This window comes from Catellatospora sichuanensis, from assembly GCF_007483665.1.
GTDB lineage: Bacteria > Actinomycetota > Actinomycetes > Mycobacteriales > Micromonosporaceae > Catellatospora > Catellatospora sichuanensis.
The window spans coordinates 168,898-226,568 of the sequence record NZ_VIQO01000012.1 but is presented as its reverse complement, the minus strand read 5'-3'; the positions used below and the strand labels follow the sequence as shown (position 1 = coordinate 226,568).

The following is a 57,671-nucleotide window of genomic DNA, read 5'->3' as shown; positions in this document are numbered from 1 at the left end:
GGGTCCCGTCGGTCGGTGGTCGGAGGCCAGAATCGACATGTGTTTCGCTGCGAGGGATGCGTGTGGGACGGTCTTGCGATGGATAGTGCCCCGGGCGACGCGCCGGCCGCGATCGGTGGCCGCCTCGACCCGGCGACCGTCCTCGCCGGCTACCGGCACGGCGCCTTCCCGATGCCGGCGGTATCCGCGGCCGCGGCCGAGGTGAACCACTTCCTGTACGAGGATTCGGTGGCGGCCGGGACGACCGCGGTGCTCGACTCGCCGCTCCCCGATCCGTTCGCGTTGACCTGGTGGTCACCGGACCCGCGCCCGGTCATCCCGTACGGGCGGCTCACCAAGCCACGCAGCCTGATGAAGCTGTTGCGCAACCGGCTGCGCTGGACCACCACCGCGAACCAGCGCTTCGACCGGGTGCTCGCCGAGTGCCGCGCGAACCGCACTCCCGAGTGGCTCACCGACGAGCTGTGCGAGTGCATGGTGGAGCTGCACAAGCTGGGTTGGGCCCACAGCGTCGAGGTCTGGGACGGCGACGAGATGGTAGGGGGGGCCGTCGGTATCGGCGTCGGCACGGTATTCACCCTGGACACCTGCTTCCACCGGCAGACCAACGCCTCGAAGGTGGCGCTGCTCGACATGGAGTGCCGGCTGGCCGGCACCGGCGTGACGCTGCTGGACGTCGAGTGGGACAGCGAGCAGAGTCGGCGGCTCAATGCCGGGCCAATGCCGCGCCGGGAGTTCCTCGCCGCCCTGTCGCGCGGCGGCGATCCGGTCCCGCTGGCCGGCGGCGTGGAGGAGGTACGCCGCCTGGGCTTCCTGCGCACGCCCGCCGAGTGAGTCGTTGACCCCAAAATAGGTGAATCCCGTACGTCCGGCCGCAGGGTCAGGATGAGTGAAGGCCGTGTCTTCGCTCGACGGCCGTGGCCGTGACAAAGAACGGGGGCTCCCCAGTGTCGGTCGACACCTCTCGATCCCCAGTCGAACCCCGATCGTCCACCGATGGCCAGAGGTCCGCCGAGCCGGTCCCGGCCCGGGACAACGCCGTCGTACGGCTGCCGATCTCCGCGGTCCGCGACGCCGACTCGCCGCGCTCCGCGGGCGTGGACATGGCTCACGCGAGATCGCTGGCGCAGACGGAAGCGAACCTGCCACCGATCGTGGTGCACCGCAGGACGATGCGGGTGATCGACGGGGCGCACCGGCTCACCGCCGCCCGGCTGCGCGGCGAGCGGGAGATCTCCGCGAAGCTGTTCGACGGCGACGACAACGAGGCGTTCCTGCTCGCCGTCCGGCTCAACGTGTCACACGGCATGCCCCTCTCGACGGCCGATCGGCGTGCAGCGGCCGTCCGGATCATCCGCGCCCAGCCGCGGTTGTCGGACCGGGCCATCGCCCTCACCGCCGGTCTGGCGGCGAAGACCATCGGATCGCTGCGCCGCGAGATCGACGGCCCGCCGGTACAGGCGCGGATCGGCCGGGACGGCCGGGTCCGGCCGATCAACGGCGCGGCCGGGCGGGGGGTCGCGGCCGCGCTGATCGCCAGCCACCCGGACGCGACCCTGCGCCAGATCGCGAAGGACGCCGGCATCTCCGTGGAGACCGCGCGGAGCGTCCGAGCGCGCCTGCGGGCCGGCGAGGACCCGGTACTGGACCGGCGGACCCGGCCGGACCGCGCCGACCGGGCGGAGGACCGGCAGATGACCGTAAAGCTGCCGGAGGCGGACCCCTCCGACGAGTTGCGGTCGCTGCTCAAGACCATGCAGCGCGATCCGTCGCTGCGCTACACCGAGTCCGGCCGGATGCTGCTGCGCTGGCTCGGTCCGCGGGTGCTGCTGACCGACGAGATCCCGCTCCCGCTGCGCCACATCCCGCCGCACTCCCGGATCAACCTCGGCGCGCTGGCGAGAGCCTGTGCGGCGGCCTGGATCCAGCTCGCCATGGGGCTCGAGGACGACCAGGCGAGCGGTCAGCACGGCTGATCACGTCCATCGCCAGTTGCCCGGTGTCCGGTGGGACCCAGCCGGTCAGCGGGGCCGCGTGCCGCTCGAGACGGCCAGCCGGATCCTCAGCCAGAGCCGCCGCAGATATGGCAGCGGCGTGCCGGCGCTCGCGTATGCCCCGAGAGGCAACCCGATCCTGTCCGGATGCACGCAGACCGGGATGCCCAACTCCGGAATGATGCGAGACCCCGTCTTCGGGTCGAAGCAGGTCGACGACTTCGGCCGGTTCTCGACGTCGAACGAGCCCACGCGGAACCACCGAGCCGGGCAGGCCCGGCATGGCCGGCGCGAGCCGCTCATCGCTCTTCGGCGTCGCTCAGGCGGCTGGCGAGGGCGGCCACGGTCGGCGCCTCGAAGAGGGCGCGCAGGGCGACCGTGCGCCCGACAACCTCGCTGAGCCGGGTGACGACGGTGACCGCCAGCAGCGAATGGCCGCCCAGTTCGAAGAAGTTGTCGCGCCGGCCGACCCGGGGCACGGCTAGCACCTCGGCCCAGATCGCGGCGATGTGCTCCTCCAGCGGCGTGCTCGGCGACTCGTACTGGGCCGCCCCGGCCCACTCCGGCCCGTCGTACAGCTGCGGCAGCAACCGCCGGCTCAGCTTCCCGCTGGGCGTCCGCGGCAGCTCGGTCACCGTCTGGTAGGCGGCCGGCACCATGTAGTCGGGCAGGCGGGCGGCGAGGAAGGCGCGGAGCTCGGTGGCGGTCGGCGGGGCATCCGCGTCCGGCACGACATAGGCGACCAGGCGTACGTCGCCGGCGCCGTGGCGGTGGGCGGCGACGGCGCACTCCCGCACGCCCGGGCAGCCGGTGAGGACCGCCTCGATCTCGGCGACCTCCACCCGGAACCCGCGGATCTTTACCTGGTCGTCGATGCGGCCGATGAACTCCAGTTGGCCGGCGGCGTTCCAGCGGACCCGGTCGCCGGTGCGGTACATCCGGGCACCGGTGCTGAACGGGTCGGGCAGGAACCGTTCCGCCGTCAGCTCCGGACGGCCCAGGTAGCCGCGGGCCAGCGCGATACCGCCGACGAACAGCTCACCGGCCACGCCGGGCGGCACCGGCCGCAGTTCGGCGTCGAGCACGTACGTCCGCACGTTGTCGAAGGGCCGGCCGATGGGTGGCAGCTCCGCCCACGTCGTCGGATCGGGGTCGAGCTGGTGGGAGGTGGCCAGGTGCACCTCGATTGGTCCGTACTGGTTGTACAGGGTGCAGGCGGGCATCTGTTCGAAGAAGGCCCGGATCGCCGGGGTGGCCTGGAGCTGCTCGCCCGCCGTGAGCACCGCACGCAGCGACCGCGGGATCCGGTCCAGGCGCACGGCCAGCTCGGCCAGCCCGCGCAGGGCCACGAACGGCATGAATATCCGCTCGATCCGCTGCTCGGAGATCACGTCGAGCAGCCGTTCGAAGTCGTGCCGGACCTCCTCGCTGACCAGGACGAGCGTGTCGCCGACCGACAGCGTGGTCACCATCTCCTGGTAGAAGATGTCGAAGCTGAGCGCGGCCCACTGCAGCGTGCGTCCGCGGCCGCCGGGGCCCTGGCGCTGCTGCCACTGCGCCTGGTTGTGCAGGGCCCGGTGTGACATGGCCACGCCCTTGGGCCGGCCGGTGGACCCGGAGGTGTAGAGCACCCAGGCGATGTGGGCCGGGTCGGCCAGGTTCGGCGGGCTGGTGGCGGTGGCCGGTGTGCCGAACGCATCGAACGCCAGCACCGGCGCCGACCCGGCTCCGCCCTCGTTGGCCGTCGGGCGGATCAGCAGCTGCAATGCCGCGTCCTCGGCGATCAGCTGCTGGCGGGCCATCGGGTAAGTCGGGTCGATCGGCACGCACGCCCCACCGGCCTTGAGCACCGCCAGGTTGGCGACCACCATGTCCAGCGATCGGTGCAGCGCGATGCCGACCCGCTCGTCGGGGCCGACGCCCAGCTCGCGCAGGTGCCACGCCAGGGCATTGGCCCGCTCGTCCAGCTCGCGGTAGGTCAGCGCCCGGCCCTCGAACACCACCGCGGTGGCGGCCGGCGCGGCGGCGACCTGCCGCTCGATCACCTGGTGCAGACAGCTGCCGTCGTCGAACCGGTTGGCGGTGTCGTTCCAGACCTCGAGCACCTCGTGCCGCTGCGCGGCCGACATCAGAGGCAGGTCGTCGATCGACACGTCGGGTGCGGCGACGACCGCTGTGAGGAGGTTGATCAGGTAGCCGGCCAGGCGCTGCACGGTGGAGCGATCGAACAGCGCGGTCCGGTACGCCATGCCGACGTACATGTCCCCCGCCTCGGTCTCCGAGACCGAGAGCGTGAGGTCGAACATCGCCTTCGGCTCGCCCGGCTCGATCTGCGTGACGGTCAGCCCGTCGAGGAGGTCGAACGGCTCTGCCGCCAGGTAGGTGAACAGCACCTGGAAAAGCGGATGTACCGCCAGGTCCCGCTGCGGCCGCAGCTCGGCCACCAGCCGGTCGAACGGCACGTGCCGGTGCTCCAGGGCCTCGACCAGCCGAGGCCGAAGCTGGCCGAGCAGCCCGGCGAAGGTCGGCTGCCCGGCCAGGTCGGCCCGCAGCACCACCGGGTTGACGAAGTGGCCGATGTTGGCGGCGACGTCGGGGTGCGCCCGCCCGTCGGCGATCATCCCGATGCTGACGTCGGTCTGCCCGCTCCACCGATACAGCAGCGTGTGAAACGCCGCGAGCAGCACCATGAACAGCGTGGCGTCCTCGCGCCCGGCCAGCCGGCGCAGCCCGTCGGCCACCTCGGCGGGCACTGGCACCTCGACCATGCCACCGGCGAGGTCGGCGACCGCCGTCCGGGGCCGGTCCGTCGGCAGGTCGAAGACGTCCGGCGCGTCGGCCAGCCGCTCCTTCCAATAGTCCAGGTGCCGCTTCGCCACGGCACCATCCCGGCCGTGCTGCCACAGTGCGTAGTCGGCGTACTGCATGGTCAGCTCGGGCAGCGGGGACGGGATCCCGGTCCGGTACGCCGCGTAGAGCGTGCGCAGCTCGTGGAAGAGGTGGGCGTACGAAGACCCGTCGATCACCAGGTGATAGGAGCGGAAAACCAGCACGTGCTCGGCCGGGCCGAAGCGGATCAGCTCGGTGCAGAAGTTGCGCGCCGCGGAGATGTCGAACCGGTACTCCGCGTACATCCGCTTTCGGTCGTCCAACCACCGGTCCTGCTCGGCGACGGACAGGCCGGACACGTCCAGGAAGGTGAAGCGGGGGTCGCCGGCCGGCTCCACCACCTGTACCCCGATCCCGTCGCGCGCGGGAAACGCGGTCCGCAGGATCTCGTGTCGCCGCATGATCTCCGTGATCGCCGAACGCAGCGCCGCCACGTCCAGATCACCAGCGATGCGGTGCAGGGACGTCTGGTTGTACGCCGGCCCCAGCAGGCCCATCTGATCGAGGAACCACATGCCCTGCTGGTGCTCGGACAGCGGAATGCTGTCCGGCCGAGCCGCCGGCGCCGGGTCGGCGCGTATCGCGGAGATCAGCTCGTCGCGCCGCTCACGGAGCACCGCCAACCGCTCGCCGTCCAGTGCGCCGGCCGGCCGGTATCGCAGCCTGCCGTCCTGCAGCCACAGCTGGATGCCGGCCAAGCGCAGTTCCTCCAGGAGATCGGAAATCGCAAGCACGGGCTGTCCCTTCTCTGCGGGCGGCGCGGGGTCCACTCAGCGCACGCTTAGCGGACGCAGGTCGGTCCAGTGCTGCTCGACGTAGTCCAGACACGCCTGCCGGCTGTCCTCGCCGTACACGATCCGCCAGCCGGCGGGTACCGCCCGGCGGCTCGGCCACAGCGAGTGCTGCTCCTCGTCGTTGACGAGCACCAGGAATCGGCCCTCTGGGTCGTCGAACGGGTTCATGGCATCGACCTCCTCCGCAACGGACGGATTCATGGCATCGACTCCCTTTCCAGCAGTGGTGTGACTGGCCGGGACTCGCGCTCCCGTGTCGCCTGCTTCGGGTAGACGAAGGAGAGCAGCAGGCCCGGCATCAACGTGGTGACCAACGCCATGACGACCATCAGCGAGTACAGCCGCTGGTCGAGCAGGCCGATTTGAAGGCCGACCGACAGCACGATCAGCTCCGTGAGCCCGCGAGTGTTGATCAGCAGGGCGAGCCCGGCGCTGTGCCGGACGGACACCCGGCACAGCCGAGCGGCCCCGAAGACGCCGGCCATCTTGCCGCCGATGGCGACCAGCAGGATCAACAGCAGCAGGCCCGCCTCCCGCCAGTCCATCCCGGACAGGTTGACCGCGAAACCGGCGACCACGAAGAACAGGGGCAGAAACACCACTCGGTCGATGCGCTCAAGCCACGGCAGCACGTGCGCGCGCAAGGCAGTCGCGCCCGTCCGGGGCATGACCGCACCGAGCAGGAAGGCACCGAAGATCTCGTGCAGCCCCATCCACGAGGTCGCCGCGCACGACAGCACCAGGGCAGCGGCGATCGCGATCGCCAGTCCGGCATCGAGGCTCACCCTGGCTCCCCGGCTCCGTACCCGGGTCCGGGGGGTGCGCTCCGCCAGCTTGGCCAGCAGCGGTCGCACCACCCCGACGAGGATCGCCACGAAGGGCAGGACCAGCAGCACCTGCCACGGCAGCGTGCTTCCGTGAGAGAAGGCGACCAGGACCGTGAGCATCGACCAGGCGATGACGTCACCGATTGCGGCCGTAGCGAGCGCCAACCCGCCGATGGGAGTGTCGATCAGGTCGCGGTCGGTCAGGATCCGGGCCAGGACGGGGAACGCGGTGACCGACATCGCCGTACCGACGAAGAGGCAGAAGAGAACCGCGGCCCGGCCGGACCGGTCGCCGACGATGCCGATCGCGAACAGGGTGCCGAGCACGAACGGCACGACCATCGAGCCGAGCGACAGCGCGACGGCGATTCGGCCCTGCCCGCGCAGGCGGCCGTCGGCCAGGTGCAGCCCAACCAGGAACATGAATACGCAGATCCCGGCGGTGGCCAGCATCGCGAGCGCCGGGCGGATGTCGGTCGGGAACAGCTCACGGGTGATCGCGCCGTGGAGCAGGGTCGGACCGAGCAGGATGCCACCGACGATCTCGCCGATCACCTCCGGCTGCCCGAACCGTCGGCACAGGAGCCCGAGCAGCCGGGCCACCACAATGATCACGAGAATCGCGCGGACGAGCGTCGCGAGCGTACCGATGTCCACGCGTCCGTCTCCCGATTCGCCCTCTATTTGAGATGGACCTTAGGCCGCGCCACCCGGGGCATCGCAGTCACGTGAACCGGCGACGGGACAGCCCGGGGCCGCCGACGGCATCCTTCCGTTGGACGGCACGCGTGTTGGACGGCACGCGTGGTCGGGAGGCACACATGGGAGGCACACATGACCGGCACGGATGTGGTCCAGGCCGAGGGCTTCGTCTGGCGCGCTCGGGAGCTTGACGGGCACCTGCCGTCCGTCTCGTACGGGGTGACGCTGGTGGGTAAGGCCACGGTCACCAACCCGTCGGGTGCGGGCCTCGCGCGTCACATCGCGGACGTGGCTGCCTACGGCGATTACGCGTTCCTCACGGTATACCGGCATCCGACGTGTGTGCGGACAGGCGCCTACGTCATGAACATCAGCGACCCGAAAGCGCCCTTCGAGGTCGAGAGCGCGTTCATCGAGACCACGAATGGCAACTACGTCGGCGAGGGTCCGTGCGTGATCGAGATCGCCAACGAGTACTTCAGTGGTGCGCTGTTCATCCACCCCCACGAACACTACATCCTGGCCGATGCACCCGATCCGACCGAGCCGCGCCAGCGGGGTGGCATCAGCATCTGGGACGTTTCCGACCCGGAGAATGCCCAGCTCCTCGCCGCCCACGCCGGCGACTACACGGATTCGCACAATGAGCCGGCGGACCAGGCCCTGGCGGCGTACTACACCTGCGCCTGGACGGACAGCTCCACTAGCCGCACCTACGTCAGTTTCGTCACCGACAAGCCCACCACCGACATCGTCATCATGGAGATCACTGATCCCCGTAACCCGGTGATGGTCAACGCCCTTGACCTGAGGATTGCACCGTTCCATGTGACCGGAGACCCTTCGAAGGGCCTCATCTCGGTGTTCGGGCACGCCGTCGACGTACGCCGGGTCGGCGACCGGTACGTCATGACCGCGACATACTGGGACGGCGGGTACGTCCTGCTCGACGTCACCGACCCGACGCCGGGCAACGTCTCGCTGATTGCCCGGACCGAGTACGCCGAATTCGACGAGGAGCGTGCCAAGCGCGGGCAACAGATCTGGCCGGAGGGCAACGCCAACCATCACGACCTCTCGCCCGACGCCGAGTATCTGGTGGGCGCCGACGAGAACATCGAAGCCTATCGCCTTTTCGGCACGATCACATCGGGCCCGCACGCCGGCACCGAGTACGTCGCGGCCTGGAGCTCGGGTTCGGCACCGGTCGATGCCGACCACCCCATCTCTGGTACGCCCACCTTTGTCGGCTCCGGCTGCCCCGGCACCGTGCCGCCCGGGCGCGGGATCGCGCTCATCGAGCGTGACGCCTCGATCCTGACCGGCGGGTCGGCCCCGGGATGCGCGTTCCAGGAGAAGCTGGATGCCATCACCGCGGCCGGCTACAGCGCGGGCATCATCTTCAACCACCAGGGGCCGGACGCTATGCAGCAGTTCCCCACGGCGGCCAGGGGAACGATCCCGCTGATGTTCGTCAACCGCCTGACGGGTCTGCGGCTTCTCGGTGTGCCCGACGTGACCGAGGAGACCGCCGGCAACACCCCGACACCGGCCGATCCAGAGATCTGCGCGACCGATGTCAAGTCGGAGTTCGTAGGCTGGGGCTACCTCCGGCTGTACAAGACGGACATCCCGGGCGCTGGCACCGGCTCGGTCACCCAGATCGACACGTACGCCATCCCCGAGTCACAGGACCCGAGGTACGGCACCGGCTTCGGCGACTTCTCGGCGTCGCACGTGGCGATCGACCCCGATCGCCGACTGGTGTACGCGACCTTCTTCGCCGGTGGCCTCCGGGTGCTGAGCTACGGCAGCGATGGCCTGCGGGAGGTCGGCGCCTTCCGCGAGCCCGGCATCGACTTCTGGGGCGTCAAAATCCACAGGATCGGTGGGAAGAACTACGTCCTGGTATCCGACCGGAACTTCGGCCTCTACATCTTCGACTTCTGATCACGCGCTGAGTGGCATCATCCAAATCTGAGGAGCCCGGGGTGTCCAATCCGACCATGAGGTCTTCTGATCTCGTATCCGCCGCTGGCGCCAAGAGGCCGACCAAGGCTGATGTGGTGATCATCGGCAACGGCGCGCTCGGCATGTTTCTTGCTGACGAGCTGATCGAGCGCCAGGTCGGATCAGTGGTGGTAGTGGGTCCGAGCAATCGCGACACGGGCGCCAGCCAGGCGGCCGGTGCGATGCTCGGCTGTTTCGGTGAGACCACGACCGAATCGCTGCGGACCGACGCCGCGCGGACGAGGTTCGAGCTCGGCATATCCGCCCATGACAAATGGCCCGAGGCGCTGCGGCGGCTCGATGAGTTCAAGCCATCCGACCGGCCGCTGCAGACAACGACGGAATCGCACATCATCTTGAACTCCGTCGGAGCCGAATTGGACACGGTGAACTTCGCCGCGATAATCGACGCCCTCGACCAGTACGACAAGCCGTGGAAGGAGGTCGACCCGACCGACATCCCCGGTTACAACCCCCGGACGGAGTCGCGCGCATTGCGTGCCATTCATCTGCCGACGGAGGGGGCCGTGGATGCTCGCGGGGTGCTGGCGTCGCTGGAACGCCGATTGCGGCATGGGGGAGCGATCCTTCTCGATCAGACTGTACGGAGGCTGGTCGGCAGCGACGAGGCGGTGACCGGGGTCGAGCTGGACGACGGCCATCTCATCGAAGCCGGCGCTGTCGTCGTGGCCGCCGGCATCCACAGTGAGTCGCTGGTACGAACCGTGTTCGACGTGCCCGATCTGATGCCGACCTTTCCGGGGCTCGGCTTCGCGATGATCGCCAAGCGGACGGGCGGTGAACCGTTCACCAGCGTGGTTCGGACGCCGAATCGCGGTTTCGCCTGCGGACTGCACGTGGTGCCGCAAGGCGGCGGGCTGGAGTACTACGGCGCGACCAACCGCTTGGTGAACACCATCTCCAGTGTCACCTGGATGGCCGACGTCCGCTTCTTGGCCCAGTACTCAATGCAACAGCTCGACGAGCGGGCAGCCATCCACGAGGTCACGAAATGGTGCAGCGGCAACCGCCCCGTCACGCTCGATGGATTCCCGTTGGTCGGCTGGATGCCACCCTCGGGCCTGTATCTGATGACGGGCACCTACCGGGACGGCTTCCACTGTGCGCCCCTGCTGGCCGAGCACGTCGCCAATGAACTGCAGGGAAAGTCCGGAATCATCGACTCGATTTTCCAGCCGATGCGCAAGCCAGTGGCGACCAGAACCATGGAATGGTCGATCGATGAATATGTCACACACAGCCTTGCCGCCTGGTTCGAGACCGGCGCGCAGGCCGCACCACAGATGACGACCTCGCAGCTCACCGACTACTACCGGAACATGGCCGTGCAGACCTATGAGCAACTCGGCGTCGATTACGGCCTGGGCCCCGACATTCTCTGGTACGCACAAGGGAATCTGCATGGTGCACGTCGTGTCGCGCGCTTTCTGCGTACCTTCAAGGGCGATGGCGACGTAGCCCAACCGGCTGGGGCCACAACCGGCACCGGGGGGACGCGGTAGCAATGCCCGCTTATCAACCATCTGTCGCGGACACCGTTCGCAGCCTCGTGACGAAGCAGCTCAACCTGAACGGGTACAGCCAGGATCTTCGCCCTGACGATAATCTCTGGAGCTTGGGCATGACGTCCTTGACCTGCCTGGGTCTGATGTTGTCCATCGAGGACACGTTCGAGATCGAGCTGCCGGAGGAGGCGCTCAAGGAGGCGACCTTCCGCAGCATCAACACGATATCCGCGGCGGTTGAGAGTTCGCGCAAATAGGCACGAGTTTGGGGGTAGCAGTGCCGGCACGCCAGTCGCGCCCGAGGAACCCGATCCCACCGTTTCGCGACAGCACGGCGAGCGAATTCCCGTTGTCGGCGGGACAGGAGCGAATGTGGTGGCTGCGTCAACTGGACTCGTCGCACGACCAGTACCACATCAGCTGTGGCTGGCGGTTTCCGGCGGAGGTGAACCGCGAGGCGTTGCTCGCCGCCCTCGATGCCCTGGTGCGGCGCCACGAGATCCTGCGGACGAAGTTCCTCATGTCGCCGGACGGGGCGGTCACCCAGGAGATCGTCGACCATGTCGAGATCCCGCTCGTCTGGGCCGGCCCCGACTGGCAGGAAGCCGTCGAACAGGCTGCCGTGCGGCCCTTCGACCTGGCGCGGCCTCCGCTGTTTCGAGCGGTGGCCGCAGAGTTGGTCGACGGGCCCGGCCTGTTGGTGACGATGCACCACATCATCACCGACAGGTGGTCGATGGACGTCTTCGCCAGGGATCTGTTCGAGCTGTACGAGGCGGCCTTGACGGCCAGGACACCGCGCCTTCCGGGGCTGCCCGTCCAGTACGGCGACTACGCCAGGTGGCAGCGCGACTTCCTGACCGACGACCTGCTCCGATCCCAGCTGAACTACTGGACCGAGGCGCTGGCCGGCTACGAACCGTTGGAACTGCCCCTGGATCTGCCTCGGCCCACGGCGATCGACGCGGTCGGCGAGACGGTCGTCCTCGAGCTGCCGAGCGAGGCCACGGCGGCCATGACCGCCCTGGCCTGGCGTACGCGCGCGAGCCCGGCGATGGTGGTCAGTGCCGCGTTCGTCGCGACGCTCCGGGCCTTCTGCGGCCAGTCCGACGTCGTCATCGGCGCCATCGTGTCCGACCGGACACACCCGGACCTGCGAGATCTGATCGGGTTCTTCATCAACACCATGATCCTGCGGGTCGACCTGACCACGACGGAGCTGACCTTTCGCGAGGCGATCACCCGAACCCGGGACGCCTGGATGGCCGCGGACGCGCACCAGGACGCGCGGCTCGAGCAGATCGTGGGTGCGCTCAAAGCCGGGTCGGAGGCGCACCGGAATCCGATCTTCGACGTCGTCGTGAATCACGCCGGCGACCGGGATGACCTGGCCGAGGATCCAGACGCGCCGGTGTGGTGGGAACCCGACCTGCCGGTGACTGCCAGGTTCGACCTCTCGCTCACCACGCGGATCGTTGAGGGGCGGCTGCGGGCGACCTTCGTGTACCCGACCGCGCTGTTCAACCGGGCCACGATCGCCACGCTCGCGGACCGCTACATCCGCACGCTCGAACAGGGCGTGGCGACGCCGGACGCGCTGATGCGCGACTTCGACCTGCTCACCCGGGCCGACCGCACGCTGCTGCGGCGCGGCAACGATCGGACTCCGGCGGCCGGGACCACCGTTGTCGAACGTCTGCAGACCCTGGCCGCCCGCACGCCGGACGCGCCGGCGGTGGTCGGCGACGGCGGCCCGCTGTCCTATGGGCAGCTGAACGAACGCGCGAACCGGCTGGCCCGACACCTGCTAACCCTGGGCGTCGGACCGGAGAAGGTGGTCGGCGTCTGCCTGGAACGCACCGTCGAACGATTCGTGGTGCTGCTCGCGCTGGCCAAATGTGGCGCACCGTACCTGCCCGTCGACCCCGACTTCCCAGCCGATCGGATCCGCCTCCTGATGTCGGATGCCGCCGCCGTCTTGATGATCGTCGGCTCACCGCTTCTGGCCCGCCTGCCCTCGATGGAGACGCCGGTTCTCACCATCGGTGACGGCAGCCCGGACCTGACCGGATACGCCACCGACAATCTTCCGACTCTCCCGGCTCCGGACAGTCTGGCCTACCTGATATCGACATCCGGATCGACCGGAAACCCCAAGTCGGTGGCGATCTCACATCGAGCCCTGAGCCGACTGGTGGAAGGCGCACCGCACTATCTCGAGGTAGGCCCGGGGTCGGTGTTTCTCCAGACCGGTCCGCTGACATTCGATGTCGCCGTGCTCGAATGGGCGCCGCTGGCCCACGGCGGCCGGGTGGTGGTCGCCGATCCCGGGTCCCTCCTCGACGGTCTGCGGGATGTCCTGCGCGAACACCAGGTCACCACGCTCAAGCTGGTCTCTCCGCAGCTCGACATCCTCGTCGAGCAGGATCCGCACATCCTGTCCGGGCTGCGCCAGCTCGTCGTCGGCGGCGACGTTGTCAACCCGAGGAGCTTCGCCCTGGTGGAGGGACTCCTACCCGGCTGCCGGGTCGTGGCGTCGTACGGACCGACCGAGTGCACGGTGCTGGCCACCGTGTTCGAAGGCGGGCCGTGGTCGGGCAGAGTTCCGATCGGCCGCCCCATCCCGCACACGAGTGCCTACATCCTCGACGAGGACCTCCAGCCGGTCTCGGTCGGCATGCGCGGCGAGATCTTCCTGGCTGGCGACGGATTGGCCAGGGGGTACCATTCCCGCCCCGGCCTGACCGCGGCGTCGTTTGTTCCCGATCCGTTCGGGCCGCCCGGGTCGCGGATGTACCGCACCGGAGACCTGGGCCGCTACCTGCCGAACGGAGCCATCGACTTCCTCGGCCGCACCGACCACCAGGTCAAGATCCGTGGCTTCCGGATCGAGACCAGCGAGGTCGAACACGCCCTGCTGCGCCATCCCGACATCACCGCGGCGGCGGTCGTCCGGGCCACCCTGGCGACCGGCCCCGCGCTGGTCGCCTACATCGTGGCGGCCAGGTCGGTGGACGTGGGGGCGCTGCGCGACATGCTCCGCGAAACACTGCCCGCGTACATGCGCCCGGACCACTTCGTCACGATCCCCCGATTCACCCTGACCGCGCACAACAAGCTCGACCGCGCCGCGCTGCCACCGGTCACCACCGCCACCACGCGCGCCGGAGTGGACCTGCCGCCCGCGACCGGGCTCGAAGCACGGGTCGTCGCGGCATGGTCCGCCGTGCTCGGCAGGCCGCTTTCGGCCTCCGACGACTTCTTCGACCAGGGCGGGCACTCCCTGCTGGTGCCGCGCGCGACCGCGACGGTCCGCCGCGAACTCGGCCGCGAGGTGCCGTTGCAGCTGATGCTGGAATATCGGACGCCTGCGAGCTACGCGGCCGCGATCCTGCGTGAGAGCCTGCCCGACCTCAGCGCGGCCTCGCGTGAGGACCGGCTCGTCCAGCGAACCTGGCGCGGCGAGAAGCTCGCCGGGTGCCGACGCGTGGATCTGTTCATCTCCACCGAGAACCCGCTCCGGAAGAATGCCGACCTCCCGTTGCTGCTCGTCCTCGACGGCTCCGAGTTCGTGGAGATCATGCGCCTGCCGGCGATTCTGGACCGGCTCTCCCTGCAGGATCGGATCCCCACCACCGCGGCGATATTCCTGAGTCCGAGCGAATGGTCGACCCGCCGCAGCGAGCTCCTCGACGACGGGATCGTCGACGCGCTCGCCGACGAGCTGCTCCCCTACCTGCGCACCTGGCTCGGGAACCGGCCGGTCGGCCGAGCCGTCGCGGTGGGCGCGAGTCTGGGGGCGGTCACGGCGATCCGCTCCGCGCTGCGCCGGCCGGATCGCTTCCACGGCGCCGTGGCCATCTCCGGCCCGCTGAGCGAACATCGGCTCGGCCCGGCGAGGCCCGACCGGTCGAGAGGCGGGTCGCGGTTCTTCCTGTCCGCGAGCCGGGAGGAGAAGGACATCGTCCTCGACGACGGACTCAGCTTGGTGGAAGCGACCGAACGCACAGCCGTCGAGCTCGCGGCCGACGGACATGTCGTACGAAGCGCGATCGGGGAAGGCGGCCACACCTACGCGGCGTGGGAGTCGATGCTCCCCGATGCGATCCGCTGGTCGCTGGGCGACCAAACTTAGTCGATAGGTGGTACTTGCGGTGCAGGATTCTCGACGGTCGGCCCGGACCGCGGGTGCACGGACCCTGGTCGATCTCCTGGAGCGCCAGTTTCGCGACCGGCCGGCGGCCACGGCCATCCGGACCTCGGCACGCTCGTGGACCTATGCCGAGCTCGATCGGCTGTCGGCGCGACTTGCGCGGCGGCTGGTGGCCGACGACGCCGGACCGATCGTCGGTCTCATCGCGCGGCAATGCCCGGCCGCGTTGATCGGCATCGTCGCCATCCTGCGAAGCGGCGCGGCGTGTCTGCCGATGAACCCCGACGATCCGCCGCTGCGCAATCGCGGGGTGCTCGACGACGTCGGCTGCGGACGCGTCCTTGCTACCGCGCCGGTCGACTGGCTGCCCGACGCCCAGCTCATTGACGTAACCGGCCCGCAGACGGGCCACGACAGCCCCGACAGCCCCGCCGCCACGGAGCTCCCCTCGCCGAGGCCGCTCGACCTGGCATACGCGCTCACCACGTCGGGCTCGACCGGGCGGCCCAAGATCGTCGGCGTGCCGCACGAAGGCCTCCTGAACCTGATCATCGCCTCGTTCGAGGACATCGACCTGATCAGGACCGACGACGTGATGCTGTGGACGACCGCGCTCACCGTGGACAGCACCATGCACGACTGCCTGATGCCGCTCTGCTTCGGCGCCTGCGTCGCCATCGCCGACGGCGGCGACCTGCCCGCCAACCGCATCCTGCGCACCGTCCGCGCGCTCGGCGTGACCGCGCTGGAAGTCCCGGCCGCGGTGCTCGGGCCGTACGGGACGTCCCTGCTTCCCCGGCTGGCCGCGGCCGGCGTGCGCCTGGTCATCACCGGCGGGTCCCAACTCGACGGGCCGGACCTGGGCAGCAACGACTCGCTGGTCGTCCACAACGGCTACGGCCCGACCGAGGCCTCGGTGGCCGCGACGTGGTATCCCTGCGACGCCTCGACCCCGCAGTGGGTCCCCATCGGGCGCCCGATCCGCAACGTGCGAACCTATGTCCTCGACGAGGAGCTGAACCCCGTCCCGGCCGGCGACACCGGCCAGATGTACCTGGCCGGTGCCGGTCTTGCCAGAGGCTATCTCGGCCGTCCCGGCCGCACGGCGGCCTCGTTCCTCCCGGACCCGTTCGCCGAGAGGCCCGGCGAGCGCATGTACGCCACCGGGGACAACGTTCGGCTTCAGCCGGACGGGAACTACGTGTACGTCGGCCGAATCGACGACCAGATCAAGATCAGTGGGTACCGGGTCGAGATCGGCGAGGTGGAGCACAACCTGCGCGCATGCCGAGGCGTGGTCGACGCGGCGGCACTGTTGCGCGAGGACACCCCGGGCGGCGCGGCCATCGTCGCCTATCTGGTCGGCGAACGGCGACCCGACGAGCTGCTCACGAGCCAACTGGGTAGTTGGCTACCCGCGCCGATGATTCCACGCGTCTACGTCTGGCTGGACGAGATGCCTCTCAACCGCGCGGGCAAGATCGATCGTCGAGCGCTCGCCAAGATGCTCGATCCCGCACTCTCCCACCCGGACGCAGTACGCAACCCTCACGTTGTGCCATTCACTTGCGGGGGCGGGATGGATACGGGAAACTGTCCCGATGCCTGCTGAGTACACCCAAGGTGACCAGTTCCGTGGTGCCCGCATCCATCTGTGCGATCTCTCTGGTCTCGAGATTCGCGATTGCGACGTCACCGGCCTGAAGATTGTGGACTGCTATGGGGGTAACGTCTCCCTCGGTGGCGGCTTCGAGCGTGTCGTTGTCAATGACGTCGACGTGACCGCCTATGTCGAGGCCGAGCTCGACCGGTTGCATCCCAACCGGGTGCTGGCCCGTGAGGCCACGTCCGCCGCCGAATACCGGGCTGCTTGGGATGCCATCGAGAAGCAGTGGGAGGAGACGCTCGACCGTGCCAGGCGCCTACCCGAGGCGAAGCTGAACGAGCAGGTCGACGGCGAGTGGTCGTTCGTCGAGACGCAGCGGCATCTGCTGATGGCCAGTGATGCCTGGATCGGCAACGCCGTGCTCGAGGAGGATGCGCCGCACCACTCGTTGGGCCTTCCTGGCGGCGGGATGCCGGCCGAAGCATTGGCGAAGCTCCTCGGGCTCACCCTCGATGCCACCCCGACGCTCGACGAGGTACTCGCGCCGCGGCTCGCCCGCATGGCCACGATGCGCCGGGTCGTCGACGAGCTCACCGAGGCCGAGCTCGACCGGGTATGTGGTCGCAAGCCGGCCGACCCCTACCCGGACAAGGACTACGTCGTACGCCGCTGCCTCAGCGTCGTGTTCAAGGAAGAGGCCGAGCATCACCGGTACGCGGTGCGCGACCTCACCGTGCTCGAGGCCGATACCCGAACCGAGTGAAAGCGCGTCCCGGCAATGGACGGCGATCTCGCGATGCGGCACGCTCAAGCCCAGCGCGAGGGTGTCCTGGTCGACGGGTTCGTCGCCCCGGTCGGCGAACGCAAGGGCCATGACGGGCTGTACTCCGGCAAGAAGCACCTGTGCGGACAGAACGTGCAGGTCGTCGCGGATCTGGACGGGCGGGTCGCGGACGCGGGCGATCCCGTCCCCGGCGCCCGCCACGACGCGGCGGCGTTCTTCGTCTCCGGCCTCGCCGAACGGTGGTCGGGCCACTATGCGCCAGGCGGGCCGGGCATGACCGGCGACGGCGGCTACCGGGGCATCGGCATGATCACCCCGGACCGCAAGCCACGCGGCGGAGAACTCACCGACGGCCAGAAGGCGTACAACCGCTCGGTCGACCGCATCCGGGCAGCCGTCGAACGCGCCATCGCGCATCTGAAGTCGTGGAAGATCCTCAAGACCGGCTACCACCGGATCATGCACGACTTCCCCGACATACTACGGACCGTCACCATGCTGGAGATCTATCGAGCCTGGGGATGACTTCTGAATGACCTTCCTGGATAAGCGGCAACGTGGGGAGGTAGCCGGCGGTTCATCCACCTGCCTTCAGCCGGAACGCGAGGCGGCGGGGCGCCTGCACGCGATAGCTGTCCGTCACCAGCTCGGCAACCTCGGCCCAGTCCGTCTCGTCGTCCAGCACCATTCCCACGACATTCACAGCCCAGTCGGCCCGGAAGAACGGAGGGCCGGCATGCGCCAGCGCGGCCAACTCCGCGGGCGGCGCCCGGAAGGTCATCAGGATGGCCGGATCGTCCAGATCGATGTACGCCGACCGCCTCTCGTCGGTGGCGTAGACGTGCAGGAACGTCCGCCGGCGAATCCGCCACCGCAGGCCGATCCACGCCGGCTCCTCGTACGCCTCGGGCAGTTCCCCGCAGATCACCCGGAGCCGGCCCACAACGGCGGGTGGAACGTCCGCGATGTCGGTCATCTGTACCTCCCGCGCCCATCCTGCCCGCCGGGTAGGACATCAGCACATCAGAGTCTCCGGGGTTGGAAGGGCCGCTCCGACGTCATAGGACTATCGGGCCCAGCCCGGTGACGACGCTGGCAAGCGCTACGCTTCCGCGCCAGGGTAGTCGCATGATTACCTCGCGTAATGCTGGGCCAGTGCTGGGGCCGTCCGAGCTGAGCATTTTTGCTGGTCAGGGCACATGGTTGCCGAGATCACGCAGATCTACGAGGGAACCAACCAGATCCAGCGCATCGTCATGGCACGCCACCTCCTGGCCGGAGCGCGGGCATGACGGGGACACCGGCCCCTTCATCCGGTCAAGGCACGCGGTGCTGTCGCCGCGGCACGGTGCTCCCTGGACACCTCAGGTCGGCCGGACCGGAGGCGATCACCCGACGCACTAACATCGGGCGGCATGACAGCAGTGAGCGAGCCGATTCGGGCCGCGGTGCGGCGTGGCGACCTCGGCTGGCTCACCGGCCACCTCGGTGCGCAGGACTGCACGCCGGCAGTCGTGAAGCTGCTCGTCCGTCACGAAGACCCGCTGCTGCGGCATCTGGGCCTGGACCTGCTGGGCGCGCGGATCGCTGAACCGGGCACCGCGGAATCCGAGGCGGCCGAACTCGCCGAGCTGCTGCCGACGACCCTGGACGACCCGCCGGAGACGGCGTTCCTCCTGGCCGGCCTCCATCAGCAGCTCTGGCGCCACGTCCCCCAGCACCGCCGGCCGCAGTGGCGTGCGGCCGGTCTGCCGGTCCGCGTGCAGCTCGCCTGGCTGCGGGCCGAGGTCTCCCACCAGCCGGCCACGGTCCGCCACGAACCGGCGGGCGAGCTGCTCTTCCAGGCCGTGGCCGGGATCGCCGCCGCCGACACCGACCAGCTCGACGAGCTGGTCGGTGAGCTGGCCGCCAGCGGTGACCGGGTGCTCCAGGGCGAGGCGCTGCGGCTGGCCCGCGAAGGGCTGCACACCGCGCTGCTGGCCCCGGCCCGAGCCCGCGAGCACATCGGCAGGCTGCTCGCTTCCGTTGGCGTGGCCGCCGCAGCGCTGCAGGAGCTCGCCGAGCCGTGGGCCGCGCTCGCCCCGCTGCGCCGGGAGAGGCTGCAACCGTTCCTCTCAGCCGGTGTGCCGTCACCGGCGCCCGAGGTGATCGATGCCGCGCTCGCGGCCGCGACCCGTCACGGACACGGTGACCTCCTGCGCGACGTCGTCGAAGACACCGCGATGCCGCCGCGGTCGCGGCAGCGGGCGCTGCAGGCGCTGGGGAACCTGGCCGGACGCGAAGACATCCGCGCACTCGTGGCGACCGCCGCGACCGACCCGTTGCTGCTCGGCGGGCCTGTCGTCGCGTGTCTGCGGGCGATGCACCGGCGCGGCCTCTTCCCGGCCGGTGGAGAGGCGGCGGCCATCGTGGACCTCGCGCTCGCCGACCACACCGTTTCCGCGGCGGAGGCCGCCACGATCATGTTCACGTGTCGGCGTGCGGCGTTCGACGCGCTGGTGGTCGAGGATGCCGACGACGCGAGGTGGCCGCGGCGGCTGGCGCTGCTGGTCGAGCTTGCCCGGCAGGGAAGCGGCGACCTTCCGGTGGGCGACACGATCGCCGGTGTGCTGCCCGCGACCTCTCGTCCGGAGCCTTTCCTGGCCGCGATCCGGGCGCTGCGCCACGCCCCGGCCGAGGCCGCGGTCGTCGGCGCCTTGCCGCAGGCACCGGCCGCGGCGTTGCACACGTTGGAGGCCGTCGGCGGTCAGCGGACCGTGGCCGTGCTGCAGGAAGGGCTCGGCCTGACCCCGCCGGGCGGCGCCGCCACGGCCGGCGTCATCGCGCCCCACCTGCGGCCGGTCCGCCATCGGGCGCTGGAACTGCTGTGGCACCTCACCGACGATCCCGACCGGCGAGCCGCGATCCTGGCCCGCCTCGACCCCCGCGACGTTCCCCGCCGGATCGCGGCCGACCTCGGTGCACCCGACCGACGCGAACTGGCGCTGCTGGGCGCCGACTTCGACCCGGACGACCCGGCGGCGGCGCTGCTGGCGCTGGCCCGCAACGGCGACGCGGCCACCCTGGCGACCATCGCCGACCTCCTGCTGCGGATCGTGGCGGACCTCGCGGCGTCGTGGGAGCCGGGCGCCACCCGACCCGCCGACGCCGGGCGCTCGGACGGGCCGCCCGCGGGCGAACCCGCCGTGCCCGACGAGGTCGTGACCGCGATTCACGCGCTCGGCGGCCGGCTCCACGACCGCGGCAGGCTACGACCGTTCTGCCTGCGCGAGGCCGCCGACGCCCGCGAGGCCGGCCACGCGCTCGTCGCGACGATGGCGTTGGACCTGCTCGATCGCCCCGGCCTGTCCGCCGGCGAGCAGGCCGTCCTGCTCGCCCTGCTGCTACGGGCCCCATATGCCGGCACCCGCGCCCGGGTGCACCGGCTGCTGCGCCACCGTGACCGCCACGTCCGCAAGCACGTGATCGCGCTGCTGGCCGCCGATGCGACCGGTGAGGACGCCGAGGCGCTGTCGGCGAGCCTGATCGCGTTGACCGCCGCTCGCGACGGGCAGACCGTCCGGCAGGCGCTGCTCGCGCTCGGCCACGTCCGGGCGCACTGGGCCGCGCCGGCGGTCGCGGCGTGCCTGGATCACCCCACCATGAACATCAAGAAGACCGCCGCCGCGGTCCTGGTGCACGCCGGTACGCCCGCGGTGGTGCCGAAGCTGCTGTTCTGGCTCGGCCACCACGACAACCCGGGCCTGCGCGCCACGCTCATCGAGGCACTCCGGGCGATCCTCGGCGACGCGTACGCCGCCACGGTCCTCGCGGCCGCCGAACAGGCCGACGACGAGCGGCCCCGCAGGCTGCTGCTCGACGGGCTCGGCGGGATGCTGTCGGCGCGCGCGGTCGACGCCCTGGCACAGCAGGGCTCCCCGGTCACGCCGGCGCTGCTCGCACTGGTCGCCGCAGGCCGGGTCAGGCTCGCCGCCGGGACGGTGGAGGACCTGGCCGCGCAGCTGGCGGCACACGGCATCGCAACGCCGGCCAGCCGGACGCCGACCGGCGGCGGTCCGTCCGGCGAGGACGTCGACACACTGGTGCGCGACGGCTGGCACATCGAGACCGCCCAGCGGATCGTGGACAGACATGAACGGCAGCCCGAGCACCTGAGTGCCGACCAGCTCACCCGGCTACGACCGATGCTGGCCGACTGGCTCCACCTGGCCGGCGCCGAGGCGGCCACGCGACCGGCCACGCTGCGGCTGACCCTGCGGCTCTGCCCCGCGCCATGGCCGGCCGACGAGATCGTGACCTTCGCCCGGGCGGTCCGGACACTGACCGCCGCCCTGTCCGACGCCACCGGCGACGACCGGGACCGTCTCCTCGCGGTACTCGAGGCGGTCGCGCCGACCCTGCACGCCGCCCTGGCACTCGACGTCGCGGCCCGGCTGCGCGCCCTCGCGCCCACCGCGGCCGGGCATCGGTCACCGCTGGCACTGCTCCGCCGGTGCGGCGCAGTGCTGACCCGCGCCGACGTCGAGCAGGCCCTCACCGCCGCCCGGCTGGGCCCCGACCCCTGGGCCGCCGAGATCGCGACACTACGCGACGCCTTCGCCGTCACCGCCACACCCGCGTCCGGCGAGGCCGCGGCCTGGCGGCTCCGGCTCGAAGCCGCCGTACGCACCCCGGACGCCCTGCACGACTTCCGCTCCCGCGACGACCACACGCTCCCGTCACGCGCCCGCCTCGACGCGCTGATCGACGCGTTCCCGTCGGCACACCGGGACGCCCGCAGCACGATGCTGGACTGGATGGAAGCCCTCCAGCCCGTCGACGCACCGCCCTGGACCCTCGCCGAGCAAGCCCACCAGGCCACCCCCGGGCCACGGGCCCCGCACGACGGCGACCTCGACCAGCCACGCTCGGCCGCGCAACGCGTACGCCTGCTCGCCATGCTCGACGCACCCACCGCCAGCCGTCGTGACGCCGCGGCTGCGGCGCTGCGCGAGTGGCCCGAACCGGATACCGGCCGCGACGTGCTCCACGCGTTCCTGTACGGACGTGCCGACGTCGCGATCAACGCCGACCTCGCACGAGTGCTGACCAGCATCGACGAAACCGAGCTGCGGACCATCGCCGACCCCGTGCGCGAACGGGCTGCCCGCGTGGCGTTCCATCTCGACCCGTCCGACCTGCACCGCCTACTGCCGCTGCTGCTGGAATGGTGGGAGTGCGGCGGACCCGCCACCCGCGCCGCCGCCGAACGTGCGCTGCGCCGGGCTCCCGAGTTCGCCGACGTCCTCGCGGAAAGCCTTCGCGCACGGCTCGACGCCGGGGCCTGGGGTTTCCTCGACCTGATCGCTGGCTGGCCCCTGCTGCGCACCCCGGCACTGGACGAAACCCGCGAACGGCTGCGCGCCGAAGGACGCGACGACCTCGCCGACAAACTCACCCTCGTGGACGGCCCACTACGCCATCCCGACGGTGCCGACAGCGACTCCGCTCGGCTCTCGGCGCTACGCGAGCGACCGCAGCCGACCCCGGGCCACGCGATGTCCGTTCCATCACGGCACGAACTACTGGACCTGATCCGCACCGGCCACACCGAACAGGTCCGCCGCGCGCTCACCCGCCTCGCCGAGGCGCACGAGGACGACCGCCCGTCCCGGGTCAGGCCGACCACCGATTCAGACCCCGAACTCGAGAACCTGCTGGCCGGACTGCTCCACCACCCCGACGCCAGAATCCGCCTGCACAGCCATCGCATCGCCCGCAAGCTCCTGGACCGCCCCACCTACCTGCGCCACACCGCGGTCCTGCTCGACGACCCCGAACCCGATGTGGTCCGTTCAGCGATCGACACCCTCAGCCACGGGGCCTACAAGCCCGCGATCCCCGCGATCGTCGGCCTGCTCACACACCCGCACACCGCTGTCCGCAGGACCGCCGCCACCGGTCTCGTCCATCTCGGACCTTCGGCGGCCCCGGCGCTCAGGCACGCGGCCGGCCACGCCCGCCCGGACCGACGACACCACTACACCACGATCCTCGATCAGATCATCGAGCGCGACACGTCGACGGCGAAGGGCCTCCCGTCTCGGCGATCGGGCACCGTTGAATCACGGCTCGGCCAGGATTAGTCTGAGCATCCCATGAAGCCTCGTATCAGGCCGATCGTATGGCAGCCGCCGGCCACCCCGGCCCGGGCGCGCCAGCCGCACGGCGCGGTCCCGATGCCCCAGCCTGTCCTCCACCCACTGCCCGGCATCGGACCGGAGGACGTCGCGGCGGCCCCCGATGGCGCGATCTACACCGGCCTCGCCGACGGCCGGATCCTCCGGGTCCGCGACGACATCGTGGAGGTCGTCGCCGATACCGGCGGTCGGCCGCTCGGCATCGAGGTCGGCGCCGAGGGTGCCCTGGTGGTCTGCGACGCCGTTCGCGGCCTGCTCAGTGTGCGGCCCACCGACGGGGCGATCGAAGACCTCGTTCCCGCCGGTACGCCGATCGACGGCGTGCCGCTGCGGGTCTGCAACAACGCGGCGATCGCCGCCGACGGTGCGATCTGGTTCAGCGACTCGTCGGCCCGGTTCGACCTCGCGCACTGGAAAGCCGACCTCATCGAGCATTCCGGAAGCGGTCGCCTGCTGCGCCGCGATCCGGACGGCACGGTCACCACCGTCCTCACCGGCCTGCACTTCGCCAACGGTGTCGCCCTCGCGGCCGACGAGTCGTTCGTCGCCGTCGCGGAGACCGGTGCGTACCGGTTGACCCGCTGGTGGCTGACCGGCCCGCAGACCGGCCGCAGCGACGTCCTCGTGGACAACCTGCCCGGCTTTCCGGACAACATCGCGCGCGGCAGCGATGGTCTGATCTGGATCGCGATGGGTTCGCCGCGCAACCGAGCGCTCGATCTGCTCGCGCCGCGGCCGCCGGTCCTGCGGCGGATGCTGTGGGCGTTGCCCGAAGCGCTGCTGCCGCAACCCGCCGACACCGTCTGGGTCCAGGCCGTCGACACTGCCGGGCGTACGGTCCACGACCTGCAGACCGCCACGCCGGGGTTCTCCATGGTCACCGGAGTGCGGGAGGAATCCGGCACGGTGTGGCTGGGCAGTCTGCACTCGGCGGCGATCGCGCATTTCACCCTGCCGTGAGTCATCGGGCCGACGGCCGTTCGGCGACGACATCGCCCGGCGATGGTGGAATCATCGTCTGGTGACTCAGCACAGCGCCACAGGGCCGGACGACGAGCGCCGCCGGAACTTCGACACCAGTTACACCGGCACGCCTCCCTGGGAGATCGGCAGGCCGCAGCCGGCGCTCGCCGCCGTGGCCGCCGCGGGCGGCCTGCACGGCCGGGTGCTCGACGTCGGCTGCGGAACCGGCGAGCACGCCCTGATGGCGGCGGCGGCCGGGCTCACCGCGACCGGGATCGACCAGTCACCGACGGCGATCGGCCTGGCCAGGGCAAAGGCCGCCGCGCGGGGCCTGGCGGCGGCCTTCGTCGTGGACGACGTCCTGCACCTGCCGGAACATGGGCGCTGGGACACCGTGCTGGACTCGGCGCTGTTCCACACGCTGTCCGACGCGGACCGCGTCGTCTACGGGCAGGCCGCCCGGGCCGCGGTCGCTCCCGGCGGCACCTACTACCTGCTCTGCTTCAGCGAACGGGAGCCCGGTGACTGGGGTCCTCGCCGCGTCACCCAGGACGAGATCCGGGCCGCGTTCGACGAGGGTTGGACGGTGGAACGCATCGAACCCGCGGTGATCGAGATGAGCTCCATCCAGGACATCGCGCAGGGCTGGCTCGCCACGATCCGCCGGACCGACGAGCGCTGAGCACGAAAGCGGGGGCACGTGTCGCGGGCCTGCCGCTGCGGGAATGTCGCGGGCGGGGATCTCGTCGAGGACGTCCGCGGTCACGTCAAGACCGGGAGGGCCTCGGTGCCGTGCTGGACGAAGCCTCGCGCGCCGTAGTGGAAGCTGGGTTGCGTGTCGGGGTCCAGGCGCAGGCCGGGGCAGGCGTCGAGCAGCGCGGTGAGGGCCGCGGCGACTTCGATGCGGGCCAGCGGTGCGCCGACGCAGTAGTGCGGGCCGAGTCCGAAGCCCAGGTGGGCGCCGCCACGGCGGTCCAGGCGGAAGGTTTCGGGGTCGGGATAGACCTGCGGGTCGAAGTGCGCGCCGGCGATGCAGAGGTACACCATGCTGCCGGCGGCGAGGGCGGTCCCGGCGAGTTCGACGTCGCGGGTCACCAAGCGGTAGAGCCCCGCGGTCGGGTTGGCCCACCGGAAGGCTTCCTCGATCGCGGCCTCGGCGAGGCCGGCTTCTGCCCGCACCTGCGCGAGCGCGTCCGGGTTGAGCAGCAGGGCGGAGACCGTGGCCGACATCATCTGGATCGTGGTCTCGAAACCGCCCAGCAGCAGGCTGACGACCGCGGTCGTCACGTCTTCGAGGGAGTAGGCGTCCTCCGCCTCGAACGCCCGGATGATCTCGCCGAGCATGTTGTCGCCGCGGTCGCGCCGCTCCTGCTGTACGAGCGTGGACGTGTAGTCGCTCAGCCGCGCGTACGCCTGCTGGCCGGCGGCGGCCACCGACTCGTCCATCGGCGAGCCGAGCCATGTGATGATCGCGCGTACCCATTCCAGGCCCTGATCGCCCAGCTCGTCTGGGACGCCGAGCAGGGTGAGGAAGACCTCCATCGGGTATCGGGCGATGCCGTCACCGACGAGTTCCACCTCGGCCTTCGCGGCCACCGCGCCGAAGGTGCGCTTCGCGATCGGCACCACGGCCTGGGCATACTTCGCGCTCGCGCCGGCGCTGAAGAAGCGGTTGTGTACGCGCCTGAGCCGGTGGTGCGGCGTCCCGTCGAGCGCGATCATGGCAGCGCTCATCGGACCCAGGCCGTAGAACCGGGTGCTGAAGGTGGCGGTGTCGCGCAGCGCGGCGCTCACGTCCCGGTGCCGCAGCACCAGCGGCGCGTTCATGAACTCGTCGAAGACGATCGGCTCGTGCTGCCCGAGAGCCGCGAGTGTGCTCCCCAGCGCAGCGGGTGAGCTGGACCGTTGCACGAAAGCACTTTCAGCGGCCGGGATCATACATCGATTACAGCCGCTGTCTGCGGCGGGCGGGTAGCGGAGCGACAGATGCCCGACAGCGACAGTCACCCTACTGGGGGTAACGGCTCGGGCCGGTGGTTCGACCTCGGCCACTGCCGTCTCGGCCACCTCCTGCCGCCGTAGTCGGCCGACGGCGGAACCTTCTCGCTCTCCCGCGAGTGGCAGAGGGAGGAGAAGAGGTGACGGTGTCCAACGGTGATCTGATCAGTGATGTCTATGCCGGATCCTTCCGGCGGTTGGTCGTCCCGCTCTACGCGGTGACCGGGGACCTGGGCGAGGCGCAGGAAGTGGTCCAGGAGGCATTCACCAGGGCGCTTGCCGCTCCCCGCCGGTTCGCGGGCCTCGACAACCCGGAGTCCTGGCTGCGGCGGGTGGCGGTCAACATCGCCCGCACCCGACATCGACGCCGACGCATGCTCGATGGGCTGCTGCGCCGGGTCGGGCCGCCGCCGGATGTCGCCGACCATGCGCCGGAACACCTGGCGCTGCTGGCCGCGCTGCGGCAGCTGCCCGAGGGGCAGCGGTACGCCCTTGCCCTCCCACACGTGCCCGGGTGGTCTCCTGCCAGAAGGGCTGCGGCGCGATCACGGGCCCATTGGCCGTCGATCCCGCCTCCGGTCAGGTGTTCCGGCTCAGCGGACAACCGCCGTCGCCCTATCCGCCCTTCAACGTCTACGCCAGCCCGGACGGTGCTCTGTGGATCACGTACTGGCCGGGTGACCACCCCCGGCCTGCCATGGTGGCTCGCAGCATCGACCGGGGCGCGACGTGGCGGACGTCGCAGGCGCCGGAGGGAACGACCTCGAGCGGCGTGGCGGCGGTCAACGGCCAGGAGGCTTACCTGCTGACCGAACCCCTGCCGGTGGACCGCAACGAACCGCCTCCCACGCGCCCGTCCCGGCTGCTGCACACGGCCAACGGCGGACAGTCATGGCAGGACGTCGCCACCGATCTGCCCACCAGCAGCGAAGTCCGGTCGTTCGCCGTCGGCTCGGATGGATCTCTGATGGTCGTCGACGAGCGGGACGGCGCCTCGGATCTGCTCATCAGCCGGGACGGAGGGCTGCATTTCGCCACCCAGCGGCAGCACACCGGCAACGGTGGATTCGGTGCTTGCCCGGGTCGCGCATGGCTCTACGACGAGCGGTCGCCCATCGGAACCGACCTCGTACAGACCACCACTGATGGACTGACCTGGACCCGTCTGCAACTTCCCGGATAAGCATGTGTCTGCATAGGAGCGGGTCACCACTGCCGTGCTGTACCGTGAGCGCCGCTGCCAGTTCGTACACCGAGAAGGTGGAGCACATGAGCACGGTCGCCGTCGTGACCGGAGCGTCCGCGGGGATCGGCGCGGCCACCGCATTCCGGCTGCACGAGCTCGGCTTCACCGTGTATGCGGTGGCCCGCCGACTGGACCGGATGGCGTCGCTGGCGGCGGTGGGCATCCACACCGCTTCGGTCGACGTCACCGATGACGCCGCTCTGGTGGCACTGGTCGACCGCGTCGTCACCGAGTCGGGCCGCATCGACGTGCTGGTCAACAACGCCGGATACGGATCGTTCGGGGCGCTCGAGGATGTGCCGATGGATGAGGCACGGCGGCAGTTCGAGGTCAACGTATTCGGCGCGGCCCGGCTCTGCCAGCTCGTCCTGCCCCAGTTGCGGGCGCAGGGAGCGGGTCGCATCATCAACGTCTCCTCCGTGGGGGCGAGGCTGTACCAGCCACTGGGCAGCTGGTACCACTCGACCAAGTACGCGCTGGAGGGGCTGAGCGACTGCCTCCGGGTGGAACTGAAACCGCTGGGTATCCACGTGGTCGTGATCCAGCCCGGCGGCATAGCGACCGAGTTCCCGCGGGTGGCGGGTGAGCAGCTGATCGCCACGTCCGGCGGCGGAGCATACGACGAACACGCCCGCCGGTATGCCGCGGCGCTGATGTCGGAGCCGGAGCACATCTCGCCGCCGTCGGTCGTCGCCGACGCGATCGCCCGCGCCGCGACGGCACGCAGGCCGCGTACCCGCTACGCGGTCGGCCGAGGCGCGCGAGCCGCGGTGTTCGCGCGCTGGCTGCTGCCGGACCGGGTCTTCGACCGGCTCGTGGTGGCGCTGTTCACCGTGCTGGGCGACATCGCCGCCCGCCGCGCCCGGTCAGCGGAGCAGGCACCGGGACCCGAGCTGGGCACCTGACGACGAGCCACCCGCTTTGGCCTCCGCGGCCGGCGGGCGGGTCCTCGGGCGACCCCGGTGCCCGCGGCGTCAGTTCCCGGGCCGTTGCGCTCCCACGCCGACGACGCCGTGCGACGCCCAGCGGCGCAGCAGGCGCCATTGGATCAGCACCGCCACCGCCGTCAAACCCAGCATCAGCGCCGCGACCGCGGCGGCGTAGCCGTACCGCAGATACTCGAACGCGTCCTGATAGAGCACCAGGGACAGGTAGGTCGTCGCGTACGGCGGAGGGCCGCCGTTCGTCACGACCAGCGTCGGCACGAACGACGCCTGCAGGCTCATCAGCGTGTCACGCAGGACCAGGACGGCGAGCACCGGCGCGAGCAGCGGCAGCGTCACCCGGCGCAGCACCTGCCCGGCGCGGGCTCCTTCCAGTTCGGCGAGTTCGTACGCCTCGGGTGGCAGCGCCAGCCGGGCCGTGAGCACGATGACGAACGTCTCGCCGATGGTGAACAGGCTCATCAGGACGATGCCCGCGCGGGCGTCCTCGGGGTCGGTCAGCCACTGCGGCGGCAGGGTGCCGAAGGCGGTCCGCCCGCCCTGCCCGCCGAGCATGAGGAGCTGGTTGACCGGGCCCTGGATCGGGTTGAGCAGCCACAGCCACATCAGCCCGTAGGCGAGTTCCGGGACGGCGCCCGGCAGCAGCACCGCAGCCCGGGCCGTGCCGGCGCCGCGGGCGCGCCGATGCAGCAGCAGGGCCAGTCCGACCGCGATGACCAGGCGCAACGGCACTGAGAACATCAGGTAGGACAGCGAGTTGCCGACCGCGGCTCCTACCGCCGGGTCTCTGGTGAGCTCGACGAAGTTGGCCACGCCGATGAGACGTGAGGTGGCGATCAGATCGGTCTCGGTGAACGCCATCGCCATCGTGGCCGCGGCGGGCAGCAGCACCAGGACAACCAGCCCGATCAAATACGGCAGCAGCATCAGCACCAGCTGACGGCGGTCCCGATTCATCGCACGGCCGCCTCGGCGGGCAGCGGGATCCGTTCGCCGGTGACCGTGTCGAAGGCGTGCAGGTGCTCCTCGGCGACGCTGACGGAGACCCGGTCACCGGGGGTGGGCCGGGTGTGGGCCGGGACCCGGGCGATCACGGGGTGCCCGCCGACGAGGAGGTGGACCAGCGCATCCTCACCGAGCACCTCGACACGTTCGACCTCGCCGAGCGGGCCGACCGGCGAGATACCGCTGCTCAGCGTCACGTGCTCCGGGCGTACCCCCAGCTCGACGGCTGTCGCCTCCACACCTGGCCGGCGCAGCGGCCCGACACCGGGGAGCAGGTTCATGCCGGGGCCGCCGACGAAGGAGGCGACGTAGCGGGTGCGCGGGCGGTGCCACACCTCGTCCGGGGTGTCGACCTGCTCGATGCGGCCGTCGCGGAGCACGGCGATCCGGTCGCCGAGCGCCATCGCCTCCGACTGGTCGTGGGTCACGTAGACCGTCGTCGTGCCGAGCCTGTCGTGCACCGCCCTGATCTCCGTGCGCATGCGCGTCCGCAGGGCGGCGTCCAGGTTGGCCAGGGGCTCGTCGAGCAGGAACACGTCGGGCTCGCGTACCAGCACCCGGGCCAGCGCCACCCGTTGGCGCTCGCCGCCCGACAGCTGGTGCGGGCGGCGCCCGAGCAGGTCCGCGCAGCCCACCGTCGCCGCGGCCTGTGCCGCGCGGGCCGCGGCGACCCGGCGGTCCGCGCCGCGGATCCGGTGACCGAAGGCGATGTTGTCGGCCACCGTCAGGTGCGGCAGCAGCGAGTAGGACTGGAACACCATGGACACGTTGCGCTGTCCGGGCCGCAGCGCGGTGACGTCGCGCCCGCCGATGGCGACGGTGCCGCCGCTGACGGGGTCGAGCCCGGCGATGGCCCGCAGCAGCGAGGATTTGCCCGCGCCGGACGGGCCCAGGACGACCAGCAGCTCGCCTCGGCGTACGACGAGGTCGATGCCGCGCAGGGCGGTGATCGCCCCGCGCGACAGGTGTACGCCGCGCAGCCTCAGCCCGTCTGTCACCGCGCCGCCGTGCCGCGCTGGAAGATCGCGCGGGTCGCCGCGTCGAGGTCGGCGATGACCTTGTCGATCGGGTCGCCGTGGTAGAAGGCGTTCTCGAGGATCTTGCCGGTCGCGTCCTCGATCTCCGGCCAGGTCGAGATCGTGGGCACCGGCCGCAGCGCCGGGATCGTGTCCAGGAAGATCTGCGAGCGGGCCGGTGACGTGCCGGGGGACAGGAACGCGGGCGAGGTCGCCACGGAGGTCCGCGACGGGACGGTGCGCCCGGTCTTGGCCATGAGGGCGGCCCCGGGGTCGCTCAGGGCGTATTCGAGGAAGCGCCACGCCGCGTCCTGGCGGCTCGACGCCTTGGTCATGCAGTAGGCGTCGCTGTGCAGGATGTTGGCGGGGGAGCGGTACTGCGGCAGCGGGGCGACGTCCCACTCGAATCCGGTGATCGCCCGGAAGGCGGTGGTGACCCGTCGCGAGGAGACGAACATCGCGACCTTGCCGGCGGCGAACCGGGCCTCGTGGTCCTGGGTCTCGACCTCGACGTCCGACGGGACGACGCCGATCTTCGGCAGTTCCAGGAAGTCCTGGATCACCTGCCGCGCCGCGGGAGTGTCGAGGGTCAGCCGGGTCGGGGCGGCTGGGTCGTCGACGATGTCGCCGCCGTTGGACCAGATCAGCGGCGCGAGCCGGATCAGCTCGGGTGTGACGCCCAGCCCGTGCACGGCCACCGGCACTCCGGCGGCCTCCGGCTCCCCGGCCTTCACGGTCTGGCCGCCGGCGTCGCGGGTCAGCGCCTGCGCGGTGGCGACCATGTCGTTCCAGTGCCATCCCGCCACCGGCTCGGGGACCTGGTATTTCGTGAACAGGCTGCGGTTGTAGTAGACGGCGAGGCTGGAGATGTTCTGCGGCAGGCACATCTGCTCGCCGCGCCAGCGGAAGGCGCCCATGGCCTGCGGGTAGAAGTCCTTGTCGTGCAGGCTGCCGGAGGCGGCCAGCCGGGCCGTCATCGGCGCGAGGGCGCCCTTGGTGGCGAACTGCCCGAAGTTGCGGTAGTTGATCAGGAACAGGTCCGGTGCGGCGTTCCCGGCGATCGAGGTGGAGACCCTGGTCATCAGGTCCTTGGCGCTGCTCGCCTCGATCAGGGTCACCATGGCGCCCGGGGAGGCCTTCTCGTACTCGGCGGCGAGCGCCCGATAAGCGGCGAGTTCGTCGGGAGTGCCGGCGACCAGCAGGGACACGGTGTCGGCCGCCGGGTCGGTGTCGGCGCCGCACCCGGCCGTGACTCCGGTGGCAGTGAGCATGGTGAGCAGGCTCAGCAGGGCGACAGTTCGCTTCACGAGGCTCCTTCAGGGCCGTAGGAGTGCATGAACCGGCGCTGGGCGACCCCGATCACGAGCAGGGTCGGCAGGGTGGTGAGGACGGCGCCGGCGAGGAACACGGGCTGGTTGTGCGGGTCCATCGCCGCCAGGGCGCGCAGCGCCAGCGGCAGGGTGAAGGTCGCCCGGTCGTAGAGGTAGACCATCGGGTCGAGCAGGTTCGACCAGGTCAGCACGAACGTCAGCGCGGCGAGGCCCGCGGTGACCGGCCGGACCTGGGGCAGCGCCATCCGCCGCCACGTCTGCATCGGGGTGAGGTCTGCCAGCCGGCACTCGTCGTAGCTGTCGGCGGGGATGGCCCGGAAGGCGAGGTAGTAGACCAGCGGGTAGAGCGGTGAGGTGGCGATCAGCGCGGGTGCGATGAGCGGCACGAGGGTGTCGGTCAGGTGGAGCGTGCGGAACAGCACGAACCGGGGCAGCAGCAGCGCGGTGGCGGGCACCATCAGCGCCAGCACGGACAGGCCGAGCACGGCGCTGGTGATGCGGCGGGGGAGCTGCGTCAGGGCGAACCCTGCCAGGGACGCCACGAGCAGGCTCAGGGGCACGCCGACCGCGGCGACGATCATCGAGTTGGCGGCCGCGCGTACCAGGTCGCCGTGGGTGATCGCCTGCTGGTAGGCGGTCAGGCCGGGGTCGTCGGGGATGAGCGGTGGCGCGACGACGGGCGGATCGCCCGGTTCTCGCAGCGAACCGGCCAGGAGCAGCAGCAGCGGCGAGGCGAAGATCGCCGTCACCGCGACGGCGCCGTAGGTGCGCCGGCGGCGGAGTGCGGCGAAGTCGTGCCAGGACACCAGACACCTCTAGACCTTCAGATGTATAGATGCGTAGCATTGCATGTCTAGCCGGGGTGGGGAATATGAGATCATCACTGGGTTTCGGTGTCACCGTCCTATTGGGTCTGACGCTCGTCGCAGCCGCCGACGCGCAAGGCCTGCCCGCCGATGTCGTGATCGGAGCCGACGTCGCCGCGCTGGAAGCGCTGGAGGGTGCCGCCGGCCCGTCCGGCGCCGACGAGTGGTTCATGGCGCAGCGCCTCGGCGCCGGTCAGACCGGTGACCTCGTCGCGCTGGCGGGACGAGCCCGTGCCCAGGCCGAACGGATCGGCGGCGGCGCGGCCACCTTCGCCGCGCTGCCCGCCTGGCAGTCGATGGGCCCGACGAACCTCGGCGGCCGGGTCACCGACCTCGTCGTCGACCCGTCGGTCGCCAACACCGTGTATGCCGCGACCGCCTCGGGCGGCGTCTGGAAGAGCACCGACTCGGGCAGCACGTTCAACTACGCGTGGGACCCCGCCATCACCCAGGCCATCGGTGCGATCGCGATCACCAGCGCGGGCACCCTCTACGCCGGGACCGGCGAGGCCAACCCCGGCGGCGGCAGCGCCTCCTTCCCCGGCACGGGCGTCTACCGCTCGACCGACCACGGCGTGACCTGGCAGTCGATCGGCCTGACCGGCACCAACCGGATCGGCCGGATCGCCGTCGACCCCACCAACAACAACCGGATCCTCGTCGCGGCCACCGGGAACCTCTACGTCCCCGGCGGTGACCGCGGCCTCTACCGCACCACCGACGGCGGCTCCACCTGGACGCAGATCCTCGCCGGCGCCAACTCCACCACCGGCGCCTCCGACGTCGCCCTCGACCCGGCCGACCCCAACCGGATCTACGTCACGATGTGGGACCACCAGCGGATGCCCGGCAGCCGCCGCTACGGCGGCGTCGGTTCGGGTCTGTTCCGGTCCACCAACGGCGGCACCAGCTTCACCCGGCTCGCCAGCACGCTGCCGGCGTCGGGAACCAACGTGGGCCGGATGGGCGTCGCGGTCGCCAAGAGCGACGCCAACCGGGTGTACGCGATCGCGGCCAACGCCACCGGCAACTTCCTCGGCTTCTGGACCTCGACCAACCGCGGCGACACCTGGACGAAGATCACCAACACGACGGCGCTGAACTCGTCCCAGTCCACCTTCGGCTGGTGGTTCTCCCGGATCTTCGTCGACCCGGTCGCGCCCCAGCACATCTGGGTGCCCGGCGTGCCGATGCTCGAATCCAGCAACGCGGGCGGCAGCTGGACCAGCAACTCCAGCTCCTTCCACGTCGACCAGCACGCGGTGGCGTTCGACCCCCGGGTCGCCAACCGCGTGTTCATCGGCAACGACGGCGGCATCTACCGCTCCACCGCGAACGGGTCGCTGAGCGGCAGCTGGACCAAGACCACCCGGTTGGGCAACATGCAGTTCTACACCGTCGCGGTGTCCCAGCAGGACGTCACGCGCATCAGCGGCGGCCTGCAGGACAACGGCTCGGTCCGGTCCTGGTCGGCGTGGGGCTCCTACTACGGCGGCGACGGCCTGCAGAACCTCATCGACCCCACCAACCACCAGAAGGTGTACGCCTGCTCGCAGAACGGCTCCTGCGGCCGCTCCACCAACGGCGGCAACTCGATGAGCGGCTTCGGATCGACGACCTCGGACCGCCGTGCCTGGCTGACGCCCGTCGTGTTCGACCCGTCGAACCCGGCGATCATGTACTACGGCGGCAACCGCCTCAACCGCTCCACCAACTCGGCGCAGAGCTGGTCCGCGATCAGCGGCGACCTGAGCCGGGGCAGCAGCGGCAGCACCAGCTACAACACCATCTCGACTATCGCCGTCGCGAAGACCAGCGCCGCGACCATCTACGTCGGCACCGACGACGGCCGGATCTGGGTCACCCGCAACACCGGCAGCACCTGGACCGAGATCGGCACCGCGCTGCCGCAGCGCTGGGTCACCCGGCTCACCGTCGACCCCACGGACGCCAACCTCGTCTACGCGACGTTCTCCGGATACACCACGGGCGACTCGGCCGCGCACGTCTACCGTTCGACCAACGGCGGCACCAGCTGGCAGCACATCTCCGGCAACCTGCCCAACGCGCCCGTCAACGACCTGGTCCTCGATCCGCAGAACCGCAACGCGATCTACGTCGGCACCGACGTCGGTGTCTACACCTCCACCGACGCCGGTGCCACCTGGTCAGCCGCCGGCACCGGCCTACCGGTGGTGTCCGTGATGGACCTGGCGACCGCGGTCTCCGGCGGCCGCACCCTGATCACGGCCGGCACCTACGGCCTGGGCGTCTACCGGCTCGACGTCGGCGCGCCGGTGCTGTGAGGAACCGGGCCGCCCGGTGCTCGCCACGAGCACCGCGGCGGCCGCACCGGCTGCCACCACGACGACCGCCGCGAATCCGAGCAGCGTGGGCGCAGTTCCTCCGTCCGCACAGCGGGTGCTCGCCTCGACGGCACGGGCGAATTCCTCCAGCACCTCGGTCAGGCGATGCTCGCCGCCGCCGATGCGTGGCGCCGCCCTCGTGACCGGAGCGGCCTCAGGAAAGCTCGCCGAGGTCACCGGCCCAGGCGGTGGCGGCCGGTCCGGTGACGCCGACGTCGACAGCGAAGATCCGCCCGCTGAGCGGCGCCTCGGCCAGGGCCGCCGGGTCCAGCCCGGACCACGCGGTCGTCACCACCAGTGCCGTCCCGACGAGGCAGACCGCGGTGGGCCTGGGCACCGGCAGGTCCAGTGTGGTGAGCAGCCGCCCGGTGGCGGTGAACCGGCGTACGCACCACGCGTCCCACACCGCCACCCAGACGCAGCCCTCGTCGTCGACACACAGCCCGTCGGGGCTGCCGTCGTCGAAGGCGGCAAGCTCCCGCCGCCCGGTGGCCGCGCCGGTCGCGGGGTCGTAGTCGAAGACGTCGAGCCGACGGGCCAGCGAGTCGATGTAGTACATGGCCGTTGCCCCGGCGTTCCAGCCGATCCCGTTGGAGCACCCGACGCCGGTGAGGACCGTGCTCACCGTCGTGTGCGGGTCGAGGCGGTACAGCGCCCCGGACCCGGGCGCGGTGCCGGGCAGGATCCGGCTGCCGGCCAGGAACCGGCCGGCCGGATCGCAGGCGCCGTCGTTCATCCGCGTGCCGGGAGCGGTGATCACGGCGGTCGGCGGTGTATCGCCGTCGGGCATGGTCCTGCCGAGGGGGCGTACCGTGCCGTCGGCGGCCACGTGCGCGAATCCCCGGTCGGCCGCCACCACCCATCCGGTGCCGTCCCCGGCGACAGGTGCCACGGCGCCGATGTGTGCGCCCACCGGGTGCTCGGCGGTGCCGGCCAGCGTCGCGCCGTGCCATCGGCCGCGGTGCAGCCGTCCTGCCGGGATGTCGACCCAGAGCAGCTCACCGGTGCGCGGATCGATCCGCGGGCACTCGCCGAGCTGGTAGGCCTCCGTTGAGATCACGTCCACGTGCCTGCTCCGTAGTCCGGTCGCCGGTACGCCCTGCCGGCGAGCCGGTGATGTCGTCATGAATCCGTCGTGGCACCGGACTGTGATTCGGAAAGGACCCGCTCCCACTCGCTTATGAGGCCGACTTCGAGTGAGGTGTCCAGGTGGCCGGATTCGACCATGCCGATCGATTCCCCGGCAAGATCGACGACAAATGACACGTGGTGCCCGACCGAGAGCCGACAGACTTCGCCGATCAGCTCCTTGACCTCCTCCAAGTGGTCGCGGTCCACTTGACGATCCAGGTCCTGGCCCCACGGCGGCAGAGCCGTGTAGATCGACAGCACGAGTCCCATGGAGTGGCCATCCCGAGATCCTGATTCGTCGAAGAACTCAGGCGGACCAAGAGTCCAGGAGCGCCGACCGGCGAGTTGTCGAGCAGCGGCCCGCATCGCGGTGGCAATCGATGCAGACGCCTCTCCTGCCATCGCGACAACCAGACGGTCGATTGGATGATCTTCTCGCATGGAAAGGCCTTCCAGCTGACCGCACCTGCCCGGACCGCCAGGATAATAGGTGAGGGTGTCCCGATACCGCCGGCTGAATAGAGACCGGTTCATCGGTCGAGGGCGTCGCGCAGCAGTGCCTGCGCCGTCTCGGGGGCGGGCAGCCCGTCGGTGTCGCCGTGCGCGGCCACGACGCCGGCCGCGAGCCGGCTGCCGAGCCAGGCCGCCCCCGCGGGTGCCGCGCCGTGCAGCCGGGCGGCCAGGTAGCCGCCGCCGAACGCGTCACCTGCCCCGACCGGGTCCACCACGGTGGACGCCGCCGTCGGCAGGTGCGCCATCCCGGCGTCGGTGGCGTGGTAGCAGCCGTCGGGGCCGGCCTTGAGCACCGTCTCACGCACTCCGGCGGCCGTTGCGGCCCGGAAGATCGATTTCGGGTCGGCGGTGCCGAAGAGTGGCTCGGCCTCGTCCAGGCCGAGCAGCAGGACGTCGACATGCGGCAGCAGCGCGCGTGCCTCGGCGACCTGCCCTTCGAGGCCGCCCAGCGCGGGGCGCAGATTGGGGTCGAAGGCGACCATGGTCGTGGCCGCGCGGGCGCGGCGCAGCAGCGTGCGTACGGCTGTCCGGGGTCCTTCCCCCAGCGCCGAGGTGATGCCCGAGACCGCGACGAGCCGGGGCGGTTCCGCCAGCAGCCGGGCCACGTCGTCGCCGGTCATCGCGGACGCCGCCGAGCCCTTCCGGTAGTAGTGCACCCGCCGCAGCCCGTCGGGCCGGACGTCCTTGAGGAACAGGCCGGTCGGGCGCTGCGAGTCGACGGCGACGAGTGCGGTGTCGACGCCCAGTGACCGGGCGTGGTCGAGGACCCGGTCGCCGAGCGGGTCGTCACCGACCCTGCTGCAGAACCCGGCCCGCAGCCCGACCCGGGCGGCGGCGGCGCACAGGTTCAGTTCCGCGCCCGCCACGTGTACGCCGACCTGCGCGGCGGTGCGCAGGTCGGCGCCGTCGAAGGGCTGGAACAGCGCCATCGCCTCGCCGAAGCCGACGATGTCGAGCTGCCGGGTCACAGCCATCGTGCCCGCAGGTCGTCGCGCAGGAACGCGGCCGGCGACGCGATGGACAGGCCGCCGTCGACCGGAAGCACCGCGCCGGTGATGAAGCCGGCCCCGGCGAGGAAGTGCACGGCGGCGGCCACCTCGTGCGGCCGTCCGGTACGGCCCAGCGGGTATCCGGCCGTCGCCGCGGCCGAGCCGCCGTCGTCGATGAGGCCGGGAGCGACGGCGTTGACGCTGATCCCGCGCGGTCCGTATTCGAGGGCCAGCTGGCGTACCAGGCCTTCGAGCCCTGCCTTGGCCGCCGCGTAAGCGGGCACGCCCGGCGCGGCGAGCGTGGCGTTGACCGAGCTCACCGCCACGATCGCGCCGCCGCGGGGCAGGACCGGCAGCGCGGTGCGGCACACCGCGAACGCGGTGCCGAGCACCGCGTCCAGCGCGGCGTGCCACTGCGTGTCGGTGGTCGCGGTGATCGGCGCGACCGGCATGACCGCCGCCGCGAGGACCACGACGTCGAGTGATCCGGCGCGGTCGAGCACAGCCTGCACCGCGGCCCGTGCGCCCTCGGCGGTGGCGCAGTCGGCGATCAGGTCGGCGGGGGTGTGCAGGGAGACGCCGACGACGGTGTCACCCCCGGTGGTGAAGGCCGCACCGATGGCCTGCCCGATGGGTGAGCCGGAACCGACGACGAGCACCCCGCGGCCGGTCACGCCGGCAGCCCGAGGTCGGTGAGGATGTCGTCGAGCCAGGCGAGGGTGGCTGCGTCGGCGTCGACGGCGGGCGGGCGCACCGTGGCGGAGGCGATGATTCCCCGGCGTACCAGCACATGCTTGTGGATCGACCAGGCGATGCCCGGCTGCAGCCCGAACCGGATGAGCGGCAGCAGCCTGGTGAACGACGCGCGTGCCGCGGCGGCGTCCCCGGCCGACCACTGGTGCAGCACCGGTGCCAGCAGGTCGGGGAACTCGCAGGCGGGCATGGTGCCGACGGCGCCGCGGGCGTACTCCTCCAGCAGGAACAGCGCGTTCTGCCCACCGAGGGTGAGGAAGTCGTCGGCGGTGCCCTCGTGCACGGCGGCGACCTTCGGCGTGGTCGGCTGGGTCTCCACCTTGACCGACGTGACGCCGTCGATCTTGGACAGTTCGACGAGCAGTGAGACCGGCATGTTGACACCGGTCGGTCCGGGTGCGTCCTGCACCATGACCGGCAGTCCGCCCTCGGCGGCGACCGTGCCGTAGAAGTCGACCATCTGGGCGGGGCTGGGCTTGACCATGAACGGCGGTACCACCATGGCGACGCTGGCGCCGTTCGCGGCGGCGGCGCGCGTCTGCTCGACCGCGTCTCGGGTGCCGACGGCGGCGACGCCCGCCACGATCGGCAGCTGCGCCGGTGCGGCCGTGACGACGGTCTGCAGGATGCCCGCCCGCTCGGCCGTGGTCAGCGCGAACCCCTCACTGGCGAAGCCGAACACGGCCACCCCGTCCACCCCGGAGGCGACCTGGAACTCCACCAGTCGCCGCAGCGACGGCAGGTCGAGCGAGCCGTCGGGCTGGAAGGGGGTGGCCAGGACGGGGATCAGGCCACGTACGTCGGACGAGCGGGTCATGCTTCCTCCTGCAGGGTGCTGATGTCGACCTCGACGCCGAGGCCGGGTGACCGGGGTAGTGCGAAGGCCACCGGACCGCCGGTCAGCGGGCCGGTGAGGATCCGGTTGGCGACCGCCATGGTGGCGGGCTGGAACTCGAACGCCGGCATGTCGTCGACGGCGGCGCTGACGTGCAGGCCGGCGGCGACGGCGACACCGAGGCCGACGGAGTGGTGCGGGGCGACGGGCAGGTGGTGTGCGGCGGCGAGCGCGGCGATCTCCATCGCCTCGGTGATGCCGGTGCGTCCCACATCGGGCTGGCACAGGTCCACGGCGCGGGCGTGCAGCCATTCCCGGAACTCGTAGCGGTTGCGCATCGCCTCGCCGACGGCGACCGGGGTGCTCAGCGCGGCGGCGAGTTCGCGGTGCGCGGTCACGTCCTCGGGCACCAGGGGTGCTTCGAGGAACCAGGCGCCGCGTTCGTCGAGGGCGCGGCCGAGCCGCAGCGCGTCGCCGAGGGAGTAGGCCCAGTGTGCGTCGACCGCGACCCGCAGGTCGGGGTGCGCGGCCTGGACGGCGTCGAAGGTGGCGAGGTCGGCGGTGACGCCGTGGCCCAGGTGCAGCTTGATGGCGCGTACGCCGCCGTCGGTCCACTGCCGCGCCAGGGCCGCGCGTTCGGCGTCGGTGGGTTTGGCCAGTCCGGAGACGTAGGTCGGGATCTCGTCGCGGAAGGCTCCGCCCAGCAGCGCGTGCACGGGTGCGCCGTGTGCCTTGCCGGCGAGGTCCCACAGTGCGATGTCGACCGCGGCCAGGGCGTCGGCCTGGTGTCCGGTGAGGTGGCCGCGTTCGCGCATCAGCCCGGTGAGTGTGGCCCACAGCGGCCGTACACGGCGGGGGTCGCGGCCGATGAGCACGGGTGCGAGCAGCCGGTCGACGACGGCCTGCGCGATCTCGGGTGCGACGGGCGCGAGTGCCTCGCCCCAGCCGTAGGTGCCGTCGTCGCAGGTGATCCGGACCAGCAGCGACTCGAACCGGTCGGAGTAGAGGCTGCGCCACGGCGGTCGCAGGTAGTAGGCGTCGCCGGGTGCCGCGTCGGCCGGCCGTGCGCCCAGATAGGCCTCCGGTGGGCGCAGCTTGACGACATAGGACTCAACGGCCGTTACTTTCACAAGGTGCTCCCGCTCACTGATTGACGCCTTGCAACATACGGGATACCTTGCCGTATCGCGCAAGCAACTTCCAGAGGGGCTTTCTCACATGGCTTCGGATACAAGCGGCAACCAGAGCGTCGAGCGAGCGCTCGGTGTGCTGCGGGTCTTCACGGCCGGGCGCGCCGAGCTGCGCGTCTCCGATGTGGCCAGTGCGGTCGGACTCACCCTGTCGACCGCGTCGCGGCTGCTGGCGACCCTGGAGGCGGCCGGCTTCGTGGACCGCGACCCGGTGAGCGGCCTCTACCGGCTGGGCCTGGACATGGTGTCCTTCGGCGGGGCGGTGCTCAACAGCCACCCGGTGCACCGCGAGGCCCGCCAGGTCGCCCAGAACCTCGCCGCCGAGCTGGGGCTGGGCGCCAACGTCGCCATCCGCCGCGGCGACGAGCTGTTCTACCTGCTCAACTTCGAGGGCCGGCAGGCGCCGCGGCCGTTCACGCTCGCCGGACAGCGCAACCCGCTGCACAGCACCGGACTCGGCAAGGCCCTGCTCAGCGGGCTCAGCCCGACCGAGCGCCGGGTGCTGCTGGAGGACCTGCCCGGATACACACCGCGCACGCTGACCACCCACGAGGCACTGGACGAGGCGATCGCCCAGGCTGTCGCCCGCGGTTACGCCAGCGAGATCGAGGAGCTGGCCCTCGGCCGGGCCTGCGTCGCCGCCCCGATCCGCGACGCGTCCGGCGCCGTCGTCGCCGCGCTGTCGGTGTCGGGCCCGCTGTCTGCAATCGACTTGCAGAATCGGGAGGCGATGCTCGCCAGCGCGGTCATCGAAGCCGCCGACTCCATCAGCATGGGCCTGGGCTACCACGGCCCGGCCCGGGCTCCGTCCCAGCAGGCGTACGCGGAGGTCTGGCAGTCATGACGCCGCTGCCCACGACCGAACGCCGTCCGCTGTCCGACCGCACGTTCGGCTTCCTGCTGACCCTGCCCGCCCTGGTGCTGTTCGGCGCGATCGTGTTCTACCCGCTCGTCGGGTCGCTGACCACGAGCCTGTTCGAGCAGAGCCTGGTGCAGCCGGGCCGGGAGTTCGTCGGGCTGGACAACTTCCGCGCGGTGCTCGACGACCAGTTCTGGCCCGTGCTGTGGAACACCCTCGTCTTCACCGGGCTCGGCACGATCGCGCCGTTCCTCATCGGCTTCGCCCTGGCGCTGGCGCTCAACACCAGGCTGCCCGGACGGGCGCTGCTGCGCGGGGCGTTCCTGTTCCCGTGGGTCATCCCGGGCGTCGTCGTCTCCTTCGCCTGGCTGTGGATCTTCAACGCCAACTACGGGCTGCTCAACGGCATCCTGTTCCGGCTGGGACTGATCGCCGAGCCGGTGAGCTGGCTGGGCGACCCCGACACGGCCATGTACGCCGTCATCGTCGCCAAGACCTGGGCCAGCTTCCCCTGGATCATGGTCATGCTGCTGGCCGGCCTGCAGACGGTGCCCGGCGTGCTGCACGAGGCCGCCGGCATGGACGGCGCCGGCGTGCTGCGGCGGTTCTGGCACGTCACCCTGCCGCACCTGCGCGGGATCATCGGCATCGTGATCCTGCTGGAGATCATCTGGAACTTCCAGCACTTCGACACGATCTACGTGCTCACCGGCGGCGGCCCGGCCGGGGCCACCACCACCTTCGCCGTCGCCGTCTACGACACCGCGTTCAAGGGCTTCGACCTGGGCCGGGCGGGTGCGCTCGGCGCGCTCTGGCTGGTGCTGCTGCTCGTACTGGTCGTCGTCTACGTCCGGTTCGCCGAACGGGAGGAGCAATCGTGACCGCCACCGCCCACGCCCCGGCGCGGACCGCCACCACCCCCGCGCCTGCGGCCACGCCGCGCAGGCGCAAGCCCGGCAACCTGGGCGCCGCCGCGACCGTCGCCGTGATCGGCGTGTTCGCCTTCGGCCCCGTGTACTGGCTGCTCGTCACGGCGTTCACGCCCAACGACGACGTGTTCCGGTTCCCGCCGCGCCTGTGGCCCGAGCACTTCACCCTGGAGCACTTCGCCAACCTCGCCGACAACGCGGTCCTCGGCCGCTACCTCGTCAACAGCCTGATCGTCTCCACGCTCACCGCGGTGCTCACCGTGCTGGTGTCGGCCTACACGGCGTACTCGTTCAGCAAGTTCCGCTACCGGGGGCGCCGGTCGCTGATGTCGCTGATCCTCGCCTCGCAGATGTTCCCGCAGGCGCTGCTGCTGATCACCCTCTACCTCGTGTTCAGCGCCTACGGACTGCTCAACTCCTATCTGGCGCTGATCCTGTCCTTCACCACCTTCACGCTGCCGCTGTGCGTGTGGATGCTCAAAGGCTTCTTCGACACGATCCCCAACGAGCTGCTCGAAGCGGCCAAGGTCGACGGCGCCGGACAGGGCGCCGTCATCCACCGCATCCTGCTGCCGGTGTCCCTGCCCGGCCTGGTCGCCACCGGCCTGTTCGCGTTCATCCGGGGCTGGAACGACTTCATCTTCGCCCTCACCCTCGCCGGGCCCGCCAAGCAGACCCTGCCGCCCGGCCTGGTCAACACCTACCTCGGCGAGTTCCAGGCCGCCTGGCCCGACCTCATGGCCGCCTCGCTCGTGGTGTCCCTGCCCGTCGTCATCGGATTCGTCGTCCTGCAGCGCTACCTCGTCGCCGGTCTGACCAGCGGCGCGGTCAAGGGCTGAAAACACCCCTCCCACCACACCTCCTGGAGAACAACGATGTCTCTGTCACCGATGAACCGCCGCGGCGCGCTCAAGCTCCTCGGCCTCGCCGCCGGTGCCGGCGCCCTGGCCGCCTGCGCCCCGTCCAGCGGTCCCGCCACCACCTCCGGCGACCCCCTCGCCGACAACGGGGTCAAGGACTTCAACTTCACCGCCTGGTCGCTCAACGAGGCCTCCACCAAGGACGCGCTGACGGGCCTGGTCGACACCTACTCCGGCGCCTCCGGTGGCAAGATCACCACGGCGTCGTACCCCTACAACGACTACCTCAACCAGCTCCTGCTGCAGGTGCAGGGCGGCAGCCTCAGCGGGGTCGTGCAGCTCGACGTCGCCTGGCTGACCACCCTGGCCGCCACCGGCAAGCTCGTCGACCTCGGCCCCCTGGTCGACAAGGGCGGCTACACCGACGCGGCCATCGGCATCGGCAAGGCCGCCGGCAAGCAGTACGGCCTGCCGTGGACGTCGGCCGGTATCGGCCTCATCGGCAACTCCGAGCTGCTCGGCAAGGCCGGCATCACCGCCGCGCCCAAGACCGTCGACGAGTTCGAGCAGGCCCTGCGGGCGCTCAAGGGTCTCGGCGGCGGCGTCGTGCCGTGGGCCGCGATGACCAAGGTCGACCAGCTCAAGGACTTCATCGCCTGGATGTGGACGTTCGGCTCGCCGGTGGTCGAGGGCGGGAAGATCGTCGTCGGCGACGACGCCAGCGTCGAGGCGCTGACCTGGTACAAGAAGCTCTACGACGAGAAGCTGATCGCGGCCGACGTCAACCGCTTCGACGCCCGCGCCCTGTTCTCGCAGGGCAAGGTCGGCTTCTACGAGGACGCCATCGGCGGGCGCGGCGCGGTCACCAAGACCGCCGCTGACAAGGAACTCGGTGCCAAGCTCATGCCGATCTCCCGCCCGGTCAAGGCGTCCGGCGGCACCCCGCGCCACCTCGCCTGGGGCCACGCCCTCGCCGTCCTGCAGGGCGACGGGTCCGCCGCCGCCGCGAAGTTCGCCTCCACCCTCACCAGCGACCCGGCGTACACCGCGAAGTGGTTCAAGGGCGCGGGCCTGCCGCCGACCACCAAGGCCGGGCTCGCCGCCGCCGACGTCACCGCCGACGCGTACGTCACCGCGTTCACCGGCACCATCGGCGCCAACACCACGCCCGACCCGTTCTGGATCTATCCGAAGTTCGCCCAGATCGAGACCGCCCTGGCCAACGGTGTGCAGTCCGCGCTCATCGGCAAGGCATCCCCGAAGGAGGCTCTCGCCACGGCGAAGTCCCAGATGGACGCCCTGACCTCATGACCGTCAACGGCGGCCTCGGCCGAGTGATAGCCATCATCAGGCTGCCGTCCGCCACGGACGCGGTCCGCGTCGGCGAGATCATCGCCGGCGCGGGCCTCACCGCGGTCGAGATCACCCTGACCACACCCGGCGCGCTCGACGCGGTCACCGCACTGCGCGCCGCCCTGCCGCCGGAATGCCTCGTCGGCGCGGGCAGCGTCCGCACCCCGCAGCAGGCACTGTCGGCACGCGACGCCGGGGCCCAGTTCCTCGTCACCCCGACGCTGCGGCCGCCCGTCCTGGCCGCCACCGACCTGCCGGTGATGTGCGGGGCGTTCAGCCCCACCGAGATCGAGACCGCGGCCGAGGCGGGCGCGGCACTGGTCAAGGTTTTCCCCGCCGGGGCGATGGGTCCCGGCTATGTACGTGAACTGCTCGCCCCCATGCCGGAGCTGAAGCTCGCCCCCACCGGCGGCGTCACCCCCGACCTGGTGGCGCCCTACGCGGCAGCCGGTGCGGTCGCGGTCGGCGTCGGCAGTGCCCTCGTCAGCACATCCGTCGTCGCCGCCGCCGACTGGCCCGAACTGCGCCACCGTGCCCACGCCTTCGCCACCGCCGCGGCGGCGGCCTGGCCCACCTGACCCATCGGAAAAGCGAGGCGCTGCGATGCGATTCATGCGGATCGGACCAGCGGGCCGGGAACGGCCCGCCCTGCTCGACGGGCGCGGCACCGCATTCGACCTGTCGGCGCTGACCTCGGACGTCGACGGCCGCTTCCTCGACGACGGCGGAGTCGACCGTGCCGCACGTGCCCTCGCCGCCGGGGAACTGCCCGTGCTCGACCTCGCGGGGCAGCGGGTCGGCGCGCCGGTGGCCCGGCCCGGCAAGGTCGTCTGCGTCGGGCCCAACTTCCGCAAGCCGGGGTTGCAGACCTGGCCTGACGAACCGGCGCTGTTCCTCAAGGCGTCGAACACGGTCGTGGGGCCCGACGACGAGGTGCTGCTGCCGCGCGGCGGCACCGCGGTGGACTGGGAGGTCGAACTCGCCGTCGTCATCGGCGCCACCGCCCGCTACCTGGACTCCCCGGCCGACGCGAAGGCCGTGATCGGCGGCTACGCCATCTCCCACGACGTCTCCGAGCGCGTCTTCCAGCACGAGCGCGGCGGCACCTGGGACAAGGGCAAATGCTGCGAGACCTTCAACCCGCTCGGCCCGTGGCTGGTCACCCCCGACGCCGTCGGCGACGTGAACGACCTGGGCATGCGGCTGTGGGTCGACGGGCAACTGCGCCAGAACGGCACCACCGCCGACATGATCTTCGACGTGGCGTACCTGGTCTGGCACGTCAGCCAGTTCATGGTCCTCGAACCCGGCGACGTGATCAACACAGGTACGCCGCCCGGCTGTGCCATCGGGCTGCCCGACCGGCCCTACCTGCGCGCCGGTCAGGTCGTCGAGGTCGAGATCGACGGCCTGGGCCGCCAGCGCCAGCTCGTCGGCCAGGCCTGAGGGAGGGCGGATGCGCGACACGATCGAAGCCGTGGCGGCGCGCACGCTCGACCACGACTTCCGGATCTGGGGCTTCGGCGAGGGAATGGCCCTGCTCGGGCTACTGCGCGCCGGAGCACGCTACGACCGTCCGCAGTGGATCGGCGCGGTCGCGGACCTGACCGCACCCGCACTCGGCCCGCAGGCGCAGCCGACCGACCACCTCATCCCGGTCGAGGTGCTCGTCGAACTGCACCGGCTGCGCCCGGCCATCCGGGTCGACGCGGCGATCGCCAGGTTCGTCGCCGCGGTCTGGCACGACAGCGCACCGCTGCCGGTCCACCGTCCCGACCTGCCCGACCTCGGTGACACCGCCTGGGTCGACTGCATGCACACCGACGCCCCCGGGCTCCTGCTCGCCGGGCACCCGGACGCGGCCGCCGCCGCGATGACCCTGGCCTGCGACCGGCTACAGGACACGACCGGGCTGTTCAGCCACTCCTTCAACACCGGCCCGGCCCGCGCGAACGCCGTCCACTGGGGACGCGGCCAGGGCTGGGCGCTGCACGGCCTCGTCCCACTCGGACCAGCCGACCCCGGCCGCGATACCGCCTACCGCGCCCTGCGGCAGCGGACGTCGCGCCTGCTCGACGCGCTGGCCCGGCACGAGGTCGACGGCCGGTGGCGCACGATCGTCGACGACCCGGCGGCCCCGTTCGAACACAGCGTGTCCGCGCTCGTGGCGGCCGGGATCCACCACGGACTGCGTACCCGCATGGTGGACCCGAGCCGGCGTGCCCTCGCCGACCGGAGCCTGCGCGCGGCCGTGGCCGCCCTCGACGGGCACGGCGGGCTGCCGGTCTCGGCAGCCACCCCGGCCGGCCCGCCCGACATCTACCTGCACCGCACCACCGGCGTCTTCCCATGGGGCCAGGGCCCGCTCCTGCTCGCGCTCCTCGACGCCGCCGTGCCCCGCTGAGTCCCGGCACGGCCAGCCCACCCGCTCCCACCCCGCCCGTCCCCACCCCGGAGGCGTCATGTCCCTGCCACGCCGCGACGTACTGAAACTCCTCGGCGCAGGCTGCGCCGGTGCACTCCTGCCCCTGTCCCTGCCCGCCGACGACGCGCAAGCACTGACCCCCGGCCACGCCCACACCGCCGGCCAGACCGACATCGCCCTCGACGGCATCTGGAAGTTCGCCACCGACCCCGGCCGCACCGGCGAGGCCAACGGCTACGCCGGAACCGGCCTCAACGACGCCGCCTGGGCCGAGCAGCTCGTCCCCGGCAACTGGGACGTCCACGACACCTACGCCAACCACCGCGGCCTGGCCTGGTACCGCGAGCGCGTGCCCAGCCCCGCCCACACCGCCGGGCAGGTGGTGCGGCTGCGCTTCGAGGCCCTGTACTACCAGGCGAAGGTCTGGTTCAACGGGACGCTGCTGGGCGAGCACAAGGGCGGCTACACGGCGTTCGAGTACGACGTGACCGCCCAGCTCGCCACCACCGGCGACAATACGATCGCCGTCGCGGTCGACAACACCTACTCCGTCGGCGCCTGGTGGCCCTGGGGCGGATTCAGCCGCTCGGTCGCGTTCACGGTCAACGACGCGGTCCGTGTGGAACGCCAGCACGTCATCACCACGGTGACGCTCGCCGGGCCGTCGGCGCAGCTCAAGAACTGGGTCACCGTCACCAACCGGTCCGCGTCCGCGCAGACGGTGACGCTGTCCGGCGCGGTCACCAACGCGGGCGGGCAGCCGCTGGCCGGGGTCACCGTGCCCAGCGTGCAGGTGAACGTGCCCGCGGGTGGCAGCGCGGAAGGGCTGCTCACCGTGAACCTGCCCGCCGGCAGCTTCGCCCTGTGGGGCCTGGACCAGCCGAACCTCTACACGTTCACCACCACGGCGAAGGTCGGCGGCACCGTGCGCCACGCGCTGGCCGACCGGTTCGGGCTGCGTACCGTGCAGGTCCAGGGCACGTCGCTGCTGCTCAACGGCGAGCCGGTACGCCTCAACGGCTACAACCGGGTCGGCGACGACCGGATCGTCGGGGCCACCGAGCCGACCTACCTGATCCGCCGGGACCTGGACCGGATGAAGGCGTCCGGCGCGAACCTGACCCGCATCCACCACGTGCCGCAGGCCCCCGAGCTACTCGACTACGCCGACGAGCGCGGGTTGCTGATCATCGAGGAGATCCCGGTCTGGGGCAGCGGCGCGAACCTCAATCCCGCGGACCCGGTGACGGTCGGGCAGCTCACCGACATGATCCGCCGCGACTACAACCACCCGTCGGTCATCGCCTGGTCGGTGGCGAACGAGATCCAGGGCGCGAGCGCGGCCGGGCGGACCTACGTGCGCGACATCATCGCGCACGCCCGGACCACCCTGGACAGCACCCGCCTGTACACCTACGTCTCCAACAGCTTCGGCGCGGCCGCCACCGGCGCCGACGAGGCGCTGCAGTACACGGACTTCGCCTGCATCAACATGTACGGCGGCTTCGCCTCCGGGGCCGACCACGCGCACAGCCTCTACCCGACGAAACCGATCTTCGTCAGCGAGTACAGCTCCGACACGTTCACCTTTCCGATCAGCCGCGAGGACGTGGACTTCACGACGACCTCCGCGGCTGCGGCGACCGTGTTCACCAGCCGGCCCTGGCTGATCGGCTCGTCGCACTGGACCTTCAACGACTACCGCAGCAACTTCGGCGGCACCTCGGCCAACCAGGTCCGCGGCTGGGGCATCCAGAACGTGTGGGGCCGGCTCAAGCGGGCCTACCCGCAGCTGCAGGCGACCAACGCGCCGATCAGGTCGCTGACCGTCACCACCTCCGCGGGTTCCGGCGCACGGCTGAGCCTGCTCACGCTCACCCCGCGCGGCACCCTCGCCACCGACGCGCCCGCCCACATCCTGCGCGGCTACCGGCTCGCCTGGCAGGTCACCGACGCGGCCGGGAAGGTCCTCGACGGCCGCCTGATCGACCTGCCCGACATCGCGCCCGGAGCCGCCCCGGTGCAGGTCGGCGTCGGCTGGACCGACCCCGGCACGGCCGTCGGGCAGCGGCTGACCCTGCTCAGCCCGCTCGGCTACGAGATGGCCGTGGCCACCGCCGACCTGCGGCCCCCGGCCACGCCGAGCGGCGTCTCCGCGGTCGCCGCCGACGGCGCGCTGCGGGTCGCCTTCACCCCGGTCGACGGGGCCGTCGGCTACCGGGCCACCGCGACCGCCGGATCCACCGTGGTCACCTCCGCCGACACCGCCAACCCGTTCGCCGACCTGACCGGGCTGGTCAACGGCACCGCGTACCAGGTGACCGTGACCGCCCGCAACGGGTCCGGCAGCTCCGCGCCGTCCGCGCCCGTCACCGTCACACCAGCCGCCGCCGCGCTCGGGCTTCCGCCGCGCTGGCAGGACCTCGCGCCGATCCCCGGCGGCCTCGTCGCGGGATTCATGACCGTGCCGAACGCGGTCAACTACCAGGTCGAGGTGAGCACCGGCGGCAGCGTGGTCCGCGACTACCTGACCACGCTGAAGGCGTCCACCAGGATCGAGGGCCTGGCCGGGGGAGTGCCGCACAGCGTACGGATCCGCGCCCGCACCGCCTCCGCGCTACTGACGGCCTGGTCGGAGCCCCGCACCGCGATGCCCCGGACGGCACCTGCCACGCCGACCGTGCACGGCGTGCTGCGCGGCGACGACACCCTCGGCGTGCGCCTCACCCCCGACCGCTACGCCGAGCGGCACGAGGTCGCCATCACCGGCGGCGCCACCCACCTCATCGAGGCCGCGGCGGTCGACCTGCTGACCGTGCCGGGACTACAGGCCGACCGCGACTACCAGCTCGCCGTACGCACCCAGACCGCCACCGGCTGGTCGCCGCCGAAGACGGTCACCGCGCGCACCCAGCCCGCCGCGACCGGCACCGTGCCCGCCGCCCCGACCGGGCTGACCAGCAGCACCAGCGCCGGTCAGACCACGCTGACCTGGTCGGCGGTCGCCGGGGCCGAGGGCTACCTCGTCACCGTCGACGAATGCGGCGCGGAGACTCCACTCGCCACCGTGGCAGGAGTCAACCAGCTGCCGCTCGGCGCCACGGCTGCGGCGGCCGGGCGCACCCACCGGGTCCGCGCCGTCAGCCCCGGCGGGATCAGCGCACCGTCAGCCGCCTACCTCGTACCCGGCACACCCGGCCCGCGCCAGGTCATGCTCACCGTGACCGCCACCGCGCCGAACTGCTCCGGCACCGTCGGCTACACCGAGACCGGCGCCTGGTCGGCGAGCGCCCTGACCGGCGTCGACGGCACCCCGAGCCGCTACACCGACGCCGCCGGGGCCGGCGCGACCTGGCGGCCCACGCTGGCCGCCGCCGCGAACTACCGGGTCGAGATCTGGGTCCCGGCCAACACCGGCAGCACCACCGCCGCCCGGTACGCCGTCACCCACACCGGCGGCACCGCCACCGTCACGGTCAACCAGGTGACCCAGGCCGGTGCCTGGACCACCCTGGGTACCTGGGCGATGGCCGCCGGCGCGGGCCGGGTCGTGTCGACGTACAGCGGCGGCTTCCTGCGCAGCAACGCGATCCGCCTCACCCCGGTGGCATGACGATGAAGGTCATCTCCGTCGAGGCCTTCGCGCTGCTCGCCGAGCCGATCGGCGAGCGCTACTGGGGCGCCCGCGCCTGGAGCAGCAGCGGCGCGGCGCTGGGCACCTATCCGGTCCAGGCCCGCCGCCGCTACGCCTACTCCGCGACCATCGACACCGTCCTGGTACGGGTCGAGACCGCCGACGGCGTGGTCGGCTGGGGCGAGTGCAAAGCGCCCGTGGCCGCCAAGGTCACCGCCGCCCTCGTCACCGAACTGCTGGCACCGCTGGTCGTCGGTACCTCCGTCGACGAGATCACGGTGACCTGGGAGCGGATGTACGCCGCGATGCGGGTGCGCGGCCACGACTCCGGTTTCTGGCTGGAGGCGATCGCCGGAGTCGACATCGCACTGTGGGACGCCTGGGGACGCACCCTCGGCCAGCCCGTGCACCGGCTGCTCGGCGGCGCGTTCCGCACGGCCGTGCCCGTGTACGCCTCGGGCATCCCCGCCGCGCCGACCGGCTCCGGCGACGCGGGCCTGGCCGGGGTCCGCCAGACCGCGCAGCGGCTGCGCGACGCCGGCTGGACCGCCGCGAAGGTCGCCATCGGCGTGACACCCGAACGCGACCTGGCCTCGGTCGCCGAGGTCGCGGCGATCCTGCCGACCGTCCACGCCGACGCCGCCGGGCAGTACGACCTCCGCCAAGCCCTGTACGTCGGCCGCGGCCTGCAGGAACTCGGCGTCGGCTTCTTCGAGATGCCGGTGCCCCCCGAACAGCTCGACGACTACCGCACCCTCGCCGCCCGGCTAGACCTGCCGCTGGCCCTGGACTCGCTGGCCAACCGGCACCGGGCGCTGGAGTTCCTGCGCGCGGGCGCACTGCACGTCCTGCAACCGGACGTGTGCCGGGCCGGCGGGATCACCGAGACGATGCGGATCGCCGCGCTCGCCGACGCCTTCGGCGCGCAGGCCACCCCGCACGTGAGCATCGGCTCGGCAGTGCATTTCGCGGCGAGCCTGCAGTGCGCCGCCGCGATGCCGAACCTGGAGGTCATGGAGCACTGGGTCGGCGAGAACCCGCTCGCCGCCGTCGCCCCCGACCTCGACACACCCCTGCCCGGGCCGGACGGGCCGATGGTGCGCACCGTGCCCACCGCACCCGGCCTCGGCATCACCGTCGACGAACCGACGGTACGCAGGATGGCCGGACGTTCTGCCGACCTCACCGACAACCGCATCCATCAAGGTAGGACCTGATCCTGCGCCGGTCCGTGGGGAGGGCCGCCACGTCGTCCGCGGTCGAAGCGCGGGTTGTGCTCCTGACGTGGCGGCCACCGGCGGTGCCGACCGCCGCGAGTAGATGATCTTCGTCTGGTACGGTGCACCACCATGACGGCGGAGCAGGCGGTCCGGGAGCTCATCGACCGGGTGTGGAACGGCGGGCACACCGACGAGCTGGAGCGCTCCTACGCGGACCCGTTCGACCACGGCGGCAGGCCCGACACCGTCGCCGGACTACGTCAGTGGCACGCCGCCGAAGCGGTCACCTGGGCCGACACCCGATATGAAGTGACGTCGCTGGTCAGTGACGGTGAGCAGGTCGCCGTGCGATGGCGGGCGACCGCTCGCCAGGTGGGCGCCTGGGGACCCGTGCCGCCCACGGGCAAGACGATCACGTGGGACGGGGTGCACTTCTTCGCGGTACGTGACGGACGTGTCATCGCCATGTGGGCCATGGCCGACGTTTTCGCCAAGGCCTTGCAGCTCGGCGTTACCATGACGCCACCCGAGGCCTGACCGCTCCGCAGCCTCGCCTGCCCGGCATCGCGCGTTCATGGACAACCCAGGTCCGCGCTGGCAAGATCGCTGCCGATGAACGGCCAGGATCAGTGGGTTGACCACGAGCAGCTGACAACGCACGCGCGGCGAGTGGTTGCCGCCGCGGCTGCGACAACGTGGATGTCCGGCGAGCGTGCCGACCCGGCCGAAGCCGCTCTCCAGACTGCCCTCGCCGAGCTGGCCGAACTGCTCGGCATCTCCGACGGTTCGGGGGACGACCCCGCAGAACAAGTGCCGGAGGAGGTGACTCTGGATCTTCTCTACGGCGCTGCCGCGACTCTCCACGACGAGGGCTATCGGGTGTCGCTGCTCATCGACCTGCTTCCCCATCTCACCGCCGCCCAGTTGCGGGAGGTCGTGGCGCTGCTGCCGGAGCTCGCCGATTATCCGCGTCGCCGATTGGTCGCGGCGCTGGCCGGACGCCTCGACGCCGAACAGGTCGAGGCCGTGTTCGGCTCGGTGATGACGATGCAGACGCGTGACGATTTCGTCAACGCGCTTGCGGCACTGCTACCGCAGCTGGCGCAGTCACAGCGCGACATCGCCGTATCCAGGGCACTGCGTCAACTGACCGGGCATCCGCACCGTGTCAACGAGTTCCTCGTGGCGCTCGCACCGAACCTGACTGGGCCGGAGCTGGCTGCGGCGTTGGAACGATTCGCGGCGGCGACGCCACCATCGGAGCGTACGACGACGTTGACCTGGATCGCCGCATACCTGACGCCAGACCAGCGCAACGACGCGCTGGACCTCGTCCTGGCACGGCAAGACGGCAATGGCGTCGCTATCGGCCTTGGCACGCTGGCGGCGCATCTGGATGCCGACCAGCTCCAAAGAGCTCTGGCAGTGGCAGCCGTGCGCCCCGATTCCGGCCACCGGGCGCGCGCTTTGACCGGACTGATCCCGCACCTGCCCGAAGGGCGACGCCCGGCGGCCATTGCTGACGCGGTCAGGGCTGTCCTGGCCGCAGGTTCCCGCAACTCGATCAGCAACATCGCGCTGCCCGACCTTCTGCCCCAGCTGGGACCTGATCAAATCCAGCTGGTCCTCGACATGGTCCAGGCGCAACAACACGAACTACGACGTGGCTGGCACCTCGAAGTCCTGGCCCCGTACCTGACCCCGGCACAACTGAGGCAGGCATTCGAGGTCGCCGCCTCGGCCACCAACCCGACCGACCGCTATGCCGCGCTGGCGGCGATCATCCCGCAGCTCGGGCCCGACGTGCGCGAGGCCGCGGTCGACCTGGCCATCACCGCACTGCGGTCACACGACGGATGGGCCGGACTCGACCCTCTCGTGGCTGCCATGATGACCCCGCGACAGCGCGACACGACACTCGGCATCGCGGCAAGCCGGGTCGATTACGCGAACATCGTGACCGGGCTGGCCGCCCACCTCGACCCCGCCCAGCTCGACCGCGCGCTTACCGTCGGTCTCGACGCCGTCGACGAGGAACAGCACCTCGCCATCCTCGTCGCCCTGGCGCCCTATCTCGAGCACGACCGCCTCCACACTGCGTTGTCGGCTCTGGAGGCCGCACCGGATCCGTACGTGCGTGCCGACGCCCTGCGCCTCGCCGCCGCCCAGATGCCGGCCGTCACCCGGCCCGCTGCCGCCGGCGCCGCCCTGCGGGCCGCCGGCCAGATAGCCGACCCCGACGACCGGGCACTCGCACTCACCCGACTCGCCGACCTTGTCACACCCGATGAGCGTCGGACCGTGCTGGCACACGCCTATACGGCTGCCATGGCGGTCGACGAGGAGTTCTACCGCCTGATGCGGCTCGTAGACCTCGTTCCGGCATGCTTGACGTCGGCGCCTACAGCCCCGACCGCGCGAACGCAGATGGACTGAGCGACGCGCATCTCTCACCATCGGTTCGGGCGGAAGCCGCGCAACGATGTTGGCGATGGCGTGAGTCGCCAGTGTTCGACATGATCAGGTATTCGTCACGTCGGCGAAGCCTGGAGGGTGGCTGATGGGGTTCTGGGGCACATTCGTGGTCCATCGCGATCAACGGTTGCTCGCGGACTTGCTGCCCGACGTTGCCGCGGAGGCAGACCTCGGGCTCTGCTACGACGGGGTGTCCGGCGGTTGGCAGGTGACACGCGTCCATGCCGGATACGATGAGCTGCCGCCGGGATTCCTGGCGGAGCTGCGGGATTTGACCGCAGCGCCGGTGCTGGCCGCTGACGTGATGGACAGCGACGCGGCGCTGGTGACTGCGCTCGGCCTGGATGCACCCGGTTGGCAGGCTTGGTTGCAGCTCGATGGGGCCATCGGGCACCTCGAACCTCCACCTTCCCCCTTCACCGAGGACGGCACGTACCTCGGCGACGGTTGGTGCGATCCCGACTACGAACGGCACGCGGACGAGGTCAGGGCAAGGATTCTGGCTGAGACGCCCGGCGGAACAGTTGCAGCGGCAGCGGCGATCGGGTGGGCGCACGAGGCCGGCCTGCAGCCGGGCACCCTAGAGGACGTGACAGCGGCTCTTCAGGGTCATGAGGTCTTCGTCGAGGACCTGTTCTACCTGCTGATCAACCGCCTTGGTATCGCTACCGACGAGGTCGAGTTGCCGGAACGACTGTCGGTCCACGAGCACTTGCTGGGGCTGCTCGGGCGCAAGCTGACCGCGATCGCTGTGACCGCGCACCAGCCCGTACGCGGTGAGCAGCTCGTCTTCGACGACATGTTCGACATCTGTCTATGTTTCGAAGGCGCGCCAACAGTGACCGCGTGCGCCTGCGGCGGGGAGTTCTCGTTGGCTCGCCAGCCGGACGACGACCGCACGGGGATCTGCGAACAGCACGGTGACGCATCAACGCCGCAGGCGCTCGCGGCTGCCGTAGGGCGTCAGTTGACAGACGCCGCCGTCATCAGCGGCCGATACGTGCCGACTCATGCTGGCGTGGTGCTGCGCTTCGGCGACCAGGACTGTTTCATCGCGGCCATCGACGGCCAGTGGACCGTCGTCGAGGGCTCGACACCCCCACCTGAACTGATGGAGGCAATCGGGCCAGACAGACACAACGAGCTGCACATCAGGTCCTGGCTGGCCGACTGATCTTGCATGCAGGCGGTTCGCGTCTTCCCTGTGTCAGTTCGAGGAGGGCTGCTCCGCCAGTACGTCGGTGGCGTGTCCCGCGCGCACCTGCTCGGCGACAGGCGCTGCCACGCGGTCGAGCATCTGCAGCGCCAGGCTGCCGCGCTGTCCCCAGGCGGTCTGGCCGGTGTTCTGTCTGCCGCTGATCGCCCAGGTTCGGAGTTCGGCCACGGCCGAGTCCGGTGTCCGGTCGCCGCCCAGGTGCGCCCAGGCCACCGCGGCCGCCCACCTCAGGTGAGCGTCGGCGCCGGAGAGGTTGGCGTCGAGCAGGTCCGTCACCGGCTGCGCGGGGGCGCCGCCGAGCAGCCCGAGAGCGACCAGGGCCGCTTCCGCGAGCTGCGCCGGTTGCCGGTCGTCCGAGGCGACGGCGATCAGGCCGGGGCGGATGGCTGCGCCTTCCTCCGGAAACCAGGCCAGCGCGTGGATCGCTTCGCCGGCCACCTCGGCGTCCAGGTCGGTCAGACAGGCCAGGAGCGTCGGGACACCGGCCCGGACCGCGTCGTACGCGGCCAGTTCGTGCCGGGTTTCGAGCAGGCGCCGCTCGGGCTTGGTCAGCGGGATCGGCTGCCGCTGCCCGGTGGCGACGACGTCGTACCAGGCCTTCATCGCCTGTGACCAGCTCCGCCAGGTCTGGTCGGGCACCTGGGCCACGGCCTCGCGCAGCGAGGTGATCGGGAAGCCGGTTGCCACGTGGTGGTGCCCGTATCCGACGGCGAGGTCGGCCAGCAGGTGGATGACCTCGTGCCGGTCCGGCGTGCTCGGGTCGGCCGCCAGCTCCAGCAGGAACGGGACGGCGTGCGCGCTGGCCTCGTAGCGGCTGCCCTGGTGGTAGATGTTGCCGTACAACTCGTACAGCGCCTCCTGGCGCACCTCGGCGTCAGGTGACCGCAGGGCGCGGATGAGGTCGGGCACGTCCTCGGCGCTTCCGTAGGCGTGCGTCAGAGACGCCCAGTCGATGCTGTTCAGATCGCGTGGCACGGGCCGGATTCTGCACGACGCGAGCGCGGCGCGGGTACCCCGTGCCTTCGGAGGTTCGGGAGTCCACGCACACCATCGCCCCGATGGCGGCCAGATATGTCCGAATAAATGTGATCACGCCGACGGGCGACTCCGGCACGGCCGCCCGGATCTACGAACTGGAGGCGTACGCGAGCTGACGCGATCGCGCCAGGGTGCCCGACCCGGCACCCTGCCGCGGGCTGCGGAAATCGTTACGTCTCGGGGCGATGCGGCGGCGCGAGGCATGGCACACTAGGTCGCCACTCGCCCCTGACCTGGAGTTTTGATGTCGTACACCCCTGATCCGTACGGTCCCGCCGACCCGTCCGCACCGGCAGGCGGATACCTGCCGCCGCAGTCGGCATTCGTGCAGGCGGGCGGCGATCCGTACAACGACCCGCTGGTCGCGCCCCCGCACGCCGGGGTGGGCGGGTGGTTCAACCGCATCGGCGGCGTGTTCCGGCACAGCTGGCGCTCGACCCTGACCATCATCGCGCTGACCCAGCTCCTGCCCGCGATCGTCCTCGGCGTCGGAGGGCTCTTCGTCGGGGTGTACGTCGGCCTGGAGGCCTTCCAGACGGACCCGGCCAACGGCACGGTCGACATCGACCCCGCGGTGCTCCTCCCCCTCCTCGGCGCAGGGCTGGCCGTCATCCTCGCGCTCTACGTCGTGCAGCTGGCCGGATACGCCGCCGCGACCCACTCGGTCACCCGGCAGGCCGCCGGGACGCCGGCGAGCCTCGGCGAGTCGCTCGGTTACGGCTTCCGCCGCAGCCTCGGCCTGTTCGGCTGGTACATCCCGGTCGCCCTCATGATCGCGGTGGGCGCGCTCGCCTGCCTGCTGCCCGGCTTCTACTTCATCGCCGCGACCGCCCTGGTCGGCCCGATCTTCCTGTATGAGCGGATCAATCCGATCGGCCGTTCGTTCAAGATGCTCCACAACAGCGGTGGCCGGGTGCTCGGCCGGCTCGCCCTGATCCTGCTGATCACCATCGGCGGCGGCTTCGCGGTGAGCGCCGTACAGGCCGTCATCGAGCTGGCCGTCAACGGCGTCAGTTCCGAGGCGTTCGGCCCGACGGCCAACGGCGTGGCGC

The 57,671-nt window shown here is 71.0% G+C and carries 45 protein-coding genes and 1 pseudogene (1 of these 46 running past the window's edge); 29 read left to right on the top strand and 17 right to left on the bottom strand.

What is annotated here, in order from left to right; all coding sequences use genetic code 11:
• Positions 1 to 78 precede the first annotated feature (78 nt).
• The gene (locus FLL47_RS24315; RefSeq protein ID WP_144122870.1) at positions 79 to 834 is read left to right on the top strand and encodes a leucyl/phenylalanyl-tRNA--protein transferase; all 756 of its coding nucleotides are present in this window, start codon (positions 79 to 81) and stop codon (positions 832 to 834) included.
• 269 nt (positions 835 to 1,103) lie between these two features.
• Entirely contained in the window at positions 1,104 to 1,976 is an 873-nt protein-coding gene (locus tag FLL47_RS24310) for a ParB/RepB/Spo0J family partition protein (protein WP_222106173.1), read from the top strand.
• A gap of 45 nt (positions 1,977 to 2,021) precedes the next feature.
• On the opposite strand, the gene FLL47_RS24305 is transcribed toward FLL47_RS24310, so the two are convergent.
• Genes FLL47_RS24305 through FLL47_RS24290 form a run of 4 tightly spaced genes read right to left on the bottom strand, consistent with a single transcriptional unit; the run spans position 2,022 to position 7,161 of the window.
• Positions 2,022 to 2,246 (bottom strand): hypothetical protein, encoded by a 225-nt coding sequence (locus FLL47_RS24305; protein ID WP_144122869.1) that lies wholly within the window; start codon positions 2,244 to 2,246, stop codon positions 2,022 to 2,024.
• A gap of 47 nt (positions 2,247 to 2,293) precedes the next feature.
• Positions 2,294 to 5,617: a non-ribosomal peptide synthetase gene (locus FLL47_RS24300; RefSeq protein WP_144122868.1), complete on the bottom strand. Its 3,324-nt coding sequence runs from the start codon at positions 5,615 to 5,617 to the stop codon at positions 2,294 to 2,296.
• 36 nt (positions 5,618 to 5,653) lie between these two features.
• Positions 5,654 to 5,878: an MbtH family protein gene (locus FLL47_RS24295; RefSeq protein WP_186315887.1), complete on the bottom strand. Its 225-nt coding sequence runs from the start codon at positions 5,876 to 5,878 to the stop codon at positions 5,654 to 5,656.
• Positions 5,875 to 7,161, bottom strand: coding sequence for a cation:proton antiporter (locus FLL47_RS24290; protein ID WP_144122867.1), 1,287 nt, complete (start codon positions 7,159 to 7,161; stop codon positions 5,875 to 5,877). The genes FLL47_RS24295 and FLL47_RS24290 overlap by 4 nt, the downstream gene beginning before the upstream one ends.
• Before the next feature lie 498 nt (positions 7,162 to 7,659).
• On the opposite strand from FLL47_RS24290, the gene FLL47_RS24285 reads away from it, so the two are divergent.
• Genes FLL47_RS24285 through FLL47_RS24255 form a run of 7 tightly spaced genes read left to right on the top strand, consistent with a single transcriptional unit; the run spans position 7,660 to position 17,810 of the window.
• Entirely contained in the window at positions 7,660 to 9,156 is a 1,497-nt protein-coding gene (locus FLL47_RS24285) for a PA domain-containing protein (protein WP_144122866.1), read from the top strand.
• Positions 9,157 to 9,197: 41 nt separating this feature from the next.
• The gene (locus FLL47_RS24280; protein ID WP_144122865.1) at positions 9,198 to 10,739 is read left to right on the top strand and encodes an NAD(P)/FAD-dependent oxidoreductase; all 1,542 of its coding nucleotides are present in this window, start codon (positions 9,198 to 9,200) and stop codon (positions 10,737 to 10,739) included.
• A 2-nt stretch (positions 10,740 to 10,741) separates the two neighbouring features.
• Positions 10,742 to 10,999 carry a phosphopantetheine-binding protein gene (locus tag FLL47_RS24275; RefSeq protein WP_144122864.1) on the top strand — a complete coding sequence of 86 codons (258 nt, stop codon included), beginning with the start codon at positions 10,742 to 10,744 and terminating at the stop codon, positions 10,997 to 10,999.
• 20 nt (positions 11,000 to 11,019) lie between these two features.
• Positions 11,020 to 14,877 carry a non-ribosomal peptide synthetase gene (locus tag FLL47_RS24270; protein WP_281286744.1) on the top strand — a complete coding sequence of 1,286 codons (3,858 nt, stop codon included), beginning with the start codon at positions 11,020 to 11,022 and terminating at the stop codon, positions 14,875 to 14,877.
• A gap of 19 nt (positions 14,878 to 14,896) precedes the next feature.
• Positions 14,897 to 16,507 carry an amino acid adenylation domain-containing protein gene (locus FLL47_RS24265; protein WP_186315886.1) on the top strand — a complete coding sequence of 537 codons (1,611 nt, stop codon included), beginning with the start codon at positions 14,897 to 14,899 and terminating at the stop codon, positions 16,505 to 16,507.
• Positions 16,497 to 17,264 carry a DinB family protein gene (locus FLL47_RS24260; protein WP_144122861.1) on the top strand — a complete coding sequence of 256 codons (768 nt, stop codon included), beginning with the start codon at positions 16,497 to 16,499 and terminating at the stop codon, positions 17,262 to 17,264. The genes FLL47_RS24265 and FLL47_RS24260 overlap by 11 nt, the downstream gene beginning before the upstream one ends.
• Positions 17,265 to 17,297: 33 nt before the next feature.
• Positions 17,298 to 17,810 (top strand): transposase family protein, encoded by a 513-nt coding sequence (locus tag FLL47_RS24255; protein WP_222106171.1) that lies wholly within the window; start codon positions 17,298 to 17,300, stop codon positions 17,808 to 17,810.
• A gap of 52 nt (positions 17,811 to 17,862) precedes the next feature.
• On the opposite strand, the gene FLL47_RS24250 is transcribed toward FLL47_RS24255, so the two are convergent.
• Complete coding sequence (locus tag FLL47_RS24250; protein ID WP_144122860.1) at positions 17,863 to 18,261, bottom strand: MmcQ/YjbR family DNA-binding protein; 399 nt, start codon at positions 18,259 to 18,261, stop codon at positions 17,863 to 17,865.
• A 439-nt stretch (positions 18,262 to 18,700) separates the two neighbouring features.
• Here FLL47_RS24250 and FLL47_RS24245 point away from each other — a divergent pair, with 439 nt between their 5' ends.
• The 3 genes from FLL47_RS24245 (at position 18,701) to FLL47_RS24235 (ending at position 25,109) form a co-directional block, all read left to right on the top strand.
• Entirely contained in the window at positions 18,701 to 23,410 is a 4,710-nt protein-coding gene (locus tag FLL47_RS24245) for a HEAT repeat domain-containing protein (RefSeq protein ID WP_144122859.1), read from the top strand.
• Between the two features lie 12 nt (positions 23,411 to 23,422).
• Positions 23,423 to 24,424 carry an SMP-30/gluconolactonase/LRE family protein gene (locus tag FLL47_RS24240; protein ID WP_144122858.1) on the top strand — a complete coding sequence of 334 codons (1,002 nt, stop codon included), beginning with the start codon at positions 23,423 to 23,425 and terminating at the stop codon, positions 24,422 to 24,424.
• A gap of 61 nt (positions 24,425 to 24,485) precedes the next feature.
• Positions 24,486 to 25,109, top strand: a complete 624-nt coding sequence (locus tag FLL47_RS24235; RefSeq protein WP_222106170.1) for a class I SAM-dependent methyltransferase — start codon at positions 24,486 to 24,488, stop codon at positions 25,107 to 25,109.
• A gap of 80 nt (positions 25,110 to 25,189) precedes the next feature.
• Here the strand turns inward: FLL47_RS24235 and FLL47_RS24230 are convergent, their stop codons facing one another.
• Positions 25,190 to 26,338 carry a cytochrome P450 gene (locus FLL47_RS24230; protein WP_186315885.1) on the bottom strand — a complete coding sequence of 383 codons (1,149 nt, stop codon included), beginning with the start codon at positions 26,336 to 26,338 and terminating at the stop codon, positions 25,190 to 25,192.
• Positions 26,339 to 26,460: 122 nt separating this feature from the next.
• On the opposite strand from FLL47_RS24230, the pseudogene FLL47_RS45225 reads away from it, so the two are divergent.
• From FLL47_RS45225 to FLL47_RS24210, 3 genes and pseudogenes are all read left to right on the top strand, one after another.
• Positions 26,461 to 26,787 (top strand): annotated as a pseudogene (locus tag FLL47_RS45225) (sigma factor); the annotation flags it as partial.
• Positions 26,788 to 26,939: 152 nt separating this feature from the next.
• Positions 26,940 to 27,608, top strand: a complete 669-nt coding sequence (locus FLL47_RS44195; protein ID WP_246158525.1) for a WD40/YVTN/BNR-like repeat-containing protein — start codon at positions 26,940 to 26,942, stop codon at positions 27,606 to 27,608.
• A gap of 86 nt (positions 27,609 to 27,694) precedes the next feature.
• Positions 27,695 to 28,576 (top strand): oxidoreductase, encoded by an 882-nt coding sequence (locus tag FLL47_RS24210; protein WP_144122854.1) that lies wholly within the window; start codon positions 27,695 to 27,697, stop codon positions 28,574 to 28,576.
• Positions 28,577 to 28,645: 69 nt separating this feature from the next.
• On the opposite strand, the gene FLL47_RS24205 is transcribed toward FLL47_RS24210, so the two are convergent.
• The 4 genes from FLL47_RS24205 to FLL47_RS24190 are packed head-to-tail and all read right to left on the bottom strand — an operon-like array spanning position 28,646 to position 32,773.
• A complete protein-coding gene (locus FLL47_RS24205; protein ID WP_144123008.1) occupies positions 28,646 to 29,542 on the bottom strand; it encodes a carbohydrate ABC transporter permease in 897 nt (298 codons plus the stop codon).
• 26 nt (positions 29,543 to 29,568) lie between these two features.
• Complete coding sequence (locus FLL47_RS24200) at positions 29,569 to 30,618, bottom strand: ABC transporter ATP-binding protein (protein WP_144122853.1); 1,050 nt, start codon at positions 30,616 to 30,618, stop codon at positions 29,569 to 29,571.
• On the bottom strand, positions 30,615 to 31,943 hold the full coding sequence (locus tag FLL47_RS24195; RefSeq protein WP_246158523.1) for an ABC transporter substrate-binding protein: 1,329 nt from the start codon (positions 31,941 to 31,943) through the stop codon (positions 30,615 to 30,617). Before FLL47_RS24195 ends, FLL47_RS24200 begins: the two co-directional genes overlap by 4 nt.
• Positions 31,940 to 32,773 carry a carbohydrate ABC transporter permease gene (locus FLL47_RS24190; RefSeq protein WP_246158521.1) on the bottom strand — a complete coding sequence of 278 codons (834 nt, stop codon included), beginning with the start codon at positions 32,771 to 32,773 and terminating at the stop codon, positions 31,940 to 31,942. Before FLL47_RS24190 ends, FLL47_RS24195 begins: the two co-directional genes overlap by 4 nt.
• A gap of 65 nt (positions 32,774 to 32,838) precedes the next feature.
• On the opposite strand from FLL47_RS24190, the gene FLL47_RS24185 reads away from it, so the two are divergent.
• Positions 32,839 to 35,139: a WD40/YVTN/BNR-like repeat-containing protein gene (locus tag FLL47_RS24185; protein WP_144122851.1), complete on the top strand. Its 2,301-nt coding sequence runs from the start codon at positions 32,839 to 32,841 to the stop codon at positions 35,137 to 35,139.
• A 214-nt stretch (positions 35,140 to 35,353) separates the two neighbouring features.
• Here the strand turns inward: FLL47_RS24185 and FLL47_RS24180 are convergent, their stop codons facing one another.
• From FLL47_RS24180 to FLL47_RS24155, 6 genes are all read right to left on the bottom strand, one after another.
• Positions 35,354 to 36,265 (bottom strand): SMP-30/gluconolactonase/LRE family protein, encoded by a 912-nt coding sequence (locus FLL47_RS24180; RefSeq protein ID WP_186315882.1) that lies wholly within the window; start codon positions 36,263 to 36,265, stop codon positions 35,354 to 35,356.
• A gap of 56 nt (positions 36,266 to 36,321) precedes the next feature.
• Positions 36,322 to 36,771: a hypothetical protein gene (locus tag FLL47_RS24175; RefSeq protein ID WP_144122849.1), complete on the bottom strand. Its 450-nt coding sequence runs from the start codon at positions 36,769 to 36,771 to the stop codon at positions 36,322 to 36,324.
• A gap of 89 nt (positions 36,772 to 36,860) precedes the next feature.
• Complete coding sequence (locus tag FLL47_RS24170) at positions 36,861 to 37,811, bottom strand: sugar kinase (RefSeq protein WP_186315881.1); 951 nt, start codon at positions 37,809 to 37,811, stop codon at positions 36,861 to 36,863.
• On the bottom strand, positions 37,808 to 38,506 hold the full coding sequence (locus FLL47_RS24165; RefSeq protein ID WP_144122847.1) for an SDR family NAD(P)-dependent oxidoreductase: 699 nt from the start codon (positions 38,504 to 38,506) through the stop codon (positions 37,808 to 37,810). Before FLL47_RS24165 ends, FLL47_RS24170 begins: the two co-directional genes overlap by 4 nt.
• The gene (locus tag FLL47_RS24160; RefSeq protein ID WP_144122846.1) at positions 38,503 to 39,402 is read right to left on the bottom strand and encodes a dihydrodipicolinate synthase family protein; all 900 of its coding nucleotides are present in this window, start codon (positions 39,400 to 39,402) and stop codon (positions 38,503 to 38,505) included. Before FLL47_RS24160 ends, FLL47_RS24165 begins: the two co-directional genes overlap by 4 nt.
• The gene (locus FLL47_RS24155) at positions 39,399 to 40,550 is read right to left on the bottom strand and encodes a mandelate racemase/muconate lactonizing enzyme family protein (protein WP_144122845.1); all 1,152 of its coding nucleotides are present in this window, start codon (positions 40,548 to 40,550) and stop codon (positions 39,399 to 39,401) included. Before FLL47_RS24155 ends, FLL47_RS24160 begins: the two co-directional genes overlap by 4 nt.
• 88 nt (positions 40,551 to 40,638) lie before the next feature.
• On the opposite strand from FLL47_RS24155, the gene FLL47_RS24150 reads away from it, so the two are divergent.
• From FLL47_RS24150 to FLL47_RS24095, 12 genes are all read left to right on the top strand, one after another.
• The gene (locus FLL47_RS24150) at positions 40,639 to 41,454 is read left to right on the top strand and encodes an IclR family transcriptional regulator (RefSeq protein ID WP_144122844.1); all 816 of its coding nucleotides are present in this window, start codon (positions 40,639 to 40,641) and stop codon (positions 41,452 to 41,454) included.
• Positions 41,451 to 42,350, top strand: a complete 900-nt coding sequence (locus tag FLL47_RS24145) for a carbohydrate ABC transporter permease (RefSeq protein WP_144122843.1) — start codon at positions 41,451 to 41,453, stop codon at positions 42,348 to 42,350. Before FLL47_RS24150 ends, FLL47_RS24145 begins: the two co-directional genes overlap by 4 nt.
• Entirely contained in the window at positions 42,347 to 43,237 is an 891-nt protein-coding gene (locus tag FLL47_RS24140; RefSeq protein WP_246158518.1) for a carbohydrate ABC transporter permease, read from the top strand. The genes FLL47_RS24145 and FLL47_RS24140 overlap by 4 nt, the downstream gene beginning before the upstream one ends.
• Before the next feature lie 36 nt (positions 43,238 to 43,273).
• A complete protein-coding gene (locus FLL47_RS24135) occupies positions 43,274 to 44,569 on the top strand; it encodes an extracellular solute-binding protein (protein WP_144122842.1) in 1,296 nt (431 codons plus the stop codon).
• Entirely contained in the window at positions 44,566 to 45,189 is a 624-nt protein-coding gene (locus FLL47_RS24130) for a bifunctional 4-hydroxy-2-oxoglutarate aldolase/2-dehydro-3-deoxy-phosphogluconate aldolase (RefSeq protein WP_144122841.1), read from the top strand. Before FLL47_RS24135 ends, FLL47_RS24130 begins: the two co-directional genes overlap by 4 nt.
• A gap of 34 nt (positions 45,190 to 45,223) precedes the next feature.
• Positions 45,224 to 46,057, top strand: coding sequence for a fumarylacetoacetate hydrolase family protein (locus FLL47_RS24125; RefSeq protein WP_342780349.1), 834 nt, complete (start codon positions 45,224 to 45,226; stop codon positions 46,055 to 46,057).
• 10 nt (positions 46,058 to 46,067) lie between these two features.
• Entirely contained in the window at positions 46,068 to 47,015 is a 948-nt protein-coding gene (locus FLL47_RS24120; RefSeq protein ID WP_144122839.1) for a glycoside hydrolase family 88 protein, read from the top strand.
• A gap of 58 nt (positions 47,016 to 47,073) precedes the next feature.
• Positions 47,074 to 50,649: a glycoside hydrolase family 2 TIM barrel-domain containing protein gene (locus FLL47_RS24115; protein WP_144122838.1), complete on the top strand. Its 3,576-nt coding sequence runs from the start codon at positions 47,074 to 47,076 to the stop codon at positions 50,647 to 50,649.
• Entirely contained in the window at positions 50,646 to 51,887 is a 1,242-nt protein-coding gene (locus FLL47_RS24110; RefSeq protein ID WP_144122837.1) for a mandelate racemase/muconate lactonizing enzyme family protein, read from the top strand. The genes FLL47_RS24115 and FLL47_RS24110 overlap by 4 nt, the downstream gene beginning before the upstream one ends.
• A 132-nt stretch (positions 51,888 to 52,019) precedes the next feature.
• Entirely contained in the window at positions 52,020 to 52,427 is a 408-nt protein-coding gene (locus FLL47_RS24105) for an ester cyclase (RefSeq protein WP_144122836.1), read from the top strand.
• Between the two features lie 75 nt (positions 52,428 to 52,502).
• Positions 52,503 to 54,326 (top strand): hypothetical protein, encoded by a 1,824-nt coding sequence (locus tag FLL47_RS24100; RefSeq protein WP_144122835.1) that lies wholly within the window; start codon positions 52,503 to 52,505, stop codon positions 54,324 to 54,326.
• A 124-nt stretch (positions 54,327 to 54,450) separates the two neighbouring features.
• Positions 54,451 to 55,539 (top strand): hypothetical protein, encoded by a 1,089-nt coding sequence (locus tag FLL47_RS24095; protein ID WP_144122834.1) that lies wholly within the window; start codon positions 54,451 to 54,453, stop codon positions 55,537 to 55,539.
• Positions 55,540 to 55,572: 33 nt separating this feature from the next.
• Here the strand turns inward: FLL47_RS24095 and FLL47_RS24090 are convergent, their stop codons facing one another.
• Positions 55,573 to 56,556 (bottom strand): HEAT repeat domain-containing protein, encoded by a 984-nt coding sequence (locus FLL47_RS24090; protein WP_144122833.1) that lies wholly within the window; start codon positions 56,554 to 56,556, stop codon positions 55,573 to 55,575.
• A gap of 307 nt (positions 56,557 to 56,863) precedes the next feature.
• On the opposite strand from FLL47_RS24090, the gene FLL47_RS24085 reads away from it, so the two are divergent.
• A protein-coding gene (locus FLL47_RS24085) for a hypothetical protein (protein ID WP_144122832.1) crosses the window boundary here: on the top strand, positions 56,864 to 57,671 show its 5' portion. Its footprint extends 155 nt past the window's final position; only the first 808 of its 963 coding nucleotides appear in the window; its start codon is at positions 56,864 to 56,866; its stop codon lies beyond the right edge, outside the window.

Coding starts and splice junctions, on each gene's coding strand:
- FLL47_RS24250 (WP_144122860.1), bottom strand. CDS start 18,261: ATGACCGACATCGCGGACGTTCCACCCGCCGTTGTGGGCCGGCTCCGG.
- FLL47_RS24120 (WP_144122839.1), top strand. CDS start 46,068: ATGCGCGACACGATCGAAGCCGTGGCGGCGCGCACGCTCGACCACGAC.
- FLL47_RS24115 (WP_144122838.1), top strand. CDS start 47,074: ATGTCCCTGCCACGCCGCGACGTACTGAAACTCCTCGGCGCAGGCTGC.
- FLL47_RS24240 (WP_144122858.1), top strand. CDS start 23,423: ATGAAGCCTCGTATCAGGCCGATCGTATGGCAGCCGCCGGCCACCCCG.
- FLL47_RS24145 (WP_144122843.1), top strand. CDS start 41,451: ATGACGCCGCTGCCCACGACCGAACGCCGTCCGCTGTCCGACCGCACG.
- FLL47_RS24295 (WP_186315887.1), bottom strand. CDS start 5,878: ATGAATCCGTCCGTTGCGGAGGAGGTCGATGCCATGAACCCGTTCGAC.
- FLL47_RS24175 (WP_144122849.1), bottom strand. CDS start 36,771: ATGCGAGAAGATCATCCAATCGACCGTCTGGTTGTCGCGATGGCAGGA.
- FLL47_RS24315 (WP_144122870.1), top strand. CDS start 79: ATGGATAGTGCCCCGGGCGACGCGCCGGCCGCGATCGGTGGCCGCCTC.
- FLL47_RS24130 (WP_144122841.1), top strand. CDS start 44,566: ATGACCGTCAACGGCGGCCTCGGCCGAGTGATAGCCATCATCAGGCTG.
- FLL47_RS24275 (WP_144122864.1), top strand. CDS start 10,742: ATGCCCGCTTATCAACCATCTGTCGCGGACACCGTTCGCAGCCTCGTG.
- FLL47_RS24105 (WP_144122836.1), top strand. CDS start 52,020: ATGACGGCGGAGCAGGCGGTCCGGGAGCTCATCGACCGGGTGTGGAAC.
- FLL47_RS24185 (WP_144122851.1), top strand. CDS start 32,839: ATGAGATCATCACTGGGTTTCGGTGTCACCGTCCTATTGGGTCTGACG.
- FLL47_RS24110 (WP_144122837.1), top strand. CDS start 50,646: ATGACGATGAAGGTCATCTCCGTCGAGGCCTTCGCGCTGCTCGCCGAG.
- FLL47_RS24135 (WP_144122842.1), top strand. CDS start 43,274: ATGTCTCTGTCACCGATGAACCGCCGCGGCGCGCTCAAGCTCCTCGGC.
- FLL47_RS24125 (WP_342780349.1), top strand. CDS start 45,224: ATGCGGATCGGACCAGCGGGCCGGGAACGGCCCGCCCTGCTCGACGGG.
- FLL47_RS24255 (WP_222106171.1), top strand. CDS start 17,298: ATGCGGCACGCTCAAGCCCAGCGCGAGGGTGTCCTGGTCGACGGGTTC.
- FLL47_RS24150 (WP_144122844.1), top strand. CDS start 40,639: ATGGCTTCGGATACAAGCGGCAACCAGAGCGTCGAGCGAGCGCTCGGT.
- FLL47_RS24260 (WP_144122861.1), top strand. CDS start 16,497: ATGCCTGCTGAGTACACCCAAGGTGACCAGTTCCGTGGTGCCCGCATC.
- FLL47_RS24205 (WP_144123008.1), bottom strand. CDS start 29,542: ATGCTGCTGCCGTATTTGATCGGGCTGGTTGTCCTGGTGCTGCTGCCC.
- FLL47_RS24310 (WP_222106173.1), top strand. CDS start 1,104: ATGGCTCACGCGAGATCGCTGGCGCAGACGGAAGCGAACCTGCCACCG.
- FLL47_RS24095 (WP_144122834.1), top strand. CDS start 54,451: ATGGGGTTCTGGGGCACATTCGTGGTCCATCGCGATCAACGGTTGCTC.
- FLL47_RS24160 (WP_144122846.1), bottom strand. CDS start 39,402: ATGACCCGCTCGTCCGACGTACGTGGCCTGATCCCCGTCCTGGCCACC.
- FLL47_RS24245 (WP_144122859.1), top strand. CDS start 18,701: ATGACAGCAGTGAGCGAGCCGATTCGGGCCGCGGTGCGGCGTGGCGAC.
- FLL47_RS24210 (WP_144122854.1), top strand. CDS start 27,695: ATGAGCACGGTCGCCGTCGTGACCGGAGCGTCCGCGGGGATCGGCGCG.
- FLL47_RS24100 (WP_144122835.1), top strand. CDS start 52,503: ATGAACGGCCAGGATCAGTGGGTTGACCACGAGCAGCTGACAACGCAC.